Origin of the sequence: Flammeovirga sp. SJP92, assembly GCF_001583495.1 — a bacterium.
GTDB lineage: Bacteria > Bacteroidota > Bacteroidia > Cytophagales > Flammeovirgaceae > Flammeovirga.
On record NZ_LQAQ01000090.1, the window covers coordinates 230,686 to 288,356 of the forward strand.

Annotated in this window: 50 protein-coding genes (2 of these 50 only partly in view); 30 read left to right on the forward strand and 20 right to left on the reverse strand. The window is 34.2% G+C overall.

Annotation, left to right across the window (positions count from 1 at the left end):
• A protein-coding gene (gene nadE / locus AVL50_RS19755) for an NAD(+) synthase (RefSeq protein WP_062618258.1) crosses the window boundary here: on the reverse strand, positions 1 to 96 show its start. 1,896 nt of this gene lie to the left of the window's left edge; only the first 96 of its 1,992 coding nucleotides appear in the window; its start codon is at positions 94 to 96; the stop codon falls past the left edge of the window.
• A 139-nt stretch (positions 97 to 235) separates the two neighbouring features.
• On the reverse strand, positions 236 to 1,516 hold the full coding sequence (locus tag AVL50_RS19760; RefSeq protein ID WP_062618211.1) for an MFS transporter: 1,281 nt from the start codon (positions 1,514 to 1,516) through the stop codon (positions 236 to 238).
• A 369-nt stretch (positions 1,517 to 1,885) separates the two neighbouring features.
• Here AVL50_RS19760 and AVL50_RS19765 point away from each other — a divergent pair, with 369 nt between their 5' ends.
• Entirely contained in the window at positions 1,886 to 2,386 is a 501-nt protein-coding gene (locus AVL50_RS19765) for a hypothetical protein (protein ID WP_062618212.1), read from the forward strand.
• A 296-nt stretch (positions 2,387 to 2,682) separates the two neighbouring features.
• Here the strand turns inward: AVL50_RS19765 and AVL50_RS19770 are convergent, their stop codons facing one another.
• The 5 genes from AVL50_RS19770 to murC all read right to left on the reverse strand — a co-directional run bounded on the left by AVL50_RS19770 (position 2,683) and on the right by murC (position 7,602).
• Positions 2,683 to 3,465: a C40 family peptidase gene (locus tag AVL50_RS19770; RefSeq protein ID WP_062618213.1), complete on the reverse strand. Its 783-nt coding sequence runs from the start codon at positions 3,463 to 3,465 to the stop codon at positions 2,683 to 2,685.
• On the reverse strand, positions 3,462 to 4,130 hold the full coding sequence (locus AVL50_RS19775) for a hypothetical protein (protein WP_062618214.1): 669 nt from the start codon (positions 4,128 to 4,130) through the stop codon (positions 3,462 to 3,464). The genes AVL50_RS19770 and AVL50_RS19775 overlap by 4 nt, the downstream gene beginning before the upstream one ends.
• Entirely contained in the window at positions 4,131 to 5,144 is a 1,014-nt protein-coding gene (locus AVL50_RS19780) for a TrkA family potassium uptake protein (RefSeq protein ID WP_082795928.1), read from the reverse strand.
• Positions 5,145 to 6,152, reverse strand: a complete 1,008-nt coding sequence (gene murB / locus AVL50_RS19785; RefSeq protein WP_062618216.1) for a UDP-N-acetylmuramate dehydrogenase — start codon at positions 6,150 to 6,152, stop codon at positions 5,145 to 5,147.
• Between the two features lie 85 nt (positions 6,153 to 6,237).
• A complete protein-coding gene (murC, locus tag AVL50_RS19790) occupies positions 6,238 to 7,602 on the reverse strand; it encodes a UDP-N-acetylmuramate--L-alanine ligase (RefSeq protein WP_062618217.1) in 1,365 nt (454 codons plus the stop codon).
• Between the two features lie 353 nt (positions 7,603 to 7,955).
• Here murC and dnaB point away from each other — a divergent pair, with 353 nt between their 5' ends.
• Positions 7,956 to 9,638 carry a replicative DNA helicase gene (dnaB, locus tag AVL50_RS19795; RefSeq protein WP_082795929.1) on the forward strand — a complete coding sequence of 561 codons (1,683 nt, stop codon included), beginning with the start codon at positions 7,956 to 7,958 and terminating at the stop codon, positions 9,636 to 9,638.
• A 137-nt stretch (positions 9,639 to 9,775) separates the two neighbouring features.
• On the opposite strand, the gene pafA is transcribed toward dnaB, so the two are convergent.
• Both pafA and AVL50_RS19805 read right to left on the reverse strand, forming a co-directional pair.
• Complete coding sequence (pafA, locus tag AVL50_RS19800) at positions 9,776 to 11,443, reverse strand: alkaline phosphatase PafA (RefSeq protein WP_062618218.1); 1,668 nt, start codon at positions 11,441 to 11,443, stop codon at positions 9,776 to 9,778.
• Between the two features lie 130 nt (positions 11,444 to 11,573).
• The gene (locus AVL50_RS19805; protein ID WP_062618219.1) at positions 11,574 to 12,551 is read right to left on the reverse strand and encodes a GSCFA domain-containing protein; all 978 of its coding nucleotides are present in this window, start codon (positions 12,549 to 12,551) and stop codon (positions 11,574 to 11,576) included.
• A 110-nt stretch (positions 12,552 to 12,661) separates the two neighbouring features.
• On the opposite strand from AVL50_RS19805, the gene AVL50_RS19810 reads away from it, so the two are divergent.
• From AVL50_RS19810 to AVL50_RS19820, 3 genes are all read left to right on the forward strand, one after another.
• Complete coding sequence (locus AVL50_RS19810; protein ID WP_062618220.1) at positions 12,662 to 13,615, forward strand: transketolase family protein; 954 nt, start codon at positions 12,662 to 12,664, stop codon at positions 13,613 to 13,615.
• 331 nt (positions 13,616 to 13,946) lie between these two features.
• Complete coding sequence (locus AVL50_RS19815; protein WP_172826888.1) at positions 13,947 to 15,896, forward strand: tetratricopeptide repeat protein; 1,950 nt, start codon at positions 13,947 to 13,949, stop codon at positions 15,894 to 15,896.
• Between the two features lie 206 nt (positions 15,897 to 16,102).
• Entirely contained in the window at positions 16,103 to 16,432 is a 330-nt protein-coding gene (locus AVL50_RS19820; RefSeq protein ID WP_062618222.1) for a hypothetical protein, read from the forward strand.
• Between the two features lie 103 nt (positions 16,433 to 16,535).
• Here AVL50_RS19820 and AVL50_RS19825 read toward each other — a convergent pair whose 3' ends face one another.
• The gene (locus AVL50_RS19825; RefSeq protein WP_062618223.1) at positions 16,536 to 16,928 is read right to left on the reverse strand and encodes a hypothetical protein; all 393 of its coding nucleotides are present in this window, start codon (positions 16,926 to 16,928) and stop codon (positions 16,536 to 16,538) included.
• Positions 16,929 to 17,063: 135 nt separating this feature from the next.
• Between AVL50_RS19825 and AVL50_RS19830 the strand changes: the two genes are divergently transcribed.
• The 16 genes from AVL50_RS19830 (at position 17,064) to AVL50_RS19900 (ending at position 40,794) form a co-directional block, all read left to right on the forward strand.
• Entirely contained in the window at positions 17,064 to 17,840 is a 777-nt protein-coding gene (locus AVL50_RS19830) for an MOSC domain-containing protein (RefSeq protein ID WP_062618224.1), read from the forward strand.
• 288 nt (positions 17,841 to 18,128) lie between these two features.
• Complete coding sequence (locus AVL50_RS19835; protein WP_062618225.1) at positions 18,129 to 19,139, forward strand: 2-hydroxyacid dehydrogenase; 1,011 nt, start codon at positions 18,129 to 18,131, stop codon at positions 19,137 to 19,139.
• A gap of 244 nt (positions 19,140 to 19,383) precedes the next feature.
• On the forward strand, positions 19,384 to 19,746 hold the full coding sequence (locus AVL50_RS19840; protein WP_044203587.1) for a hypothetical protein: 363 nt from the start codon (positions 19,384 to 19,386) through the stop codon (positions 19,744 to 19,746).
• Positions 19,747 to 19,890: 144 nt separating this feature from the next.
• Positions 19,891 to 20,817 (forward strand): PP2C family protein-serine/threonine phosphatase, encoded by a 927-nt coding sequence (locus AVL50_RS19845; RefSeq protein ID WP_062618226.1) that lies wholly within the window; start codon positions 19,891 to 19,893, stop codon positions 20,815 to 20,817.
• 18 nt (positions 20,818 to 20,835) lie between these two features.
• Positions 20,836 to 21,291, forward strand: a complete 456-nt coding sequence (locus AVL50_RS19850; protein WP_063850802.1) for a hypothetical protein — start codon at positions 20,836 to 20,838, stop codon at positions 21,289 to 21,291.
• A gap of 79 nt (positions 21,292 to 21,370) precedes the next feature.
• Positions 21,371 to 21,961 (forward strand): Crp/Fnr family transcriptional regulator, encoded by a 591-nt coding sequence (locus AVL50_RS19855; RefSeq protein WP_062618227.1) that lies wholly within the window; start codon positions 21,371 to 21,373, stop codon positions 21,959 to 21,961.
• 71 nt (positions 21,962 to 22,032) lie between these two features.
• Positions 22,033 to 23,106 (forward strand): SMP-30/gluconolactonase/LRE family protein, encoded by a 1,074-nt coding sequence (locus tag AVL50_RS19860; protein WP_062618228.1) that lies wholly within the window; start codon positions 22,033 to 22,035, stop codon positions 23,104 to 23,106.
• Between the two features lie 274 nt (positions 23,107 to 23,380).
• On the forward strand, positions 23,381 to 23,785 hold the full coding sequence (locus AVL50_RS19865) for a hypothetical protein (protein WP_157491456.1): 405 nt from the start codon (positions 23,381 to 23,383) through the stop codon (positions 23,783 to 23,785).
• Between the two features lie 99 nt (positions 23,786 to 23,884).
• Positions 23,885 to 27,655, forward strand: a complete 3,771-nt coding sequence (locus tag AVL50_RS19870) for an efflux RND transporter permease subunit (RefSeq protein WP_062618230.1) — start codon at positions 23,885 to 23,887, stop codon at positions 27,653 to 27,655.
• Positions 27,656 to 27,678: 23 nt separating this feature from the next.
• A complete protein-coding gene (locus AVL50_RS19875) occupies positions 27,679 to 28,911 on the forward strand; it encodes a TolC family protein (protein WP_062618231.1) in 1,233 nt (410 codons plus the stop codon).
• A gap of 32 nt (positions 28,912 to 28,943) precedes the next feature.
• Positions 28,944 to 30,683, forward strand: coding sequence for an efflux RND transporter periplasmic adaptor subunit (locus tag AVL50_RS19880; protein ID WP_062618232.1), 1,740 nt, complete (start codon positions 28,944 to 28,946; stop codon positions 30,681 to 30,683).
• A gap of 253 nt (positions 30,684 to 30,936) precedes the next feature.
• A complete protein-coding gene (locus AVL50_RS33080) occupies positions 30,937 to 31,134 on the forward strand; it encodes a hypothetical protein (RefSeq protein WP_157491457.1) in 198 nt (65 codons plus the stop codon).
• Positions 31,135 to 31,142: 8 nt separating this feature from the next.
• A complete protein-coding gene (locus tag AVL50_RS19885; RefSeq protein ID WP_082795930.1) occupies positions 31,143 to 32,597 on the forward strand; it encodes a PP2C family protein-serine/threonine phosphatase in 1,455 nt (484 codons plus the stop codon).
• Positions 32,598 to 32,839: 242 nt separating this feature from the next.
• Entirely contained in the window at positions 32,840 to 35,371 is a 2,532-nt protein-coding gene (locus tag AVL50_RS19890; protein ID WP_062618234.1) for a copper-translocating P-type ATPase, read from the forward strand.
• A 1,218-nt stretch (positions 35,372 to 36,589) separates the two neighbouring features.
• On the forward strand, positions 36,590 to 38,902 hold the full coding sequence (locus AVL50_RS19895) for an outer membrane beta-barrel family protein (protein ID WP_082795931.1): 2,313 nt from the start codon (positions 36,590 to 36,592) through the stop codon (positions 38,900 to 38,902).
• Positions 38,899 to 40,794: a 7TM diverse intracellular signaling domain-containing protein gene (locus AVL50_RS19900; RefSeq protein WP_062618236.1), complete on the forward strand. Its 1,896-nt coding sequence runs from the start codon at positions 38,899 to 38,901 to the stop codon at positions 40,792 to 40,794. Before AVL50_RS19895 ends, AVL50_RS19900 begins: the two co-directional genes overlap by 4 nt.
• A 7-nt stretch (positions 40,795 to 40,801) precedes the next feature.
• Here AVL50_RS19900 and AVL50_RS19905 read toward each other — a convergent pair whose 3' ends face one another.
• The 6 genes from AVL50_RS19905 to AVL50_RS19930 form a co-directional block, all read right to left on the reverse strand.
• Positions 40,802 to 42,055 carry a hypothetical protein gene (locus AVL50_RS19905; protein ID WP_157491458.1) on the reverse strand — a complete coding sequence of 418 codons (1,254 nt, stop codon included), beginning with the start codon at positions 42,053 to 42,055 and terminating at the stop codon, positions 40,802 to 40,804.
• Positions 42,052 to 42,780 carry a LytTR family DNA-binding domain-containing protein gene (locus AVL50_RS19910; RefSeq protein WP_062618238.1) on the reverse strand — a complete coding sequence of 243 codons (729 nt, stop codon included), beginning with the start codon at positions 42,778 to 42,780 and terminating at the stop codon, positions 42,052 to 42,054. Before AVL50_RS19910 ends, AVL50_RS19905 begins: the two co-directional genes overlap by 4 nt.
• A complete protein-coding gene (locus AVL50_RS19915; protein WP_172826889.1) occupies positions 42,761 to 43,528 on the reverse strand; it encodes a sensor histidine kinase in 768 nt (255 codons plus the stop codon). Before AVL50_RS19915 ends, AVL50_RS19910 begins: the two co-directional genes overlap by 20 nt.
• 341 nt (positions 43,529 to 43,869) lie before the next feature.
• Positions 43,870 to 44,304 (reverse strand): hypothetical protein, encoded by a 435-nt coding sequence (locus tag AVL50_RS19920; protein ID WP_062618240.1) that lies wholly within the window; start codon positions 44,302 to 44,304, stop codon positions 43,870 to 43,872.
• Positions 44,305 to 44,584: 280 nt separating this feature from the next.
• Positions 44,585 to 45,649 carry a M42 family metallopeptidase gene (locus AVL50_RS19925; protein WP_062618241.1) on the reverse strand — a complete coding sequence of 355 codons (1,065 nt, stop codon included), beginning with the start codon at positions 45,647 to 45,649 and terminating at the stop codon, positions 44,585 to 44,587.
• On the reverse strand, positions 45,646 to 46,299 hold the full coding sequence (locus AVL50_RS19930) for a metal-dependent transcriptional regulator (protein ID WP_062618242.1): 654 nt from the start codon (positions 46,297 to 46,299) through the stop codon (positions 45,646 to 45,648). Before AVL50_RS19930 ends, AVL50_RS19925 begins: the two co-directional genes overlap by 4 nt.
• Positions 46,300 to 46,528: 229 nt before the next feature.
• On the opposite strand from AVL50_RS19930, the gene AVL50_RS19935 reads away from it, so the two are divergent.
• Complete coding sequence (locus tag AVL50_RS19935; protein ID WP_062618243.1) at positions 46,529 to 46,801, forward strand: hypothetical protein; 273 nt, start codon at positions 46,529 to 46,531, stop codon at positions 46,799 to 46,801.
• Here AVL50_RS19935 and AVL50_RS19940 read toward each other — a convergent pair.
• The 4 genes from AVL50_RS19940 to AVL50_RS19955 all read right to left on the reverse strand — a co-directional run bounded on the left by AVL50_RS19940 (position 46,791) and on the right by AVL50_RS19955 (position 50,607).
• On the reverse strand, positions 46,791 to 47,891 hold the full coding sequence (locus tag AVL50_RS19940) for a glycosyltransferase (protein WP_062618244.1): 1,101 nt from the start codon (positions 47,889 to 47,891) through the stop codon (positions 46,791 to 46,793). The two genes, AVL50_RS19935 and AVL50_RS19940, sit on opposite strands and share 11 nt — an antisense overlap.
• A 3-nt stretch (positions 47,892 to 47,894) precedes the next feature.
• Complete coding sequence (locus AVL50_RS19945) at positions 47,895 to 48,920, reverse strand: acyl-CoA reductase (protein ID WP_062618245.1); 1,026 nt, start codon at positions 48,918 to 48,920, stop codon at positions 47,895 to 47,897.
• A gap of 213 nt (positions 48,921 to 49,133) precedes the next feature.
• Positions 49,134 to 49,802 (reverse strand): DUF4159 domain-containing protein, encoded by a 669-nt coding sequence (locus tag AVL50_RS19950; protein WP_062618246.1) that lies wholly within the window; start codon positions 49,800 to 49,802, stop codon positions 49,134 to 49,136.
• A 100-nt stretch (positions 49,803 to 49,902) separates the two neighbouring features.
• Complete coding sequence (locus AVL50_RS19955; RefSeq protein ID WP_063850806.1) at positions 49,903 to 50,607, reverse strand: 16S rRNA (uracil(1498)-N(3))-methyltransferase; 705 nt, start codon at positions 50,605 to 50,607, stop codon at positions 49,903 to 49,905.
• A gap of 149 nt (positions 50,608 to 50,756) precedes the next feature.
• Between AVL50_RS19955 and AVL50_RS19960 the strand changes: the two genes are divergently transcribed.
• The 8 genes from AVL50_RS19960 to AVL50_RS19995 all read left to right on the forward strand — a co-directional run.
• Positions 50,757 to 51,296 carry a DUF177 domain-containing protein gene (locus AVL50_RS19960; RefSeq protein WP_156152290.1) on the forward strand — a complete coding sequence of 180 codons (540 nt, stop codon included), beginning with the start codon at positions 50,757 to 50,759 and terminating at the stop codon, positions 51,294 to 51,296.
• 20 nt (positions 51,297 to 51,316) lie between these two features.
• Positions 51,317 to 51,523: a 50S ribosomal protein L32 gene (gene rpmF / locus AVL50_RS19965; RefSeq protein ID WP_044203678.1), complete on the forward strand. Its 207-nt coding sequence runs from the start codon at positions 51,317 to 51,319 to the stop codon at positions 51,521 to 51,523.
• Positions 51,524 to 51,679: 156 nt separating this feature from the next.
• The gene (locus AVL50_RS19970; RefSeq protein ID WP_062618248.1) at positions 51,680 to 52,666 is read left to right on the forward strand and encodes a beta-ketoacyl-ACP synthase III; all 987 of its coding nucleotides are present in this window, start codon (positions 51,680 to 51,682) and stop codon (positions 52,664 to 52,666) included.
• Positions 52,667 to 52,747: 81 nt separating this feature from the next.
• Positions 52,748 to 53,314 carry an elongation factor P gene (gene efp / locus AVL50_RS19975; protein WP_062618249.1) on the forward strand — a complete coding sequence of 189 codons (567 nt, stop codon included), beginning with the start codon at positions 52,748 to 52,750 and terminating at the stop codon, positions 53,312 to 53,314.
• A 79-nt stretch (positions 53,315 to 53,393) separates the two neighbouring features.
• The gene (accB, locus tag AVL50_RS19980; RefSeq protein WP_062618250.1) at positions 53,394 to 53,909 is read left to right on the forward strand and encodes an acetyl-CoA carboxylase biotin carboxyl carrier protein; all 516 of its coding nucleotides are present in this window, start codon (positions 53,394 to 53,396) and stop codon (positions 53,907 to 53,909) included.
• 51 nt (positions 53,910 to 53,960) lie between these two features.
• Complete coding sequence (gene accC / locus AVL50_RS19985; RefSeq protein WP_062618251.1) at positions 53,961 to 55,304, forward strand: acetyl-CoA carboxylase biotin carboxylase subunit; 1,344 nt, start codon at positions 53,961 to 53,963, stop codon at positions 55,302 to 55,304.
• 329 nt (positions 55,305 to 55,633) lie between these two features.
• The gene (locus AVL50_RS19990) at positions 55,634 to 56,917 is read left to right on the forward strand and encodes a site-specific integrase (protein WP_157491459.1); all 1,284 of its coding nucleotides are present in this window, start codon (positions 55,634 to 55,636) and stop codon (positions 56,915 to 56,917) included.
• Between the two features lie 648 nt (positions 56,918 to 57,565).
• Positions 57,566 to 57,671, forward strand: the start of a protein-coding gene (locus tag AVL50_RS19995) for a helix-turn-helix domain-containing protein (RefSeq protein ID WP_062618253.1). The gene runs 455 nt beyond the window's last position; only the first 106 of its 561 coding nucleotides appear in the window; it begins with the start codon at positions 57,566 to 57,568; its stop codon lies beyond the right edge, outside the window.

Here is a 57,671-nt window from a genome sequence, read left to right on the forward strand (position 1 = left end):
GGCAGTCGTAATTGCCTGTAATATATTTTGAAAGTTGTTGTTCCAATCTAAAGGAGTCTGATTCAGCTCAGCACCACCAACTTTATATAAATTCATCATAAATAATCTGTAATTCTATTTTGTGCAAATGTACGATTTATTTAGATGAAAATGGAGTAGGTAATAATAAGTCGATAACAAAGAAAAGAGACATGTTTGATGCATGCCTCTAATTATCACTATTATTTCAAAAGATTTATACCTTTTTGAAAGTTTCTTTTAAGCTAATCGAACAGATACAAGCTAAAATAAAGGCAATTGGCATAACCCATATTGCAGCTTGGAAAGCGGTTTGTAATGCTTCAGGAGTAGAATTTTCATGACCTCCAAAATAAGAGACTAACCACCCAAATAATGGTTGTCCTACAGCACCAATCCCCATTAAGACTACTGCTGATAAACCATTTGCAGTACCTAATACTTCGTCATTGTTGGATTCTCCAATGACTGGGTAGCCGATTGTTTGTGCGGCAGTAATGATTCCTAGTAATAAAAATAAAGTATAGAAGTAGGTAGCCCCTGTTGAGATAGGGAACATGATCAATAGCATAATCGCTAATGATAACACTGCTCCGCCTAACATCGCTTTCTTTCTAGATTGTAGTTGATCTGAAATCCATCCACACAAAGGTGAACCGATCATAGTACCGATAAAAATCATCCCGATAATACCAGTAGAAGTAGCTTCTGAAAAATCTGGATTGACGAATTTAAGATATGTGGTTCCCCAAACTGCTCCTAGTAAAAGAACAGAAAGATTAAGTAAACCGATATAAAGACCCGCTAGCCAATTTTGAGAATTTGAAGCAGCTAATTTTAAACCTTCAATAAGAGATAATCCATTATCTTCTTCTTGGTTTCCGTTTTCATCTTCAGGGCTGTCTTTGACAAAAAGTGCAATCAAGATGAATATAACAATACCAATGCCTCCATTGATGAGCATGGTCGTTTGTCCACCAAATGTATCTAAAAGCATTAAAACAGGAGCCCCTGAAACCCATCCGCCGAATACTGCAAATGTCACCAAAAGGCCTGAAATTAAGGCTAATTTTGATGAAGGAAACCATCTTGGAGCCAATCGGAAAGGAGCCATAAATGCTACACAATGAGCTATTCCAAGTGTGAATCGTAGGACAGAGGCAATTAAAACGTTATCCGTTAATGCAGTTCCAAAAACACAAACCACAGCAACGGCACACATACTTAATACCACTTTTTTGACAGAAACTTTATCGAGAAGCACACCAACAGGAATTAATAATAATACCGTTCCGTAAAGAAAAGTACCTGCAAAAGATCCAAATTCTGAAACTGTACTTAATGCCAATTTGTCCATGAAAAAACCTTTCATCGCTTCAGTACTAAAAAGCGTCATTTGTATGAAGCTGTAAAAAAAGAAGGCTCCTGCTGAAAAAACAGCTAGAATTGATTTTAATGAAATGGATTGTTGTTCCTGTTGTGTCGCTACCGTTGCCATAAAAAAAATGTTTGTTGAAATAATTCATGCTTCAAACAAATATCCCTTTTACAGCTTAAAATAATTGGTACTGATTTAACGAATAGTAGTATGATTTTAGCCAAAGAGAAGTCTCTTGTTCTGTTTTTCTTTGAAATAGATATATAATTACATGAATTAAGAGTAATTTTCCCCTCATTACATTTTGATTTATGAATTAAGGGGAATTAATCTAGTTAAAAATTGTAGTACTTAAATTATTTTTAATTTGTCATGGAATGAAGTTCCGTTTCTAACTGAATGCATGTATTTATGATTATTTTAATAGTCTTAACCATAATGCTGGTTTTACTTTGTTTGATTTGGGGACATTTCCTTTTTATCAATATTATGAAAAAACGGTATACTTGGTCTGCTTTTTTGGTGAGCATCACTGTCTTTCTTTTTTGGAAGTTGCTATCTTTTTTTTACTTAACAAGTTATTCTAGAGAGGTTTGGTGGGAGGAAAATAGTAGAGATATTCTTGGTGTTGAAGCTGATTTTGAGGAACAGGATTATATAAATATCAACTTTTTGGGTTCTTCTGTAGGTAAATATCAGATTGAAACTATTAGCCCTCAAAATATTGTAAATAGTGATTTTGTTAAATACTTTCCCTCGTTTTCCTTTGCAAATCATAAGTGGAAAGGAACGCCAGTTTTTGTAACCTATGATATGGAAAAATGTCTTGAAAATGGGGGGAGTTTAGGGGAAGAAATAAAAGAGAAGTTAGAGTCAATGGGTTATTACTATGCTTATAAAGAGGGGGATATTGAAGGATCAATAGAGAACCTGTTTTTATTTGATCCGGAAGAAAAGAATTTTTATTTTTTATCCAATTTTAAAAAATAAAAAAAGCCATCAAAATCATGATGGCCACGGCTAGTTCCGGCTAAATTGTTGAAAGTAATTTCATCAATAAGTGATGTTAACTTAAATTTCTCATGATTTCAGGTAAAAATCGGTGAGAACATGATTAACCATTTTTGCAGTAACATATTGATGTTAATACAATTTAAACATTTTTAAAGCTTTAATCCAAATCAATGATTTATAAATTTGCTAAAAAATGAGTATTTCTTTTATGGAATTGACAATTTATGTGTATACACATTGTTAGTAGTATTGTGAAAATATTTAAAAATTCCTTAAATAAATTTTTTAGATATTCTCATGATATGAGAAAGTTCATGAGTTTGCTTTCCTTCTCTATTACTAAATATGCCTTTCGTATTTAAAATATCTTCTCTTACAAAGTGAGAGGAGTGAATTATTTTACCTTCACCTGATATTATACCAACGTGTGTTATCCTTCCTTTCTCATTGTGAAAGTAGGCAAGATCACCCGGTTTAGCATCAGCGAATGATACTTTTGTTCCAATTTCTGCTTGCTGATAGGCATCTCTTGGAAGTGTGATTCCATGAGCTCCCATTACAGTTTGTGCAAAACCTGAACAATCAATGCCAAAAATAGATCGACCTCCCCAAAGGTAAGGTACCCCCATATACTTTTCAGCCGTACTTAAAGGGTGGTCTTCATTTTTAGAAGGCATTACGCTGTGCAGTTGAGCATATTTCAATTGCATCGAATTGCACTTTTCATAATGAAAAGGCAGGGTAGAGCCAACAGATAAATGAATGGTTTTCTGATTGTCAAAAATGGGATAAATCAATCGAGTGACAACAGGATGCTCCTCTTTTATATATCTTTCTGCATATTCAGGGGCAACTTCATTATGTTGGCCGTAAGTGATCCATCCTTCGTAATTATCTTTGATCATTTTGATATGGATCCACTCTTTTTTTTCATCAATGGATAAAACTTTATACAATTCTCCATACAACAACTGTGTTGTCATTTCTGAAGAATGTGCAGCTTCTCCTCTTACCGCTAGGGTACTATATATACAAAGTCCAAATGTTGGCTTCATTGAATTCTATTTTTTTTCTTTGTGGCAAAGCTGATACTGGCTGTAATACTAAAATTACTAGAAGTATTCGGTACAGTGTAAATATCATAATGACTTTCGATGTAATAGTAATTCAGAACAATCTCAAGTGAGACTCTGGGTGTCCAGAAATTACCAAATCCAAGACTCACACCATATACATTTCCATAGCCATCAAACTTTGCTGTATTATCTTGTACGGTGTAGGTAACGCGTGTTTTACTTCTCGCGTAGGATAACTCTCCAAAAATACCATTTTTTAAGTATTTTCTCACCCTTGGACCTCCACCTAAAAAAGTTTCTATGTTTTTATTATCGTAAGTAAAAGATAAAGTTCTCAATCCTCCATGAACAAAACCACCAATCATCAGTTCATCAATAATAAAATAACCAGCATATAGATTTCCAAATGCGTCAATCAGTACATTACTGTTTGTGAAACCTAAATTTCGGTTTTGATAAGCAAAGCCTAGACCGTAGCCAAAGCCCGTTAATATTTGTTTCTTGGAAGTTTGGACAATAAAGTTCTCGTCCTCATCGGAATGAGCTAGCGTTTGAGATCTATCTTTGTTTTGTGCTAATCCAATTGTGCTGAAAATCAGAAGACAGATAAATAAAAAAGGGAGTAATAAATTTTTGTAGTTCATCTAAATCTTTGATAAGCGTTCTTGAATATACGCTTTTTCCTCCGAATTTGTCATAATCACCAATACAGATTCACTTTTTAATACCGTATTGATGTCTGGTTTGAATTGCCAATCGTCACCATTTCTTATAGCCAAAATCAGTGTAGATGGAAGGTTATGAATTTCTAAAGCTTCAAGTTTATGACCAGAACACGATTCATTAACGTGAATTTCTTCTAGCCTGAAAAACTCTGTCTTTTCCCTTCTAATGGCATCAATAAATGTAGTGATAGTAGGGCGAAGCATTTCCATGGCCATTCTTCGGCCTCCAATAGAGTGAGGGGATACAACCTCATTGGCTCCAACTGAAATCAACTTTTCTTTGAAAGATGGAAATTTATTGGCAGAAACAATTCGAGTAGTGGCATTGAGTTGTCTGGAAGATAATGTAGTTACAAGATTGAGATTGTCATCATTTGTGCAGACAAATACTCCTTCTGCTTTTTCGATTCCTGCAGAAATTAAAGTGTCATCAACAGTACAATCACCAACAATTCCGTAAGCATGTTTATAGCTCTTTCTATGTTTAAGATAAACTTCATTGTCTTTTTCTATAAAAACAAATGGTTTTTCCCTTTTATCAAGCTCTTCTGCGATTTTTAATCCTACTCTTCCTAAACCGCATATAATGAGATGTTTGTCTAGTTTATTGATCATGCGTAAACTTCGTCTTTTGATAAACTCCTCTTGAATATGACCTTCTAAAAAGAAAGCAGATAAAGAGGTGGCAATATAGGTGAAAGTACCAATTCCACTAAATGCTATAAAAATAGCAAAAAACCTTCCAATGGGGTTATTGTCCAACGGAATAACCTCACCATAACCGATAGTGGTGATAGTGATTGCAGTCATGAAGAATGCGTCAATTGGTTCTACAGGTGTACTGGATGTAGCCATAAAACCAATTGTTCCCATTAGCAGTATAAAGAGAATAACTCCAAAGGCAGGTAATATTTTGGATATTATGGGTCTCATCTAGATTATATTCACTTCGGGTTCAATGCTGATACCAAATTGCGTTTTTACATCCTTTTGAATTTGTAGAGCCAATGCCCAAGCTTCTTCTCCTGTAGCTCCGCCATTGTTTACCAATACAAGTGCCTGTTTAGGATATGTACCAACATTACCTAATGATTTTCCTTTCCATCCTGCAGTTTGAATCAACCACCCGGCAGGGATTTTTATTGTTTCCTCATTGACAATGTAGTGTGGTGCTTCTGGAAATTTTTCTATGATTGATAATGCTTCTTTTTTTGGTAATACAGGATTTTTAAAAAAGCTTCCGCAATTACCAATCTTTTTCGGATCAGGAAGTTTGGACTCTCTGATTTTGATGATGACATTGGCTAAATCAAGAGGAGTGAGGGTTTCAATTCCTTGTGTTTTAATTTCCTCTTCAATTGCTCCATAACTTGTATTGAAGTTCCATTGCTTGTTGAGTTGAATGGTAATGGAAAGAACGGCTATTTTACCTTTTAAAGCATTTTTGAAAATGCTGTTTCTATAACCAAATTGACACTCTTGATTGGTATATTCAAAAGTCTCTCCTTTTTCAAAATGATAAAATTCAACTCTTTGAAGCACATCTTTCACTTCAACGCCGTAAGCTCCAATATTCTGAATAGGACTTGCTCCAACAGTACCAGGAATCAAAGCAAGGTTTTCAATGCCCTGCCATCCATTGCTTACTGTTTTCATTACAGTATCATGCCAATTCTCACCTGCACCTATTTTTACAGTGACATTATTTTCATCTTCATGAACTACTTCAAAGCCTTTGATTTCATTTTTAATAATCATTCCATGGAAGTCTTGAGTGAAAAGAATGTTACTTCCACCTCCAAGAATGATAAAGTTTTGGTCTTTAGGTTTTTGTTGAAGTATTGTTTTTAATTCTTCTTTGTTAGAAAAAGTTGTAAAGAAATCAGCATTTACTTTTGCTCCAAATGTATGGTAAGGTAGGAGTGAAATATTTGTTTTCATAGGTCTTAAAAAAAATAAGGCGTTAGGTTGTTTTTCGAATTGAAATCAACCCAACGCCTTTTAATGTTATGTATAGAGAAAAGTACTATTTTGTAATCTCTTCCACTAGCTCATCAATTGGCATTTTGTTGAATTGTCCTGAAGACATTAAAAGAAGATTCTTCTTGTTCCATTCAATTTCAGATAATCTATCTTGAAGTGCTTTCTCATCAGTGAAAACTTCAACATTTTTCTGTTTGAAAGCATTGAAAACATCTTCTTTAGAAATAGAATTCAAACCTTTGTTTTCAACTACTTTAGGGTTGAAATAAACCAAAGGAATGTCAGCTTCTTTTAGTGTTTTTTCATATTCAGATAAGAATGATGAAGTTAAACTGCTGAAAGTATGCAACTCTAAACAAGCTACAAGCTTTTCTTTAGGATATTGTTTTGCCAAAGCATGTACTGTAGCTTGAACCTTAGAAGGTGAGTGTGCAAAATCTCTGAACACTTTAGTAGATGGTGTTTCTTTGATCAATTGCATTCTTAAAGCTGCACCCTCAAAAGAAGCAATAGCTTCAATGAATTCATCTTTGCTTACGTTCAGACGTTTACAAACTTCCATTGCAGCGGACATATTCTGTAAATTGTGATCACCAAAAACTTTTGTTTCAGTATTCACATGTCCAGCAGTAATGATAGTCTTGCCGTCTTTTACTTTTGACTTTAATTTATCGTAAGGAATTACATCAACATCTCCAGAGATGTCAAGTCTTTTTACTAATTTTTTCAAGGCTTTATCATCCGCACTATAAATGATTACACCTGCCTTTGGAGAGTTTTCTACAAACAGCTCAAACTGCTTCTCATACTCCTCGTATTTAGGGTATACATTTACGTGATCCCAGGCGATACCTGTAATAACGCCGATGTGATGATGATAATTTAAAAACTTAGGTTTAGCATCCAACGGTGATGATAAATACTCATCTCCCTCTAGAATGACTACAGGAGCACTATCAGTAATTTTTACAGGTCTTTCAACACCTTTCAATGAAGCTCCTACAAGATAATCACATTCAATGTTCCAGTAATTAAGTACGTGGATGATCATTGAAGTAACAGATGTTTTACCATGGCTACCAGCCACTACAACACGTTGCTTATTCTTAGTCTGAGAGTAGATATATTCAGGGAAAGAATAAATATTAAGTCCTAATTGTTTAGCTTTTACTAATTCTGGATTGTCTTTTTGAGCGTGCATCCCCAAAATTACGGCGTTGATATCCTTTGTAATTTTTTCAGGGTGCCATCCCATTTCAGCAGGAAGTAAATCAAACTCCTTAAGGTTAGAATATGCAGGTTCATAAATGTGATCATCAGAACCACTCACGTTGTAACCTTTTTGCTGTAATGTGATTGCTAGGTTGTGCATAATGCTACCACCTATTGCAATAAAATGAACTCTCATGTATATCTATTGTAGAATAAATTATTCAAATATTATGATGTATTAAAAGTAATTCTAAAAAGGAAGCCTTCTTTTACTTTTGAACTGCAAATTTATTAAATTTTGATGAATAGACTACTATTCGTATTGAAATCAATCCATCATATTGTAAATCTTTATAAATAAGCCCCCTTTTACTCATCTAAAAATAATGATAGTTTATGTTTGTAAATTAAAATATTGCATACAACACAAACATGTTGTTATAGGAATCTTTTTAAGATCAATAAATTAGTACACAATCTTACACTTATTTGCACATCTATTCGTGTAAAACCTAAATTATTAGAATAAATCTCCTTAATTTTGTAGCTATGGAGAAGTCTAGTAGTAAAAGTAGTTTAATACAATCTGCTTTTAATCAAAATAAACCAGACAATGTTGGTCTAGAATTAATGAATGCCAAAAAAAGGCCATGTGATCACGAGTTAGAACGTGTGACCTTGGGAGCATTGATTCTAGAAAAGGAAGCCCTCAATGAAGTGATTGAGGTGCTGAAGACGGATACTTTTGATAGAGAAGCACATCAATATATATATAATGCAATTGTAGGTATTTTCAACAGAAGTGAACCTGTTGATCATATGACAATTGTAACTGAGTTAAGGAAGTCAGGAGAGTTAGAAAAGGTGGGAGGGGTAAGTTATATTGCTCGTCTTACTCAAAGTGTAACTTCTTCTGCCAATGTCCTTCATTATGCACGTATTTTACAAGAATACTCGATCAAAAGAAAGTTGATCAGTGTTTCAAATGAGATTCAAGTAAAAGCATATGAGGATACCACAGATGTTTTTGATCTTTTAGATAAAATGGAAACATCACTTTTTGAAGTGTCTGAAGAAAATGTACGTAAAAACTACATGGGCATGAATGAAGTGGTGAAAGAAGTATTCCATGAACTAGAAGAACTGAGAGATAACGATAATGATTTTACAGGTGTACCTTCTGGTTTTACAAACTTAGATAGGGTGACTTCAGGATGGCAGCCATCAGATCTAATTATTATTGCAGCACGTCCTGCCATGGGTAAGACAGCCTTTATCTTATCGGCTTGTAGAAATGCGTCTGTTGGTTTTGGAAAACCTACTGCAATATTCTCATTAGAGATGTCTGCTGCACAGTTGGTAAAACGTTTGGTTTCCGCTGAAGCAGAGTTGGAAAGTGAGAAATTAAAGAAAGGTAACCTTACAGATGAGGAATGGAGAAGACTTGTGGACAAGACCTCAAGTTTGTCTTCAGCACCAATCTATATTGATGATACGCCAGCATTAACCGTGCTTGAATTAAGAGCAAAGTGTAGAAGGTTAAAAGCACAGCATGATATACAAATGATTGTGATTGATTACCTTCAACTAATGAGTGGTGGTGACAGTAAATCCAAAGGTAACCGTGAACAGGAAATTGCCTTTATTTCCCGTTCATTAAAACAAATTGCCAAGGAATTGAATGTCCCTGTAATTGCACTTTCACAGTTGAGCCGTGCGGTTGAAACCAGAGGTGGTGATAAAAGACCACAGCTTTCCGACCTTCGTGAATCAGGGTCTATTGAGCAAGATGCCGATATGGTAATGTTCTTGTACCGTCCTGAATATTACGGTTTGGATGAGGATGAAGAGGGCAACTCAACAAAAGGTATGGGTGAGGTGATCATTTCTAAAAACCGTAGTGGTGGCTTGGAAAATGTACGTTTAAAATTCATTGGACAATTTACCAAATTTGCGGATTGGGAAGATGGGTCGTTTATGTCTACTGAAGATATGATGTCCGGTATGCACGGTGGTTTTGCCGGAGCACCAGCTATTCCGTCAAGCCTTCCTGATCAGGGAGGAAGCATGCCAGGAGAAGTAACCTTCGATCAGATGAATGCCATGCCTCCAGATATTGATTTTAATGAAGGAGGAGACGATGGAGGACAAGAGTTTCAAACACTTCCTTCAAAGTTGAATAGAGATAATGATGGGGGGGCACCTCCTCCGTCCAATGATCCTCCTTTCTAAAATATTATACACAAATGGTTATTAGTTTATTTCTAATAGCCATTTTTACTTTTTAAAATATATCAGAATAATAAAAAAGTGGCTGTTAGATCAATTAAAAACTAACAGCCACTTTTTGCTTAATAAATACTACAAACCTACTTCAATGGAATCAAAATAGGGTTTGAATAACAACCTGAAGGATAGTTCATATTTAAGAACGAGCAGATTGTTGGTGCAATCTCTGTGATAGTATGAGGTGCATGAGTTTCTCCTGCTTGAATATCCCATCCATAAAATAAGATAGGTACATGAGTGTCATATTTGTAAGGAGAGAAGTGAGTTGTACCTGTTGGGCCGTAATCAACATAATGTGATCTTAGTACACCAAATACATCTGGAGAAAATCTTGGATTGAAGGCATTGTAAATTAAACCTTTATATCCTTGAGTATACTCATTGCGTTCTAAGTCTTTACCCAATAATGCATGAGCATATTGTGGCATTTCCATAAACGCTTCAGCTGTTGCTTTTTGCACTTCTTCTAATTCAAGGCCTTTTTCTTTAATCAATGCTCTGTTTAAGTACAGTTGACCAGAGTAGTTTGAAGAAACATATTTACCTTCACCGAAACGAGCATTTAAAGCTTTTTCAATGTATTCCGTATCTTCCTTGCTTTTGATATTTTTTGCTTCAAAGTTCATACGCTCACGCATGAAAGCCGCATTTTGAGCACCCGCATGATCGGCTGTTAAGAAGATGACATATTGTCCCTTCCCAACTTTCTCATCCAAGTGATTGATCAAGTTGGCAATTTCTTGATCTAGCTTAATGTACATATCTTCCACTTCAATGGCTTGAGGACCGTAAGCGTGACCTGCGTAATCTGTAGAGGAATAACTTACTGCTAATAAATCAGTGAAGTTGTCTTGTCCAATATTTTCATTGTCAATAATACTCATTGCCATTTCAGTAACAATAGTATTACCATATGGAGTACCTTTAATAATGTCGTACTTTTTTCCAGTTTTTGCTCTTACCCTGTCTGCAGCAACTGCTTTTTTGATGCTGTAAGGAAAGGTAGGTGTTTGCATACCAGGAAATAAAGATTCGTAAGGAGTATCATCTTCTGTTGAAGCAGTATATTTTTCGATGGGTAATGAAAGTGTCCAATCCGATTTCATGTATTCATCGATAGGTCTTTTCTTGCCTTCATTTAGAGCAGTAACCCATTCTGGAAGTTTTTCAGTATAGAATGAAGATGTAATCCAATTACCATTTTTTTCATCTAACCAATAAGCGGCGTCAGCTTTGTGTCCTGCAGGAAGAACCGCCGATCTATCTTTGATTGAGACAGCAATGACTTTTGATCTAAAATTACTTGCCCATTTGATTTCATCTGAAAGGTTAGTTACTGCTAGACGGTAAGGTGACTTTTGACCATTTTTACTGTCAGATCCTACGGTTTGATATCTTTTGTCATCGACACAGTAAACTGTTTTACCCATTTCTCTATCCCAAAAGTGGTTATTGACAATAGAGTGATAAGCTGGTGAAGTACCTGCATAAACTGAAGCGTGACCAGGCCCTGTTACAGTTGGGGCGTAATTGTATTGGCCATTTCTAACTGTGTACCCATCGTTGACTAATTTCTTAAAACCATCTTCTCCGAAGTTATCCCAATATCTTGAGATGTAATCATACTTCATTTGATCGACGATAATTCCAACGACAGCTTTGGGTTTGTCCTCAGTAAATTGAGCAAAAGTACTTAGAGTACTACCCAAAGAAAGGACAGTAGTGGCTAGTAATTTTTTAACATTCATTTAATCGAATTCTTTAGTAATTATATTGGATTGTAGTCAACATGTTTGATGTGTAAACATGTTATATTAAATTCAGCCCCAAAAAAGAGTACTATTTAAGGAATAAAAAAATAACAATTGTGAATTATCTTTAATTTATCCTTTGTTCAATTTCATTTATTAAATCGTTAACATTAATCTCCTTGATGGACTTGCTTATTTGTAATAATTTATGGAGAAACTTCTGATGCGGGGCACTTTGCGAGTTGAAAGGTCTATGATTCAAGCCTCGGGTTATTTTTTCTAATTTTTGACGAGTATCATGGGTTTTTGCATCAATCAAAGCTTCATCAAAGTAAGACCAAATATATTCTTGGGCAAGTGTTGACGGATGTACAAGATCATCCGTATAAAAACGATAATCTCTCAATTCATCAATCATGATTTCATAGGCAGGGAAATAGAAACAGTTCTGATATTGAGAAGTTATCAAATGTGTGAAATATCTCAAGATCGACTTGCTTAAGCTATTGTCCACTAGTCCATTTCTGAAATGTCTTATGGGAGAGACTGTAAAAATAATGTTACATGACTTAGGGAGGTAAGAATGAAGTTCTTGAAAGGAAGCTAACATTCTATCTATCTCTAATAACTCCTGTGTAAATTCTTTGGAAGGGATCTTATGGCAATTGGCGACTAATTGTTGGCTTTCATTATGTCTGAAAACAAAAGAAGTCCCTAAAGTGATGATTAGAAAATCAACATTTTTTAATCTGCCGTGAATTTGTTGTTGAATACTTTGAATTTGCTCAACGAGTTCCTTTTTTGTAGAGGCCGAAATATCAGAGTGAAAATTGAAGTGTTTGAAAACCTCTTCATTCTCTATAATCAAGTGCTCATCCACGTTCTCATATCCTTCAAAAGCTTGAATCAAATTATTAAAAATACTAATAGGATTATAAAGTACTCCATAAGGATTAATACTGATATCAAACCTGTTTTCTTGGAGCTTTGATCCAATATTTTGAGCAAAGCAAGATCCGATACTTAAAATAGTACTGTCAAAATTGATCTTTTCCTCAAAATTTAGAGGGTTAATAGGGGTTCTGAACGTCTCATTATGCAACATTTTCACAATATACGCTTTTGTATTCGAAATAATTTTGTCCGATTAAAGACAAACCTTAGATTTGTACTCGAATTTATTTGAAAGAATCATAAATCGCTTCAAACATTAAAATGAAGAAGTATACATACACAGAGAAAAAAGACACGCGCTCAGGATTTGGTGCGGGCTTACATGAGCTAGGTAAAACGAACGAGGATGTAGTAGCATTATGTGCTGACTTAACAGGTTCTCTAAAAATGGATGCATTCAAAAATGATTTCCCTGAGAGATTCTTTCAAATGGGTATCGCTGAAGCAAACATGATCAACGTAGCAGCAGGTATGACAGTAGGTGGTAAAATTCCTTTCACAGGTACTTTTGCCAACTTCTCAACAAGCCGTGTTTACGATCAGATCCGTCAATCAATTGCTTACTCTGGAAAGAACGTAAAAATTGCCGCTTCTCACTCAGGTCTTACTTTAGGAGAAGATGGAGCAACTCACCAAGTTTTAGAAGACATTGGTATGATGAAAATGTTGCCAAACATGACTGTAATCAACACTTGTGATTACAACCAAACAAAGGCAGCAACAATCGCAGCAGCGAAACACGATGGTCCTGTATACTTACGTTTCGGACGTCCTTCGATTCCTGTTTTCATGCCGGAAGGTGATTTTGAAATTGGAAAAGCTGTAATGCTAAACGAAGGAACTGACGTTACTATCATAGCTACAGGTCACTTAGTATGGGAAGCAATTCAAGCAGGTGAGAAATTAGCAGAGGAAGGTATTTCTGCTGAGATCATCAACATTCACACCATCAAACCACTAGATGAAGAGGCAATCTTGAAATCAGTAGGTAAAACAGGTTGTGTTGTTACTGCTGAAGAGCACCAAATTGCAGGTGGTTTAGGAGAAAGCGTTTCTGCTTGTCTTACTAGAAACCTATTAGCTCCACAAGAGTTTGTAGCAGTAAATGATACGTTTGGTGAATCAGGTACTCCTGCACAATTAATGGAAAAATACGGATTAACTGCAAGTGATGTAGTTGCAGCCGCTAAGAAAGCAATTGCTAGAAAAGGTTAATCTTTAGCATAAAACTTGTGATAGTTGGAGTGAAAACTTCAAACTGTCTACATAAAGCCCAATATTAGTACTAATGTTGGGCTTTTGTTTTAGGGTAATGTAATTTTATTTATTTTTATGAACCCAATCAAATTCGGCTACTAGAGCTGTAACTGATTGAGTATGTTACGGTAGATGAAAAAACATAATTTTTGTCTTTTTTAATTTATATAATTTTTTGATACTATCACTCTGCATAAAGTGTTGTGTCTTTAGGCTATTCTAGATGAAAACTTTCTTTACTTTATTATTAATTTACATATCAATATTTTCTTTTTCATACCCAAAAACGGTGGATAAGATCCCAAAGTTTGACAGCCTTTTAACTGTTTTTGAAAGTAAGGAAACTAGTGATTCTGTAAGAATTGGAACAGCGTTGCAATTAGCATGGTTATACAGAAATGTATCGCCGGATAATGCGTATTTGTATGCAAAAATTGCTGAAGACCTTAGCAAACAAGGTAAATTTGAAAAGTATGAAATCAGAGCAATCAGTTATGGTGGTATTGCTCTAAGAAATAGAGGTGAATATCAAAATGCCATGAACCTCTTTATGAAAGCACTTGAAAAAGCAACTACTATTCAATCACTTGAAGATGAAGGGTATGCACATATCAATATTGCAAGTGTCAACATCTATCAAAATAATTATAATGAAGCCATTATTCATCTTGAGTTAGCAGAGGTGATTAGCAAACAATTGAAAGACAATAGAATGTTCGGTTATGTCTTGACAAATTATGGCCGTGTCTATTTTGCAACAGAATTGTTTAAAAAGGCGGTTGATAGTTTTAATGAGGCATTAGATTTAAGAAAAAAAGAAGATGACCTGTATGGACAAATCGTAACCTATTCTGATATGGGAACAGTCTATGCTGAAACAGGCCAATATGAAGAAGCTTTGAGGTATTTACAACTTTCATTGGAATTGAACGAGAAAAACAATGAAGATGCTGATACAATGGTGGGAACTTTGATTGATATGGCCCGAATCTATAGAAACCAAGGTAATTATACCAAAGCAAAGCAACTAGCGGAAAAAGCAGCTGATATTTGTGTGAAAATTAGAGCCAAGCATATGGCTTTAAATGCTTTTTTAGAGCTTAAAACTATTGAAAGAGCAAAGGGGAGATATAAAAAAGCATTGGAGTATGATGATCTGATTGAAGCGTATAAAGATTCTATTTTTAATGAAGAGATCCGTTTGAAGCTGGCAGAGATCAATGTAAGATATCTTGTTGCACAAAGAGAAAAGGAAAATGAGATTTTAAAGAAAGATCAAAAAATCAATGAGATCATTATTGAAAGACATACGATCATCATGTTTGGTTCTTTCATCTTGATCATCGTTTTATGTCTTTTTGTGTATTACTTATATAGAGAAAATAAGAATAAAAAAGTCATTAATCATACGTTACATATCCAGAAATCTGAACTGGAACTTCAGTCAAAAGAAATTCATCGTATTAACGATTTACTTCAGGCAAAGTCGCAAGATATTATGGATAGTATCAATTACGCTAAAGGTATACAAAAAGCGATTCTTCCAAGTTGGGCGCATGTGAAAACATTCTTGCCGAATTCCTTTGTCTATTTTGAGCCAAGAGATATTGTATCGGGTGATTTTTACTGGTTTAAAAATATCGATAACTCAAAAGGAATTCTAATAGCGGCCGATTGTACAGGTCATGGTGTTCCAGGAGGTTTTATGAGTATGGTAGGAGAAACGGCATTGGAGTACATTGTTGATTCTCAAAAAGTATATTATCCTTCGAAGATCCTTGAAGAGTTGCATGCTCGTCTTTCAAGTATCTTAAGACAGAAAAAATCAGGAAATATGGATGGTATGGATGTTTCTGTTTGTTTGATCGACAATAAAAACAATACAGTCCAATATGCTGGTGCAGGAATGTCTATGACTATTGTAGATAATAATAAGCATCAAATTATAAAAGGAGCCTCAAGAGGTGTTGGAGGTGTTTCTACTTTTTCTACTTGTGAGACACACACTTTCGAGTTTACATCACAGAAAATGTTCTTCATCTATTCTGATGGTTACGCTGATCAATTTGGCGGTCCAAAAGGCAAAAAGCTGAAAAGCCCTAATTTCAGAAAGATTCTTGAAGCTTGTTCTTCACTTCCTATCAAAGATCAAAAACAGTTTATGAAGACTCAATTTGAAAGCTGGAAACAAGATGAGGAACAAGTGGACGATGTAATGATTATTGGTTTTACGAGGTAAGGTTTTTTCTGTGAATTTAGTTCGTTTGTAAACGCTAAATAATATATGTCAATAAGAATCAACTACGATAAATACAAGAAACAAAGAGTAGGGTAATACGTTTTTTAATTGTGTATTATATAGATACAAATAAAAAGCTTTCTCTAGAATATGTAAAATACTATCATTTTTACATTTCATTAATAGAGGACTAAAATCCTACTGCTATGAACATATTTATCAATAAAACAATTACTTCAAGAGTCAATAATACTTGTACAATCTACTTTGAATTCTTTTTACAAAAAGAAAATAATTCTTGGTTAGAGCCACTTTATAAGACAGAGTGTTATACTTGTATTGAAAACCAAGATCTAAATCAATTGAATGAAAGTGCTAAGTTATTTGCGAAATATCTTTGTAAACTATCAGATCATATGAAGGAGCTAACGGAATCGGAATTCTATATTCTTTTTGAGAAAATGCCTGAAATCCGTTCAGTAGAAGATTTTAATTACACATTAATGAGTCTGAGAGAAAGAAGTAAAGTAGCTTAACTTATATCAAAAAAATACAAAAAGGCGACCAACAAAAAAAGGTCGCCTTGATTTTTTATAATCAGACAACCTTTCTTTTGAAAACAAGCAAGTCACAATTTATTTATTGATATAGTTTTGAGGGATTAATGTCTACTCTCTGTTCTAGAAAACGATAGCGTACATTCATTAATGCACTTTTCATTTTTCTAAGGAAATCCGTCCAAGCTTCTTCTACCTCCTCAAGATACTTTTGAGCATCTTTTTCTGCTGTGTGCTTGAAGGAATACCCTGCTTCAACTAAAAGTTGATCTGCACTGAATTTTGTATTAAAATTCTCCTGAATAAATTTATCTTTATCCTTGAATAGTTGGCTTAAGGCCAATAGTGCGAATTTGTTTGTTGGAAAACTCATGTAGTTGACCAATTCACTTAATGTTAACGGCATTTTTGTTGTTTCAGGAACTGCCATAACTTTACCAAGTTGGATTTCCTTCTTTAGAATTAAATGCTTCATGGCTTTAGGTTTAAAAGTGAAATACGTTTTTGTATTAAACGTTATTGAATAGAAATAGGATTCATGAAATACGTATTATTTTACGTTTTTTAATGAAAAAGCCCTTATTTGGGCAAAAAAATAGAAAAATGCCTTATGGAATTAAAGAAAATAAATGTATTTCCAATTAAATCATTGGACTCAATAGTACTGGATGAGGTTGAAATCTCTGAAGGAGCAACGTTAAAATGGGATAGAAGGTGGGGAATTCACCGCAAAAGTGATGGTAGAACCGTCAATGGAAAAAAATATCCTACAATCCATAAACTAAGAACAAAGTATGACTTGGAAGATCTCAGAGTAGAGATATCAAGTGCTAAAGTTGGAATCGGTTCATTTGTGCTAGAAGGTGATTATACACAAATAAATCAGTATTTGTCCGACTATTTTGAAGAGGAAGTTTGTGTTTTAGAAAATGCCAAGACGGGTTTTCCAGATCATAGTGGAGGAAATGTAGGAGCATCGTTGGTTTCGATACAGACTTTGGAGAAAGTGGGCGAGTGGTTTGATTTACCTGTTGATGAGGTGGAGCGAAGAATGAGAATGAACTTTATTATAGATAACGAATCTGCTTTTGGAGAAGATAACTTGATGGGTCCTTCTAAAAGTGAACCGAGGTCGTTCTTCATCAATGATACTGAATTGAGAGGGTATAAGCCTTGTGAGCGTTGTCCTGTACCTACAAGAGATTCCATTACAGGTGAAGCCATGAAAGGTTTTCAAAAAGCATTTTTAAATAAACGAAAGGAGTTACAGCCAAGTATTTTAGACAACGAGCTCTATGCTCACGCTTACATGTGCGGTATTGTCTTGAATATTCCAGGACAATCTGTTGGGAAGTTGGTGAAAAGTGGAATGCCAATCACTTTTTAAATTAAAAATTTCACCTTTATTCACAAAAAAATAAAGGTGATAAAGGGCCTTTTGGACACTATTGTAAATAGTTGAATACTAAACATATCCTTTTTGATCTCGATTGTAAATTACTGATAACAAAGTTTTAAAGTGTCATTTCAACGAAAGGGAGTTGTCAAAAGTCCTATTTTGTTATCCAATAATAATGTAAATTGTATCAATTACTTCACCGTGGTACTTTATTTGTTTCCTATGGTAAAGTAATAACTATTACATATAAAAATTCACTTAAAAAATAAGATTAATATGAAAGTTGCTGTCTTTGGTACAAAATCATACGATAAAGAGTTTTTTAAACTTGAAGGAGTAAATACTACACACGAATTAGTTTTCTTTGAATCCCGCTTAAGAGTGAAGACTGCTCCACTTGCAAGAGGATTTGATGCTGTATGTGTATTTGTGAATGATGTAGTAGATACAGAAACAGTTAAAATGTTAGGTGAATTTGGTATCAAAGTAATTGCATTACGTTGTGCTGGTTTTAATAACGTTGACTTGATTGAGGCAGAGAAGCAAGGTATTGAAGTGTTAAGAGTACCAGCTTATTCTCCTTATGCAGTTGCAGAGCATACATTAGCATTAATTCTTACATTAAATAGAAAAACACACAAAGCCTACAACCGTGTTCGTGAAGGTAATTTCTCTTTAGACAGATTAACGGGATTTGATATTTACGGTAAAACTGTTGGTGTCATTGGTACTGGTAAAATCGGTCAGATTTTCGCTAGAATCATGAAAGGTATGGGTTGTAAAGTAGTGGGCTTTGATTTATACCCTAACAAAGAATTTGAAAAAGAAGGTGTTTTAGAATATGTGACATTAAATGAGTTGTTAGAAAATTCTGATATTATCTCATTACACTGTCCATTAACACCTCAAACACATCATATCATCAATGATCACTCTATCTGGAGAATGAAGAAAGGAGCGATGTTGATCAACACTTCAAGAGGTCGTTTAATTGATACAGAATCAGCTATTCGTGCTTTATCAAAAGGTCACTTAGGTTACCTTGGTATTGACGTGTATGAGCAAGAAGAGAAATTATTCTTCAGAGACTTATCAGAAACATTGATCAGAGATGAAAAAATGATGAATTTGATGTCATTCCCTAATGTATTAGTAACAGGTCACCAAGCCTTTTTCACGGATACAGCCTTAACTCAAATTGCTAGAGTGACGCTTGGTAACTTAACTGCCTTTGAAAAAGGAGAAGAGTTAGTCAATAGAGTTGGTTCTGAAGCAATAAAAGGTTAAATTGTTATAGGATAAAATTATATAAGGTATCAGTAGTTAATATTGATACCTTTTTTTATAAACAGAAGTTGAGGCATCTTATAAATGTACAATTTCTGTTGAAGTACTAAGCCAAAAATAATATGAATTAGTGTTATATACTTTTGTCATAGTACTTAACACAAAATAAAACTTAATCATAAAACTAATTATTACTGAAAGACGTAATATTATTTGTTAGGAAACTATAATATTTTTAAAAACCATGAAAAGAAGACAAGCAACAACACTAGTTACTGCTATTGCTGCCGGTGCTGCGATAACTACAGGAATCGTTATCAAAACTAGACAATACATGCAAAAGAAAAGATTAGATGAAGGTGATTACTTATATCCATATCTGTCTTTTATCAAGAAAAAAATTGAAGCAGGAAAAGATTCAATCATCATCACTCCTGAAGACTCTCCTTTTAAGTTTATTACCTTATCTGTAAAAAAAGCAGGTAAGAAGAAATTAATCTTAGCAGATTATGAAGGAACAGCTTTAGGACGTGGACGTAAAGATCTTTTAAAATATAAAAATGGTAAGCTTACTTTCATTAAGCCAATCATTGAATATGCGATGTAGTAATTCACTAACATCAACAAGGAAGTCATTCTCAAATTACTGGGAATGACTTTTTTGTTGTCTAAAGCTTGATTTTGATGATGTTTGTTTAAACAAAATTTACCAAAAGTCAGTTACTAATCTGTACATTTAAAATTCTGACTTATGCAGGCTACCAGTATCAATGAAAACAGTGTAAAAGATTTAACTGAACAACTTCGGAAATTAGAGGAGAAATACGAGTCGCAAAAGCAAATGACTGAAATGACCATCGGTTTTCTCCAAGATGCGAATGAGAAACTGACCGAAGCCAAGGATGAGATTGATAAAGTGAATAAGAGGGTACAGCAAAGTATCAACTATGCTCAACGCATCCAACAGAAAATACTTCCATCAGATCAGAAAGTGCATCGTTTGTACCCTGATTCCTTTGTGCTTTATAAACCAAAAGATGTGGTGAGTGGAGACTTCTATTATGCAGACGAAGATGATCGCTTCAACTATTTGGCAGTGATTGATTGTACTGGACATGGTGTTCCAGGGGCTTTTCTGACTTTGATTGTGAATTCATTATTGGAGGCAATTTTAAAGGAAAACAAAAGCAACCGTGCAGATATATTATTAAAGAAATTGGATGAACGTCTTTTTCATTATTTGAACAAGAATGAAGGAGTAAAAAAAATTCAGGATGGTTTGGATATCACTTTTTGCATGAAGGAGAAATCATCTAATAAAATTTATTTTTCTTCGACTCATCAAAGACTATATCATGTTTCTTCTCAAACTATTGAAGAATACAAAGGGGCTTCCTATTCCATTGGGGAGTTTTCCAAAAGACAAGCAAAGTTGATGAATCATCAATTGGAATTTGAACCGGGAGATATGATTTATTTGTCTACTGATGGTATTATTGATCAGTTTGGTGGACAAAATAATGAAAAGTTTAAAAGGAAAAATTTTAAGAACCTTTTGTTGAAAATTGCCGACTACCCACTAGAAAAACAACAGAAAATCATTGACCTCACTTTTGAAAAATGGAGAGGGAACAAAGTACAAACAGATGATGTTTTGGTAATGGGAATAAAACTATAATCTTTTAAAAATCTTATCATGGTAACTACACCAAGTGAATTAAAAACAACAAGAAATACTCTTTTTGACTGTCTTTACAAGGATGAATACACAAAAGTCTACTTTATCCAAGAGAAAAACCTGTTAGTATGTGAAGCACTACAAGAATATATTCCAATTGAGGATTTTAAAAAAGTCTTTCATTTTATCACTTTAAACTTCTCACTGTTTGATCAAGTAGACAAGTTCCTATTCGATAAACAAAGCCTTAGAGTATTTCATCAGCCTTCAATGGAATGGTATTTTGTATTTTGGAAAAGAGAAATGTATGAAGAGTATGGATTAGTGAATCATGTGAAAATTCTTCCTCAAAATTTACCTTGGTTTGAAGCATCAGTAAAAGCAGGGAGGGCACAAATAGAGGAAAAATATAAAGACCTAGTGATCGATAAACTGAATATTGAATATGTATCTTCGATTGAAGAGATCGTTTAATACATTCTTCGTAAATAGATAAAATCCTTTTTCAAAAAATAGTTTATTTTTACCTTCCAATTGGTTCTAATTGCTATTTATGAAAAAGGATTTTTTTAGTTATTGTCAGCAAATCAGTAGCGACCTCAAAGAAGATGTTTTGTCGGAACTGTTTGCATGTTTTAGTGTGCGTTCATTGGAAAAAAATGATTTCTTTTCGCAAAAAGGAGAATATGCTCATAAGGTTGGTTTTTTGATGAATGGTGTGATACGTGCATTTTATTTGAATGAGGAGGGTAAAGAGTACAATAAACAGTTTTTTGTAGGACCATCATTGATTGGACCTTATACATCGCTTTTAACAAATACCCCCAATTTGATTCCTCAGCAAGCATTGACGGATTGTGAAATTCTTGAAGCAGAATATAGGGACATTGAAGCTTTGTATTCAAAGCATCACTCCTTAGAGAAGCTAGGAAGAAAAATTGCGGAACATTATTTTTTAGAAAAGGAAAAAAAGGAATTGGAAATGGGGTTGTTGGAAGGAGAGGAACGTTATGTAATTTTTCAAAAAGAGTTTCCCAATTTAGAACAGCAAATTCCTCAATATCATATTGCATCCTATTTAGGAATTTCTGCCACTCAATTAAGCAGAATTCGTAAGGGTATATTGAAAAGCAATTTGGATTAAAATTACATATGTAAATGTTTCACTAATCCTTGTTGGTCACTTTTGTAGTACACTAAAAATCAAAAAGTACTATGAAAACATTACCATTTTATTCTATCCTATTATTCAACTTCCTCCTTTCAAGTTGTGCGATTCATCCCAATAAATGGACGCCAACAGCAACAGAAGTTGATATTAGCACATTACAATCAACAAACCAACTTACCGATTCCAAGAAGTTATCTCTTTTAGGCTTTTCAGGAGCAGAAGATTTTGCGATGGACCAAGAAGGTAACTTGTATTGTGGAACTCATAACAGTAATGATGATTTTACAGGAGGAGCCATTCTAAAAATCGATTCTACATTGAATGTAGAAGAATATATCAAGACCAAAAAATGGGTAACAGGCATGCATTTTAATGCAAACAATGAACTGATTCTTTTGATGAATGGAGTTGGCTTATTGAAAGTCAATGCTGATCACTCTTTTGATACTTTATTGACCCAAACTCCTGATGTGAAACCAATCTTGATGGGTTCAGGGCTTGATATAGCACAAGATGGAAAAATCTATTTTAATAATCTTTCCTCACACATGGAGACTTCTAATGCTACTATTAATCGGCTTATTTTAGAAATGAAGCCAGATGGAGGAGTGTATTGTTTCGACCCCAAAACAAAGAAAACGGAAGTTATATCATCAGGAAACTATTTTGGAAATGGTCTTGTACTCAGCAAGGATGAGCAATCTATTCTAGTCTCAGAAACCTCAAAATACAGAATATTAAGATATTGGATTAAAGGTGAAAAGAAAGGACAATCGGAGGTGTTCTTAGATAATTTACCGGGTTTCCCGAACAACCTGAAACAGAGTTCGAATGGCAATTACTGGTTAGGTTTTACGACAAAAAGAAATCAACAATTGGACAATATCCACCCGAAACCTTGGATGAAGCAAATGGTTTTTGCGATGCCCGATTTTATGAAACCTAAACCTGAAAAATACGGATTAGTAATGGAAGTCTCGGATCAAGGAGAAATTATTAGAGTGTTTACAGATGAGGAAGGGAAAGTAGTAGAAGAGGCAGGGGCAATTGTTGAGAAAGATGGCTTGTTATTTCTTGGTGGAGATATTGTCAATTCAGTTTCTGTTTTTGAATTATAAATATTATTACATCATTATTAGCCTAGAAGTCAGAGACATCTTAAGATCTTTAAAGCACAAGAGACGCTGTCGCTTAATTCTTGCGCTATAAATTTGTAGAAATAGCACTGGCGCGAATGTTATGTGCTAGCATCATTCGTGCCCAATAAATCAAAAGAAATCTCCTGATTTCTAAATAACATAGGCATATTCAAATCTCAATACAAAATCATCTTAACAAAAATTAAATTTGATATTTAAGGATAAACTTTGAAATTTGAATATGCTTAAATCCGTGAAAAATATATTCTTATCATTGATATTGATTTTAGGCACTATTGGAATAGTGGGCAATGCTCATATTTGTAATGGTGTTTTAAAAGCTATCAATATGCAACCCTCACATGAGTGTTGTGCAATGAGTATGGATATGAAAATGAAATCGGATTGTTGTAAAAACAATAAGCATCATGTAAAAGTAGAAAGTCATTTTGATCAAGTCATTGATATTGTAGAGGTACCTACCTTCTCTTATCAAGAAATGATGAAGAACCTTTGGGAATCTGCTTATACATTTATCCTACCGACCACGAGCCTTGAAAATGAAGTACATCCAATTCCTTCTTTTTGTGAGTCGAAATCCCCTCCAAACCATAGGACCGTTCCTATCAATATTTCCTATCAAGTTATTTTAGTTTAAAGAAGCATTTTTTGTCTTACATAAGTTTTAAGACAAGTGAAATGTATTATTTTTATTACTGAGGCTTTATTAGGCCTTTCTTTAAACTAAATAGATAAAATGATTAATAAAATCGTTCGTTTCTTTCTCTATAACAGAGTAGTGACGATAGTCGTTTTATTATTGTTTGTATTGTGGGGCTTAATTCATAGTCCATTCAAAACAGCAATTAATAACTATATACCCTATGATCCAGTAGCAGTAGACGCTATTCCAGATATAGGAGATAATCAGCAGATTGTATTTACCAATTGGCCTGGTCGATCACCTCAAGATATAGAAGATCAGGTGACTTATCCATTGACTACGAGTTTGTTGGGTATACCGGGTGTGAAAAGTATCCGAAGTAACTCAATGTTTGGGTTTTCTTCCATCAATATAATTTTCAAAGATGATGTTGAATTCTATTTTGGAAGAACTAGAATCTTAGAAAAAATCAATAGCCTTCCACCTAATACACTTCCAGATGGTGTTCAACCGACTTTAGGTCCAGATGCAACCGCTGTTGGCCAAGTGTTTTGGTATACTTTAGAAGGGAGAGATGAAGAAGGAAACCCAACAGGTGGGTGGAATTTAGAGGAACTAAGATCCACTCAAGATTTCTTAGTGAAATACGCTCTTATGTCTGCTGATGGAGTGGCAGAAGTTGCATCCGTTGGTGGTTTCGTGAAGGAGTATCAAATTGATGTAGATCCCAATGCTTTGAAGGCGTATGATGTTACGCTACAGCAAGTGATGAACGCTGTCCAAAATTCAAATTTAGATGTAGGAGCACGTACCATTGAGGTCAACAGTGCAGAATATTTTGTAAGAGGAATTGGTTACATCAAAGACCTAAGTGACCTTGAAGAAAGTGTTGTGAAGGTCAATAATAATATTCCCATTCGTATAAAAGACGTAGCCAAAGTAGTTGAAGGTCCTTCAGATCGAAGAGGTATTTTGGATAAAGAAGGAGCAGAGGCAGTAGGTGGAGTTGTGACAGCTCGTTTTGGAGAAAATCCAATGCTGGTGATTGATCATGTAAAAGATAAAATCAATGCAATCCAATCCGGATTGCCTCAGAAAATACTGGAGGATGGAACGCTAAGTAAAGTCACCATTGTCCCTTTTTATGACCGCTCTACTTTGATCAAAGAAACCATTGGTACACTCAATGAGGCATTAATACAAGAGGTTTTAATCACCGTCATTGTAGTCTTGATCATGGTTTGGAACCTTAGAGCATCCGTTTTGATTTCAAGTTTATTGCCGATCTCAGTTCTGATGGTTTTTGTAGTGATGAAATATATGGGTATTGTGGCCAATATCGTTTCATTAAGTGGAATTGCTATTGCAATAGGAACCATGGTCGATATAGGTATTGTAATGTCCGAAAACTTGATTAAGCATCTTGATCATAGAAAGGGACGAAAGCTAATTCAAGTTATTTATGATGCAACAGAGGAGGTTTCCGGAGCCATTGTTACTGCAGTAGCGACTACCGTAGTTAGTTTTATTCCTGTTTTCACATTACAAGCATCAGAAGGAAAGCTTTTTACTCCCTTGGCTTATACCAAAACATTTGCATTATGTGCTTCTGTAGTGGTAGCACTGATCTTTTTACCGTCATTTGCTTATTATTTCTTCAAATCAGATCAAAAGAAAAAGGGAGCATTCCTCTTTAAAATAATTTCTCTGATGATAGGTGTTGGGTTACTTTTCATCAAGTTCACTTTAGGATTAGGTGTGGTACTCGTCACTCTGTATGCTCTTTTTGAAAAACAACTGAAAAAATACATTTCAGAATTAAATTATGATCGAATAAAAAGTGGAATTGTAGCTTTTCTTATCACCTATTTATTGGCAATGGATTGGTTGCCTCTTGGAGCTCAAGAAAGTGACTTTAAGAATTTTATTTTTGTCGCAGGATTGATCATTTTGATATTAGGAGGTTTTCAGTTCTTCATTAAAATTTACCCCAAAATCCTTTCAAAATGTTTAGATCATAAAATCACATTTTTATCGATCGTCTTCTTTATTGTCTTTTCAGGAATTTCAGCTTGGCAGGGATTTGCAACTCTATTTTCACCCATTCAAAGTGTTTTTTCTTCTATGAATATAGATGTGACCTCCTCAAGAGCTTACCAAAATATGAATAAGGCATTCCCCGGAATTGGTTCTGAATTTATGCCGTCTTTGTCAGAAGGAAGTTTTCTATTGATGCCCACAACGATGCCTAATGCAGGGGTTTCAGAGGTTAAGAAAAACCTTCAATTGATGGATATGGCCGTGAAAAGTATTCCTGAAGTGGAATCGGTTGTTGGTAAGGCAGGGAGAACACAATCACCTTTAGATCCGGCTCCATTGTCAATGTATGAGAATATTATCAATTATAAAACAGAGTACAAAGTAGACGAAAAAGGGAACCGATTAAGGTTTAAGGTGGATGAAGACGGAAAGTACCTCAAAGATGATAAAGGTAATTTAATTGAAGATCCTAATGGCCAATACTTTAGACAATGGAGAGATGAAATTCAATCTCCTGATGATATTTGGCAAGAGATTGTAAAAGTGACGCAGTTGCCTGGACTAACTTCAGCTCCTAAGTTGCAACCAATAGAAACACGACTTATTATGACTCAAACGGGTATGAGAGCTCCTATGGGGATTAAAGTTTATGGTCCAGATTTAGCTTCAATAGAGGACTTTGGAATTCAATTAGAGCAACTTTTAAAGGAAGTTCCATCTGTTAAAAAGGAAGCTGTTTTTGCTGATCGTATTGTTGGGAAACCTTATTTGGAAATCGAAATCGACCGCCAGAAAATTGCCCGTTATGGTATGAATGTCAAAGATATGCAAATGCTTTTGGAGATGGTGATTGGTGGAATGCCTTTGACGTATACCGTAGAAGGTAGAGAGCGTTTTCCTGTCCGTCTTCGCTATGCGAGAGAATACAGAGATAATCCTGATGTGTTGAAAAAGTTCCTAGTCAATGTTCCATTAGGGATTCAAGTTCCTTTGGAAGAATTTGCTGAAATAAAATATACTGCGGGTCCTCAAAGTATCAAAAGTGAAGATACATTCTTAACCGGCTATGTACTATTGGATAAACTTCCTGACTACTCAGAAGTGCAGGTAGTGGAGGAAGCGACAGCTTATATTGAAGCAAAAATTAAAAATGGTGATTTGGTCGTACCTAAAGGAGTCAGTTATAAATTCTCTGGAAATTATGAAAATCAGCTTAGAGCATCAGAAAGACTTTCTATTGTAATGCCGATCTGTTTAATGCTTATTTTCTTCATTCTTTATCTGCAATTCAAATCAGTGAAAACGACGTTGATGGTTTTTTCTGGGATAATAGTAGCTTTCAGCGGAGGCTTTTTAATGTTGTGGATGTACAGTAAACCATCGTTTCTTGATTTCACTCTTTTGGGGACAAATATGAGAGCACTGTTTGACATTGGGACAGTCAATTTAAGTGTCGCAGTTTGGGTAGGTTTTATCGCATTGTTTGGTATTGCAACCGACGATGGAGTGCTTATCGCAACTTATCTTGATCAATCCTTTTCAAAAAATGCACCTCAATCCGTACAAGAAATAAGAAAGGCAGTACTTGAAGGCGGAATGAGAAGAATTAGACCAAGTTTGATGACAACAGCCACTACATTATTGGCATTTATCCCAATTCTGACTTCTACAGGCAGAGGAGCCGATATTATGAAACCAATGGCAATCCCTGGATTTGGAGGAATGACCATTGCTCTATTGACACTCTTTGTGGTGCCAACATTATATTGTGCTGTCAAAGAAGGAGCCTTGTCAAAGTCCATTACAAATAATGAAAATCAGTAAGTATAATTTGAAATTGTAAAGAAATGAAACAACTAAAAGAAAGTATAACACTGGTTTTATTGCTGATTGCATTGACAGGAAATGCTCAAAACCCATTCTTGGATAATTACATTTCTGTTGCGTTGGAAAATAACTTTGGTGTTAAAGCTCAAAACCAGAATATTCAAGCTGTAGCCTCAGAAAAAGAGATCATAAAAGGCGAAGCCACTTCCAACTTAGACGTAATGTACGGCTATGGAGTGTCTCCAATAGAAACGAGAAATGGACCGATTGATCATAAAGTTTCAGCGGGAATAATGTTGCCTTGGTTTGGTACAAGAGCAAAGCAATACGATGTAGTGAACCACAAAGTTGAAAAAGCAGAACAGCAGAAACATCAAACAGAAAATACAGTAAAATATACAGTGAGGGCTTTGTATTTTCAAATGCTTCAGAATCAAAAAGATCTTGGATCAGCTCGATATAACTTTGAGATCTTGAAGAGTTTTGAATCAATTGCCTTAACGCAATATGAAAATGCAAAAGGTTCTTTGGTAGATGTATTAAGAGTACAGATGCAAATAGAAGAAGCGCAAAATAAGATTAATGCTTTGATTGCGGATAGTACATTATTCAATCAACAGTTTGGTTTAGTACTTAATCATCCTACGGGAAAAATAGAGTTATCAGATCAATTGATTTTTAATTCAGATTCTTCTTCATTGGGAAATAACCCTTTGTTGTTAGAATTGGAGGCCAATCAAAAAGTAGTGAATGCCGAAATTCAATCTGTAGCAAAAGAAGCATCACCAAAAATTAAAATCGCTTTAGATTATAGTATTATTGGTAACACTCAAATGCAATCTGATAATGCTGGAAATAATGCTGTAATGCCAATGGTTGGTTTGTCTATTCCTGTTTTTAATGCTAAAAAATACAACGGTAGAAAAGAACAGCTAGCACTGAACAACCAATCCATCAAATTACAGAAACAAGAATTAGAAAATGCACTTCAATCAGAATATTTGAAGGCTCAAAATCAGAGAGAAGATGCACAAAGAGATATCAACTTAATTGATCAGCAAATAGCAAAAGTGGATCAAGCGATTAAAATTCAACGTGAAATCTATACCGTTGGACAAAATACACAAGGGTCTGCCTTTATCGAATTGTTACGCTTACAAATGCAACGTTTAGAGTACCAATTCAAAATTCATAAAGCTGAACAAAGTAAAAATGATGCGCTGGCCAAAATCGATTTCCTTCAAGGTGTTTAATCATTTCAGGCATCAATAAAAAAGAAATTACAATGGAAAAATATATAAAATCTTATGGCTCATTATTACTAGTTTTTATTATCGGGTTAATGAGTGGCTGGTTGTTTTTTAGTGGAGAAGAAAGTACACATGAAGACAAACATCAACATTCGGAAGAAGAGGTGTGGACTTGCTCTATGCATCCGCAAATACGACAAAATGAACCAGGGGATTGCCCAATTTGTGGAATGGATTTGATACCAGCTTCTACATCAGATGCAGGGCAAGACTTTTCTCACATTTCTTTGTCCAAGTCAGCCGTTGCACTTGCAAACATTCAAACTACGGAGGTAATTCAATCTTCACCTGAGAAAGAATTGGTTTTACAAGGAAAGTTGGCAGTTGATGAAAGAAGAACTTATTCTCAAGCATCACATATTTCTGGTAGAATTGAGAAAAGCTTTGTAAATTATATTGGAGAAAGAGTAAGAAAAGGACAGAAGCTCGCAATAATTTATTCTCCTCAATTAGTAACGGCTCAAAGAGAATATTTTGAAGCCAAAAAAGTAAAAGACACCAATCCTCAATTATTACGTGCAACCAAAGAGAAATTAAGGTTGTGGAAGTTGACCGAAAAGCAAATCAATGAAATTGATCAATCAGGAAAAGTAATGACGGAGTTTGTCATTAGAGCAGATATATCGGGGGTTATTACAAAATTGAATGTGGTGGAAGGAGACCATGTGATGGAAGGTCAAATTATGTATGATTTAGCAGATCTTTCCAGCCTTTGGGTAAAGTTTGATGCCTATGAAAGCGATTTGGCTTGGATCAAAGTAGGTGATAAGGTTACATTTTCAGTTTCCTCTTATCCTGGACAGGAGTTTAAAACCACCATTAATTTTATTGATCCGTTTATTAACCCTCAAACACGAGTGGCCTCTATCAGAGGGAACGTTATGAATAATAAAGGAACTTTGAAACCGGAAATGTTTGTGACAGGAAATTTGAAAGCCAAATTACCAACTAAAGAGGACGTAATTGTTGTTCCTAAATCCGCTGTATTATGGACAGGTCCAAGGTCTATTATTTATGTGAAGGTTGAGAACCAAGAAGAACCTACTTTTGAAATGAGAGAAGTAACGTTGGGTACAAATTTATCCAATGCTTATATCATTAAAGAAGGATTGGAAATGGGAGAACATGTAGTTACTCAAGGTACTTATACGGTAGATGCTGCCGCTCAGCTTAAGGGGAAACCAAGTATGATTGATCCAAATAAAGGAGAAATGTCAAGTGAAGAAATGCATTCTGATGGTAAATCAAAATTTGAAGAAGGTGTTTCATCTGTATTTCAGTCTCAACTCCAACAAGCATTCCAAGCCTATATTTTGATGAAAGATGCTCTCGTTGCAAGTGATGATGATAAAGCAAAAGAACTTCTAGGGGATTTCTCAGAAAAATTGGATTTGGTTCAAATGAAAGAATTGAAAGGTGAGGCTCATCATTATTGGATGAAAAAATCAAAAACACTGAAAGAAGATGTGTTAGCAATGCAAAAAGCAGATAACATTGATACAAGAAGACGTTATTTAGTTTCAGTTTCTAAGTTATTGGCAGACGTAATTACACGTTTAGGGTTACCTTCCAATGAGAAAGTCTTCCTCTTATATTGCCCAATGGCAAATCATGATCAAGGTGCTTCTTGGCTTTCAACTACAAAAGATGTTCTTAATCCATATTACGGTGATATGATGTTGAAGTGTGGTGAAATGAAAAGAGAAATACAATAAAATTTGATTTGTTCTAACAAACAAGCTATTTTCGAGCCTGATGTTGTTGTGAAAACTGTTGTAATTACATTATTACTGCTTTTAACTTTATGTAATTCAAGTGGATATCCATCGATTTCTGTACTATTTTATAGAAATCGATGGGTGTAAATCACGCACATTTCAGTTTTACAAGGTCAGGTACACTAGAATTATTTATCACTTTTTTGACTTCATAACTTTAATTTTTTTTCAACGGCCAAACTTTCTTCAAATGAAAATTTTTACTCATAAAAATACTCAGAGTATACACTTTAGAGCTATGCCTGTTTCAACATGTACCTTTTATAAAGGCTTTTTTACAAGATATGATAGAACTGAAATTTTCACCTCAAGAAGTTGGAATAAAGAGGTGGGACAGTCTGTTGAACAGCAGAAATTTCCATTGTTTGATTTCTCCATCAGTATCTAAATTTTCTTATGAATATCCTATCAAACTTCTCTAAGTGGATGCTTTCTGGGCAAGATAAATACGATATGGTAGCCATAAAGAAAGCCAATTTTCTACTCGCTACACTACAGACCACTTTTATGTTATCATTTATCTATATGCTTTTTTCGAAGTATATAATGAGATATCCAACAGGTGCGGACGTTTGTATCTATTTTCTTATTGTTCATGTTATACTTATCAGTTTATTTAAATTTAAAGTGTCACCAATAATCATTGGTAATGCGTATTCATTTCTTACGTTATCTGGTTTCTTGGTGGTTGCATTTACAACCGGTGGGGTGTCATCCCCAATCATCGCATGGTTACTTTGTACAATAGTTTCGGCTTATTGGTATGCCAATAAATTGTCAGGTATTATATGGTCCATTTTTACAATTAGTGCAGTAACGATTTTATTTTTATTTGAATTTTTTGGGATACAGCTTAAAAATGAAATTCCTGAAGATCTTTATTATGTATTCTCTGGTACTATGTATCTGGGCATATTAGGCTATTATCTTATTGTTATTGTAACGTATGAGAAATGGCAGAAGGAAGCGAAGATTAAATTAAAAAAACAGAATGATGAACTGACGGTCACATATGAGGAACTAACTCAGCAGACGGATGAAATTATGGCACAAAGGGAGATGCTTCATGAGCATACTCAAAAATTAGAGAAGGTGAATAGTCAATTGAATTCAAGTATCAATTATGCAAGCAAGATTCAGCGAAGCTTGATGGAACCTGAGAAAAATATTCAAAATGCATTTAATGATGCCTTTATCATTTGGGAGCCAAGGGATATAGTGGGGGGAGACTTCTATTGGTATAGTGAAATTGATGAAAATAGAAAGGCTATAGCGGTTATTGATTGTACAGGACATGGTGTTCCTGCTGCATTTATGACAATTATGGCCAATGATTTATTGCATCAAGCAGTGAACATCTCAAGAATTTATGAGCCAAAAGCGATCTTACAATATTTAGATCAGGAAATACGCATGCAAACCAGCAAAGGACAGACCTCAGTAGAGGATGGTATGGATATGTCAATTATAGTTGTAGATACAGACACAAAGACATTGACCTTTGCAGGTGCTAAACAAACGATGTATGCTTACCTGGGAGAAAAATTTAAAGTCATAAAAGGAGGGAAATCAGCAATTGGAGGACATGTACTTCATGAAAAGAATTTTGAGCAGACCACAATGCCTTATGCTATTGGAGATGTAGTTTATGTCCAAACGGATGGTTTTCAGGATCAGTTTGGTGGAAAGGATTTTAAAAAGTATTTAAAGAAAAGATATAGAGAATTGTTGCAACAGCAATATCAAATAGAGATGTCTCTTCAGAAAGAAATATTATTAGATGAATTCAGTTTTTGGAGAGGTAAATATCAACAAACAGATGATATTCTGATCGTTGGAATAAAATTATGATCTAAAGTATTTAGGGTTATTTTCTTGAAAAGGAAATAACCCTTTTTCGTGACAAAGATCTTATACACAATCACAAAAATTCCATACAAACAAAAATCATCAACCACCTTATATTTGTAGTATACTAATCGAAAAAAAGATGAGAGAGTTAACATTAGATACTACATTAGGTTGTAAAGCTATTCCATACAAACAAAAATCATCAACCACCTTATATTTGTAGTATACTAATCGAAAAAAAGATGAGAGAGTTAACATTAGATACTACATTAGGTTGTAAAGCTTGTGAAGCAAAAGTTCAACCTCTTTTAGATAAAGATCCCAGAGTGATTGAATGGGAGGTAATAGATGGCAATATTTTAAGAGTAGTTACCGAAGGGGCATGCCAAAAATGTGTCAATAAAATTATTGGAGAAGCAGGGTATGAAGTAAAAGAACAATTGTCAGCTAAAGATGTGGATGCAAGTCAGTTTGCATTTAAGATAACACATGAAATCCCTAAGATGGAATATGACATTCCTGAATTTTCATCAGATGATGCAGGCAAGTATTATTGCCCTATGATGTGTGAAGGGGATGATAAATTGTATGATAATGCAGGAGATTGCCCTGTTTGTGGTATGCCTTTAGAAAAAATACCTGAGGCTAAACCTGCTGTGCAATACGCTTGTCCAGATCACCCTGATGAATTACACGATGCTCCAGGAGATTGTCCAATCTGTGAAACAACTTTGGAGCCTGTAATTCCTGAAGTAGAAGAGGAGAAAAATGAAGCTTATGAGGATATGAAAAAGAGATTTCAATGGAGTCTTCTTTTTACAATTCCAGTGGTTTGTATAGCTATGCTTGGACATATATTCCCACCAATAAATCATGCTATGTTAAATATAATGTCTCAAACAGCATGGAATTGGATACAATTTTTATTAACCATTCCAATGGTATTTTATACAGGTTCAATTTTCTTAAAAAGAGCATGGTCTTCTATTGTGACTAGAAATCTTAATATGTGGACGCTTATTGGTATTGGAACTGTAGTCGCTTTTACTTTTAGTGTGATAGCACTTTTATTTCCTGACTTATTTCCAGATCAATTTAAAGAAAATGGAGCAGTCCATGTTTATTTTGAAGCCACAAGCAGTATTTTACTTTTAGTAATGGTTGGTCAATTGATGGAACTAAGAGCACATGCACAAACCAATTCGGCACTAAAAGCACTTTTACAATGGGCTCCATCAACGGCAACTATTATTAGAAACGGTAAAGAATTTAAAGTGGCCATTGAACATATTGAAAAAGGGGATAGTGTCAAAGTGAAACCAGGAGAGAAAATTCCAGTCGACGGAGTAGTGATAGAAGGAAAAGGTACTGTAGATCAATCAATGATTACAGGAGAACCAATTCCGGTAGATATTGCTGTAAATGATAAAGTGACAAGCGGGTCTATCAGTACAAATGGGTCATTCCTTTTAAGAGCAGAAAAAGTTGGAGGAGAAACACTTCTTGCCAAAGTAATTAGTATGGTGAATGATGCTGGAAGATCAAGGGCTCCAATTCAAAAAATAGCGGATCAGATATCTACTTATTTTGTACCTATTGTTGTAAGTGTAGCCATAGTAACTTTTCTAATCTGGATGTTCCTGTACAATGGAGAGAATGCGGCAACTTATGCTTTGGTGAATGCTGTGGCAGTTTTACTTATAGCTTGCCCTTGTGCATTAGGTTTGGCAACGCCAATGTCAATCATGGTAGGAACTGGTAAAGGAGCTCAATATGGAATTCTGATTAAAGATGCAGAAGCTTTACAAGGTTTTAGTAAAGTAGATGTTTTGATGATTGATAAAACTGGAACGTTGACAGAAGGTAAACCCAACGTCAAAGAAGTAATCACATTTAGCTCATCCTCTTCCGAAGAGGTTCTTAGTTTGGTGGCAAGTTTAGATCAAAATAGTGACCATCCATTAGCGAAAGCAATTGTTAAAAAAGCAAAAGAGGAAAAACTGAAAGTTCACACGGTTAAAGATTATCAATATGTGATAGGTAAAGGTAGTACAGCACTCATTGGTAATGATAAGATTTCAATAGGGAATCATACATTAATGTCCTTTGATACTTTGAACCAAGATGATTTGAATAAAATCAAAGCTTATCAAAAAGAAGGAGCTACAATTGTTTATGTTTCCAAAAATGAGACAGTCATAGGTGGAGTTGTGATTCATGATCCTATTAAAACAGAAGCATCACAACAGGTAAAAGCTTTACAAAAAGAAGGAATTGAAGTAATCATGCTGACGGGTGATAATGATATCACTGCAAAATATGTGGCAGATCAAGTGGGGATTGTAACTTTCAAATCAAATTGCCTTCCGGAAGACAAATTATCTCTAGTCAAAGAGTATCAAAGTAAAGGTTTGAACGTTGCAATGGCAGGGGATGGTATCAATGATGCACCAGCATTGACTCAAGCCAATATTGGTATTGCAATGGGCGATGGTACTGATATAGCTATTCAGAGTGCTGAAATAACTTTATTAAAAGGGAATCTGAGTAATTTGGTAAAGGCTAGAAAGCTAAGTGATAAAGTAATGTTAAATATAAAACAAAATTTGCTCTTTGCTTTCTTTTATAATGTACTTGGTGTTCCCGTTGCAGCTGGAGTTTTATTCCCATTCTTTGGTATTTTACTCAGTCCAATGCTCGCAACCTTGGCTATGAGTTTTAGTTCAGTGTCTGTGATATCAAACGCACTTCGACTAAAAAGAGTAAAATTGTAAAATTGCCTCTTCAATAACATTGCGTCTATCCTTTTTCATAAGGGGTAGACGTTTTTGTTTATAGGGTGTTATTTAATGAAAATTAAAAATGAAAATGTATTACATATAAATTAACATGTGTTTACGTTTTTCTTGAAGTTCTAGTAATCGTTATTATTGTTATATAACAAGGTGCATATCATAATTATTGGAATTTTTATTTTTTTTAAAACTTTGTTTTTTTTGTATGTGCAAACCCTTATAACAATCTATATAGGTGTATTATTGGCTATTTTTGATTGTTTTTATCATTGTTGTTGAATTGTTTTTTTTGTGCTTGTTTTTTCATCTTTTTTAATGAAAAAATGATAAAAATGAATCTAATTTTAAACGAAGCTAGTATAATTGAAATGTGAGAGCAGAAAAACAATTGATATTAATAATTGAATTTCTGTACGATAATAATGAGAGAGATTAAATACTAAAAACAAAACCAGATAGAGTTATTTAGCTTAGCTAAAACTAAAACTTAATCCATTATCATTTTAATTTATCTACTACTATCAAAGAAACTATCATTTTATCTATTTCTAATATCTCGAAGGGTAGTAATTACTCTTCGAGAATTAGATAAAGTATTAGTTGATTTTATTATTCAATAAAATAAGGTAGAGTATAAACATTATTTATACACTAAGCTGAACACGAATACTTACAGAAAAGGAGAGTTATTTCTCCTTTTCGAAACGATATAGAGCAAGGAACCTTTAACAACTTGGCGAAACAAAACCAATGAGATGCTAATTACTAAAACTGTACTAACACCTATATAATTTCTCATTAGTATCTAATTGAACAATGAGAGATTTAATTAGGTACAGGCTACTTTCCTGTTTAAACCTAATAATTAGCCCAAACACCCTAGGTGAGTGATCATCTAGGGTGTTTTTTTGTGCATTAAAACCTATGAATATTTAATTAATTCTAGATAACAATTGGTACACTGAATTAGATTTTTTCAACCTAAGAAGGTCTTACACAGTGTTATAAAATTTTATGTTAATGAAGAATAGCAGATGTGGATAAAAAGGCATATCAAAGTACATTTGCCTTATTACTGAATTGTTAGAATTTATTAAATATTATGTCTTTGTACTACTGATTTTTCAATAAAATCTTACATTTATCAAAATTACTACCGCGAAGACTAATAAATAATAAAATTTTTATACTACCACGATGTTTAGATTACTACTTATAACAACCACATTTTTTCATTTATTGATATTTTCAGCTTACTCCCAAAATATTACTGGAGAAGTGATAGATGAAGAAACAAAAGAATCATTGCCATTTGTGAATGTTTCTTGTAAGCAAGCTGATGCAACCATTGCAATAGTAAGCACCGATTTTGATGGGAAATTTACACTTACAGTGAAAGAAAAGGGAGATTATGAAATCCAATTTCATTACACTGGTTATAAGGTAAATAACAGGATCATCACTGTCAATGATGACTTGGATATCTCATTAGGTCAAATCTTACTGAAATCCAATATTACTGAATTGGAAGGTGTGACTGTTACTGCACAAAAAGAGTCTGTTAATATGACAGCCGATGGAATGAGTTTTAATGTTGAAGAAGGAGGAGGTGCCAATATGGAAGATATTGTCTCCGGTATGCCTTCAATTTCCATGGATGAAAACGGCGAAGTGACCTCCAATGGTGAACAAGTTGTGATCCTTGTCAACGGCGAGGAATCAAGTTTGGAAAACCCTTTGGAAGATATACCTATGCAATTGATTGAAAGGGTAGAACTTTTGAATAACCCTCCTGCTGAATATACTTCTGCAGCTACTGCCATTAATATTGTATTAAAGGAAGATGTGAAGCTTGGGAATAATGCAAAAATATATGCAGAAGGTGGCACACCAATGCAAATGAAAGCAGGTTTTAATGTTTCAAGGTCAGGAAACAAATGGTCTTCCACTTTAAATATGCGCTATATTCAAAATGAGCTTCCTTATGAAAACTCATCTGAAAGATTGAATTATGGCTCCAATCTCAGAGAGAATGAAAGTGAGTATATACAATCACTTAAGTTATTTACAGCCAATTGGTCTTCTTCTTACGCTTTTTCACCCAATGATAAATTAAGATTCAACCTTAGTTACTCTTCAAGAGAAAATATTACGGATAGTGAGGAAGAGGAATTTGTAGTAAATGTAGATAGTGATAATTTAAATCCTAGAACAAACTTCCGTTCAGCACTCAATACAAGGTTGATGACAAGGCTACAGGCTCAACTGAATTATGATAAACATTTCTTGACGGAAGGAAGAAAGTTATTGACCACTATACGATTCTCGGTTGATGATTACGATCAAGTGAACTCCAACCAAACAAATACTTTGTACGAATCTGGAGATATAACTTATAATGATGAGCGTTTAACGGAAAGAGATCGACCGAGCAAAAACTTCTTTGCTAATTTAAAATATGTTCATCCATTTAACCCAAGTAGTATTTTAACGACAGGTTTTAGAAATACTACAAAAGTACAAACTAACACTGAACGCTTCTTTAACAGATCTGAAGATGGTGAAGAAACGGATCGTGGTTTAGGATATCAAAACACAGATTACTTAAACCAGAAATTCACAGCCTATTTCCAATACAAGTATAAGTTTGTCAATGATTTAACTTTAAATGTCGGAGGTATAGCGGAGAATTCTATCATTACTTCTGATATTGTCAACCGAGAAGACAGTTTTACAACAGAGAACAATTTTTGGGTATTTAATCCAAATGCTAGTTTAAACAAGAAGTTCAATGAGAATTGGATGGGTAGAATTGCTTATTCATTTAGATTGAATACACCTCCTGAATGGATGTTAAACCCTACAATCAATGATAGTAATCCACTTTTTATTAGTTCAGGTAATCCAAATTTATCATTACAGAAGAAACAAAATTTGGTATTGGATGTAACGAATCATCAAGAGAAGTTTTCAACTAGAGGTGGAGTGTTTTTCAGAAGTACAATTGATGGAGTTGAAAGAGTGTTTGAAAACAAAGGAGATACAATTTATTCTACTTTTGATAACATAATGGATAAGTATACTGTTGGTACCAACATCTATGTGCAATATCAATTATCAAAGAAACACCGCATCATTCTTTCTGGAGACCTTTACCATGATATGTTTAATACAAGAACAGGTGATTACCCATTGACACAGACCATGTTTAATGGTAAAATGACTTACAAAGCGAATGTGTTAAATGGTTTGAGAATCAGACTGACAGGTTATTATCTATCGCAAACAATTCGTTATAATGGCACTATGACTCCAGCTTCAGGTGTTGATGCGTCGGTGTCTAAAACCATTTATGGCGGAAAAGGTAGGATATGGCTAACCGCTGTTGATATTTTCTCTACTAGAAAAATATATAGAACTAATATTTCACGTACCTTTGAATCGACAAGTGTTGTAGATTTGCCTACAACAGTTAAGTTAGGATTCTCATGGTCGTTTTTCTCCGTATGATAAATAAAATATTAACGTCTTTTACTTTATTAATTACATTTTTTGTCCTGCCAGAACATCAGGCTTACAGTCAGAATCATAAAGATACCATTCATCTTTATGATTCTGCATATAGTAAGGTTTTGGATTTAAGGCATATTCCTTTTTGGGTAGACCTGTCACAAGAGTTGTCTTATGAAGAAATTCTTGACTTAAAACCCAACTTCTCAACCTCACCCAATCAAAGTAAAGATAAGTTTAATGTAGATGGTAATTATTGGTTGCAACTGAATGTCTCAATTGATTCATTTAGTTCATATGAGTGGATTATTGAATTTTACGATCAAACCATTGATGACATTATTGTTTATATGCCCACAGTAGAGGGGGATGTAGAGAAGATCTTTATGGGTGATAGCTATGATTTTGATAAAAGAGATATTAAGCATATCAATTATGTCATTCCACTTGCCGATAACATCGATTATTCTCAACCTATATATATTAGAATTCAGTCGGCTCATAAAGTAGACATACTCTTAAATTTCACAAACGGAGATGAATTCATCAAAGAGTCCACTTTAAAGTATTTATTTTTTGGTTTATACTATGGAGCCTTCGCATTGATGGTGGTCTACAGCTTGATGCTTTTTGCTAATATTAAAGAGAAAAAATACATTTTCTATGTCATTCACCTTCTCTTTATCATGCTTTATTCTTCATCAAGAGACGGAATGGGGTTTCAGTTTATATGGCCTGAAGCACCTTGGGTTAATTCATTTTCAACACATTTGTTCATTTTTGGGATGACAATGTCATTGGTTTTTTTTATTAAGGAAATCATTACAGATGAAAATGAAAATTCATTGTATACCAAAGCAATGAATATTTTGATGTTCTCTTTGACAGGAATTTTCTTTCTGATTCTTCTGTTTTTTACAACTCAAGAAGGAGGGCTTTTATTGATCACTACCATTCTTACCCTTCTTTATTTTGTGGTAAAAGCGTATAAAGAATATAAAAAAATATCTCCTTATTTTATTTATGGTTTGATCGTGTTTTTCTTTGGTTTCTTCATTTGGTTATTAAAATGGTATGCTATTGTACCTTTTAATACTTATACAATGTATAGCCTTAGAATTTCAATATTATTGGAAATGCTCCTGTTCTCATACGGTCTTTATGACAGTTTAAGATCATTGAAAGAAAGAGAAAGAATTGCACAGAAAGAGGTGATTCAGCATCAAGTAGAAAAAGAAGAAATGCAAAATAGAGTCATTGAAGAACAAAAGAAAACAATGATTTTAAGTGAAAAGGTGAATAATGAATTGGAAGAAAAGGTACAGGAGAGAACAGCTTCACTTCAAAAAAGGGAGTCAGAACTAAGAACTCTAAATAAGGAATTACAAGATAAATCTGAGAAATTAGACAAATTGAATCGTATTCTTGATGTCAATAATTATAATTTAAAGGGGGAAATCAAGCAAGAAAGAGAAAGAAGATTTACCAATAAAAGATTAAGCCATAAAGAGTTTGAAGAGTTGTTTCCTGATCAATTATCTTGTTTGAGGTATCTTGAAAAACAAAAATGGGAAAATGGTTTTACTTGTAAGCAATGTGGAAATCATACTTACTCTGATGGGGCTAAGCAATTTTCAAAACGATGTACCAAATGCGGTTACAATGAATCGGTTACCAGTAATACAATATTCCATAGTTTGAAGTTTGAGTTAACTAAGGCTTTTTATTTGTCTTATATCATTTCTAACTTCGATGAAGAATTTAGTATTCAGCAATTGTCAGATGAGATTGGAATGTCAAGAAATACTGTTTCTAAATTTAGAGCAAAAACATTAAAAGCGAAAAATAAAGAATCAAAATTACTTCTTCCGACTTTTCTCCCAAATGAGTAGCTAACAGTTATTCCGGTAGCATTAAATCGTACCTGACGGTTTGAATTTCATCCCAAAGTTCAGTTCTGGAGAGGTTAGAAGCACTATAGCTTGGAGTGACTTCCAAAAGGCCATTTACAAAAAAATTAAATGAATAGTGTTTCCCTTTCTTGAAAATAGATTTGTCAAATGCAATTCTATAATGTCTATCAACCACTTCATCCATCACTATCTTCTTTCCATTCTCTTTTTCTAAGAAGTCTGCAAAAAGATACATGTTTCTAATTTTGAATTGTCTGGCCTCAGATCGTTGGAAATAGGTGAGGAGGTCATTGTCGCTTAATTTCCACTGGAAGACAACACTATCTTTTTGAACAGAATAACCTACAGTCTCTTCTTTATAGTTAGTTTGATAAGTGAAGTTATAATGCCTCATTCCTTTGTAATGCCCTAATTTATTTCTGGCTTCAAAAGGAGGATTAACCCAATTGTGATCATTGACTATAAACTTAAACTCACCCCAGTTATTGATATTCTCATCAATAGGCATTGAATAATAATAAAATTCCCCAACTTTTTTCATTTCAAAATATTCGCTCCACGCATTGAAACTTCCAGCCACCTGTACTTTTCCAATTAAATCAGGATCGTAGGTTTCTTGAACACCGCTGTTATTGTTGCTTAATGAATACTCTTCAGGTGCAAATACAAATGTGATACTATCTTTTGATGTCACATACCCCATTTGTTCTTTGGCTTCCATAATATACATCAGCCAAACAATGTACATTCTTCTCAAACGCTCGTCAACAAATACTGGAACGTGAGTGTTGAGTGAATTGAAATGATTGGGTGTCGCTAGATATTTTTGATTGGCAATGAAAGTAAAATCACCACTGGTCGGTAAAATTTGTTTTTTTGGAAGGGTAAGTTGCCAAGAATTTGTCTTAGGTTGATAATTCATCAAATAGGCAGGATCAATTTTATAATCATTAAAAGAGCCAAATAAATGTAATTCGTGAACATTAAGGTCTTCTTTTTTGATGAGATAGTTTTCCCAGTTGTTGAACTCAGGTGTATAAGGAGAAGTGAAAAAATCAGTTTGAGAAATATCCAAATAGTTGATGATATCTGAGTCGGTGATATGAAATACAATACTGTCGTTGATCTCATAATATCCAATTAGTTCCTTTTCCTTTTCTGTAATCAAGTAACTAATTGGGGTGTGAGTACAACTTAAGAGTATAAAAATTAATGTGATATGAATGAGGTAATTTTTCATTTAGAATTTTTGAGGATGAATTTACCCTGAGTCAGAGTTTCAAAAATATCATTTTTATTATTTCTACTAATGCTGATCAATGTATCTGCAATCACTACGCTATTTCCTTCAATGGCTTCTACAAAATGTATATTAATGATGAACGATTTTTGAATTTTCAGAAAATATGACGGAAGATTTTCTTGTACTTCTTTCAAAGTAAGTAATGTTAAGAAATTACCTTTAGTAGTGACAATGTTGACGTAATTATTTTGAGATTCAATGTATTTAATATCTTTACACCAAATTTTCTTGATCTGCAGATCAACCTTTACAAAAATAAAATCATCCAATTCTTCTTCTTTTGCTGAAGTATTGATTACCTCTTTTGCCTTGAGGCAACTTTTGTAGAAGCGATCAAATGAAATTGGTTTCAGAAGATAATCTAAGGTGTTGACCTCATAGCTTTGAATTGCAAACTCAGAGTAAGCAGTAGTGAAGACTACCATAGGAGGGTTTTTGATGGATCGAACCCAATCTATTCCAGAAAGATAGGGCATGTTAATGTCGCAAAAACATAAATCTATTGGCTGTTCGTCTAATACTTGTTGAGCTTCCATTGCACTTGCACAAATTGCTATTGTTTCCAGGAAAGGGACCTGAGAAACATAATGTGCCATTCCGTCACGAGCGAGTTCTTCGTCATCTACAATAAGACAACGGATTTTAGAATTCGATTTTTGCATAATATACACTGTTGATTAAAGAGGTAGAGAATTTATAATTATTTCCATAAATAAGCGTGAGTCTTTTCTTGATGTTGGAAAGTCCAATGCCACTGTATTTTTTGTCTTCTTCCAATTCAATATGACTTCCGTCTGTAGAATTGACAATTTCAAAACTAACAAGGTTGCTTCTCTGTTTCAAAAAAATGGAAATATAGTTCTCTTGGTCATCTTTTTGGGAAACATATTTCATAGCATTCTCTACCAAAGGCAAAAATAACAATGGAGGAATGGGATAAGCAGTGTCTTCAGTGTCGAATTCTGTAGTGATTTTTACTTTTTTACCTTTTCTATAGCCTTGTACTTTACAAAGGTGTGTGAGGTAATCAATCTCTTTCTGTATAGGAACAAAATCATGATCACATTCATACAATTGATAACGGAGCATTTCACTAAGTTTGAGTAATAATTCTTGCGCACCTTGCGGGTCTTTTAGAATTAACCAAAAAATCGTATTGATGGTATTGAAAAGGAAGTGTGGACTAATTTGAGCTTTTAAAAAACTTAATTCAGCTTTTGTTTTTTCCAGTTTTAAGCTTTGTTGTTCATTATTTTGTTTGAGGTATTCAAAAACAATTTCAATACAAATACCAATGAAGTATGGAATTAATACTGCTTGTAAGTTTGCGGCATTAAGAAATGGTCCTTTATATTCTTCAAGAAAATAGCTTATTCTGTATTCCCAAGTGATTTGACTATAGGTATACATGATGAGTATAAAACCCAAGGAAAGTACGATAAATGCAAGAATACTACTTTTTTTGATGAGAATATATTTGGATGCTTTTGCAAAAAACAGAGCACCAAAACACTTGAGAAAGGTGGTTGCCAATCCCAGAATTATTATATGATTTATCCCTAACCACTGATGATCAGACTCTGCATTATAGCCTGATAGAAAATCAATGATGAAAAAAACGATATAATAAAAAGCTATAGTAAAAAAATAGGAACTTCTTAAAGGCATTTTATAGTAATTAAGAAAGAGTGTTCCAAAACCGCTTAAGATTTTAAAACACTCTTTGATCAAGAAAAAATCTTACTTTCAATTTAGAAATTACAATTGCTATATTCAATAGTTTTAATGTAATATTCTTTTTTTAGATCCTCAGTCGTAATGTAAAAAGACGTTGAACCAATGACTGTATCAGTATTATGTTTTGTAAATACAACAGAGTACGCTCCACCAAAAGAGCTATTGTCATATGAAAAGTTGATAACTCCTCCCTTCGCCACAACATACCCTGAATGACGATCACCTTTTGAGCTAAATAATTCGACATATACAATTATGTCCTCATCACATACAGCACCACTTGGTTTTAATTCAACATTAAGAAATGAAGGGTATAAGGCTTCCTCTGCACTAGTAATTGGAGGTGTTATTCTTTCCATTTCGGCAAAAAGTTCATCATTTGATGAAGAACACGAAGAGATAAACGAAAGTAATAGAGATACAAGAATTAATTTGACACTTAAGTTCATAATAGTTGAGGTTTTGATTAATGATATATCAAATGTCTACCTATTCGATGCGATTATGAATTTTAATTGGTGAAATGCAGGATTGGAAGGGTGAAATGCAAAATGATAACAACCGGTTGAAATATTTGATTGTTTTTGCTGTATGTAGGCAATTTCTTATAATGAAAAGAACAAAGGGGTGGGTATGTTGAGAAATAGATAAAAAAACCTCTTGAAAGTGTTTTTCCAAGAGGTTTTCGGGAAGGAACTTTAAGTTCAATTCCAATTATCTTCAATAAGCTTAATAGCTCCAATCACCTTCTTCAACTTGAAGAATAGCTTGTACTACTAAGTCTATCATTGCAACTACATCAGTTGGGTGAGCCATTTCAGTGGTTTGATGCAAGTAACGCATCGGGATACTTAGAGCACCAGCAATTGAGCCATTTTTAGGCATTCTTTGAATATTTGCAGTGTCAGTTCCACCAAAAGGAAGGACTTCAGGTTGTGCAGGAATTTCCTTGTTTTTAGCTACATTTTCAAGGTGTTCCACCATTCTTCTATCACAGATAGTTCCACCATCAAAGTGTTTTATGCCGGCACCTTTTCCCATTGATGTAACATAATCTTGAGGAGCAAGGCCAGGAATGTCATTCGCAACGGTTACGTCAAGAGCAATACCAAAATCAGGTGATACACCATGACCAGCAACTTGTGCACCTCTTAATCCTACTTCTTCTTGAACAGTGAAAACACCATAAACATCAACAGGAGTATCTTGTTCTTTCAAAGCTTTCATGATTTCAACAAGAGCATAAACACAAACTCTATCATCTAAAGATTTACCATTGATTAGATCACCAACCATGTCTAATTCTTGCCACCTTGTAATAGAATCGCCAATTTTTACATGCTTTTCAATCTCTTCTTTTGACAGGCCACAATCAATGAAATATTCTTCATTGGTAACCACTTTAGTTCTCTCAGCCGCACTCATTGAGTGAATCGGTTTACAACCCATTACACCAAGAAGGTCTTTTGTACCGTGAACTTTTACTCTTAAAGAAGTTAAGGTCTTAGGGTCAAAACCACCTAATGTTTGAAACCTAATATAGCCATTGTCATCAATATGCTTTACCATAAAGCCAATTTCATCCATATGTGCCGCTAGCATAAATTTCTTAGCGTTTTCGGTCTGAGATTTCTTGATGGTAATAAGGTTTCCCATATTGTCGACATAAAATTCATCAACAATATCTTTTAAAGTTTCAATAAGTAAATGCCTCACTTTTTTTTCAAAGCCTGGAGCGCCTGCTGTTTCACTTATTTTCTTTAATAATGGGATGTCAATTCTTTCTAAACTCATAATTGTACTAATATATTTTCAGATACCATAGAGGAGATGATTTTTTGTTCTCTTCCGTTGATAATTATTTCTAATGATTGATCGAATTCAATTTTTTCAACAACCTCAAGCGTTGTTCCTATTCCAATACCTACTTTATCTAAATATTGAAGAAGACTACTGTTTCCATCTTTTACAGATACAACAGTCGCTTTTTCTTTAATAGGAATTTTAGATAATTTTGTGGCTTTTAGATTACTGAACTCGCCATTTTTATCAGGGATAGGATCGCCATGTGGGTCATGTTTCGGATAGCCTAAAAATTGGTCCAAACGTTCAATCATTCTCAGTGATTGAATATGCTCTAACTGTTCTGCTACCTCGTGAACCTCATCCCAGTTGAAGTTTAATTTTTCCAACAAGAAAACTTCCCATAATCGGTGTTTTCGGATCACCAAAAGTGCTGCTTTATTACCTTCTTCAGTAAGTGTTGTTCCTTTATACTTTTGGTAATGAATAACTCCTTTACTATTAAGTTTTTTGATCATATCAGTGACAGATGCCGCTTTTGTCTGTAGTTTATCAGCAATGGCATTTGTACTAACAGGGGTATCTTTCTCGGATAAATGATAGATGGTTTTTAAATAGTTTTCTTCTGAATGACTAAACATGTATAGGTGTTATATATGCTACGATAATTGCGAATTGCAAATAAATAGTTAGCCTACACTTTTCATAATTTTAAAACTACTATTTATTGTTTTTATCGAAGAAAAAATTATACTTTATAAACCTATTAATATGTTTTATCGTTAAATAATAATAGGCTTTCAGTAGAATTAAAAAAAACTATTGTATACTGAAAAGATGTGAACTATTGATAACTAAAAATTTAACGAAATGGGATTTGAATCGAGTGCAATTAAGAGTTTAGAAAACAACAGAAGAGAGATCAGACAGGTGACTACTGGCAGGTTTCCATCCAAAAATATGGGAACTAATCTTCAAAAGAAACCGCTACGTTTTAAAGAGGCATCTGAAGCCGAGAAAAAGAAATTCAAAAAGAAGTTGTGGTTTTATAAGTTTCAAGAGAAAGCTATGGGTATAGCATTTTGGGTAATTGGGATAAGTGCTGTGCTAAGTCTATCTTATTGGATGTTCTTTATTTTATAATCTTAAAAAGTTTATGCTCTTCGGTTTTCCAAAGGGCATTTTTATTATAGCCATTTGGGTATGGATTGAGATGAATGATTTTATCTTCTAATTCAGTATAATTAAAAGAATTGAAATCAAGAAATATTCCAGCTTGATAGGGAGTGACGATACTCTTCCAAAAACTATTTTCTTGAATGATCATTGGAATTCCCAAAGCCATGCATTCGCACATTTTTGTTGGAATACAATTTTGAGTTGATGGGTTAGTAGGATAGGGTAAGGCTACAAAATCAGAATCCTGCATTGCTTCAATAATTTTTAAATGAGGGACAAATTCAGTGATTCCAATTATTTCTATATCATATATCTTCGCATGATTGTAAATCTGCTGAATAACATCACTTTCGTAGGCTTTTCCAATAATTCTGAATTTATACTTTAGTCGGTTCTTGCAACTGCTTATTGCATCAATAAATTTCAAAAATTCTAATGCCCCAAAAGCTTTAGTTAATGTGCCGCAATAGGTGATCAGCTTATAATTTCTGTTTTTATCTGATTTACTTTCTACTATTGAAACATATTTGTTTTCCAGGACTTCAGTTTTAGCCATTGGTAAAAATTTTTCTTTTAAATAAGTCTTTTCTGCTACCATAATATGGTCTAGAAAAGGATAAGAAAGTTGTTCAATAATAGCAGCACCTATGGAAAGAAGGTGTTTTGTAAAGCTTGAGTAGTAAGATTGAGCTTTAAAATTCAACGGGTAGTTTTCTAAAATATCATAATAGATCCGTACAGGTCGATGATTGATTTTATACCAAATTAAATAGGGTAGAAGCTCAATAGTATGAATTATAATATGCTGAGGTTTTACTTTTTTCAATAAAGCATAAAAAAGTCTACCCGCACTTCTACGGCTAGACTTTTCATTTATATCATAAGGTTCAAATTGTATATTTTTCTCTAAATAATAAAGAGAAGTGTCATTACTTTTTGTCCCAAAAATGATTATTTCAGTATTATCTAATTTAGCAAGTGATTTTCCAAACTTCTCATAAACTCTGGTGTCGTCTACAGGTTTTAAAACGGAAGCTAGAATAATCTTCTGCATAAACTATTTTACAATTGGTGAAAGAAACTCCATTGTATCTACATTGTCAGCATAAGTAGAAACGCTTGGGAATTGAGCTTGACCGAAATCTTCAGAACCAGCTAACCATTGTCCATCTGTTACTATACATTGGATTTTATCTTCCGCGTCACCTAATTTGGCTTTCAATTCCAAACCATTTTCATACGTCTCATAGTAAAGTACAGAAATAGGAGAAACCATTTCTTCTGATTCAACAACGATCAACCCCCCATTATCTAAATGCTCCACTTTATTCACTAAATAAATCGACTTGTTGTAGTCGTAGTTATTGGCGTATTTGTGGTTAATGATTGTTTCTTTAGCTCTTGGCTCTAAGGCTTTTAACAATTGCGTTAAATCATAGTCTTTAGGAGCATACACTTTACTGATGTTTCTGCATCCAAGACCATAATATAAGAAAATATCATCTGCAAGTTTTGCTAAAGTCTCCTCATCTTCATCACCTCGAATCACAGCCACAGAAGAGCGATTGTGACGGATAATGTTAGGATATTTACTGAAATATTTGACGAAATATCTTGTGCTGTTATCTGAGCCAGTGGCAATTACTTTGTTGATGTCTTTAACTGGAGCCTCAAGAATTTGAATGAAATCGTTGAATTTAGGTTCAATCTCTTTAAGCCAGTTAAAAAGCGTGGTCATTAGAAAAGTATCTTGAGAGCTTAATTTTGCCATTAAGATATGACCAGAAATAAGAATACTCAAAGCATCATGAAAACCAACAGCAGGGATGTTTCCAGCCATTACTACTAATACTTTGTTTGGTTTTTCATCTTCAGAGCTTGAATAATTACCTACCCAGTTTTCTAATACTTCTTTTGAAAGCATTTTTTCAACACCTGTCAAAGCATTTGTGACTGACAATTCATCAAACCAGCCATTGTCATCATTTGCTCGTTGGGTAAGTGCTGCTTTAGTGTCCGTGTCTAAAGTTCTTAGTTTATCTCCTAATGCCACAAAAGCATTAATTCTTTCTTGCAACGTCATAATTCCTCTTATTTTCTAAAAACAGTGCAAATCAAATAGGAATATTGTGAGTAAACAAGAAAAAAGATTTAAAACCTGAGTTTGGAGAAAATATTTTAGCAAACTCAGGTTTTAAATCTTTGAAAAGGCTGTATTAGTACCTTGTAAGTACTATGTCAAAAATAAATCATAGTTAATTTTGAATTTGTACTTATTAAGATAGTATGAGTAGAATTAAAAGTCTGTCAAAGCAAATGAAATGATATTGGCACCCATTTGAAGCGCCTTTAGTCTTACTTCCTCAGGATCGTTATGGATGGACTCATCCTCCCAGCCATTGCCTAAATCTGATTCATAACTATAGAAACAAACCAATCGGCCTTCATACAAAATACCAAAACCTTGTGCGGGTTTTCCATCATGTTCATGGATTTTAGGAAGTCCATCAGGAAAACTGAATGTCTGATGATAGATAGGATGATCAAATGGAATTTCTATGAAATCTAATTCAGGGAACACTTTTTTCATCTCCAAACGAATGAACTTATCCAATCCATAATTATCATCAATATGCAAAAAACCACCGCTGATTAGATAACTTCTTAGGTTTTCAACATCTGAGTCAGAGAAAACCACATTTCCATGGCCTGTCAAATAGATGTAGCTGTAATCAAAAAGTTCAGGGCTTCCTATTTCAACAATCTCATCATCTACATCAATACTTGTCCCTAGATTGTCGTTGCAAAATTCTGCAAGGTTAGGAAGTGCCGTTTTATTAGCATACCAGTCACCGCCGCCTGTATATTTCACTTTTGCTATTTTCAGTGAGAATTTTTTATGACTTTGTGAAAAAGCAACAAAGGGTAAAATCAGGAGAAGTAAAAATGTGACAGTTCTTTTCATCAGGATTGGTCCGTTATTATAAAAAAGTTATGATCTTATGTTCTTTTTAAAAGGTTGAGAAACGATATGTCACTCAACATATATAAATATAATAAATCTTTTATTTCAAATCGACCATATTTAAAATTTGGGCGGTAACAATTCCTGCTGTTTCGGTTCTAAGCCTTTCTTTGCCTAGACTCACCCATTCAAAACCGTTCTCTTTGGCCAATTCAGCTTCTTCTTCACTAAATCCTCCTTCGGGGCCAACTAACACTAGAATATTTTGATCTTTTTTAATTTTCTGGAAAAGGTTTTCAGTAGCATCTGTAGGGACGTAGGCGATAAACTTCTGATCAGCTTCTATTGCTAATGTTTCCTTAAAGCTAGGTGCTATTGATAATTCAGGTGTCCAAAACTTGCGTGATTGCTTCATAGCTGAAACAGCAATTCTTTCTAACCGATCTAATTTTAATTGTTTTCTTTCAGAATGCTTTGAATAGAAAAATGTGATTTTACCTACACCAATTTCAATGGCTTTTTCCAAGAAAAACTCAATTCTATCCATATTTTTGGTCGGAGCAATACCAATATGTATATGAGAAGCCGTTTGTGGTAATGATTCAATGTTATCGACCTTTACCTTGCATTTTTTCTGATGTGCATCAATAATAGTACAGGTATATCTATTGCCTTTGCCATCCATTAAATGCAACTGTTCTGCGTTTTGCATCCTTAATACCCTCACAATATGTTTACTATCGTCTGCTGATAGAGTTACTTCATTTTGGTGGGGATTTATATCATTGTGATAAAAAAGTCTCATAAATCGTTATGGATAGGTTGTGTTTTTCTAAAATATGAGCAAAAATACACGACATTTACCTTTATTTTTTATTTTTCTTGATTATTTCTCTAAAATACTTTCCTAGTATAAATTGATTTTGTAATTTTGCAAGCCAAATCACAGTGAAGGTGAAGAAGAAAAATGCATATACAATAGGAATTGGAGGTTTAAAAAATGGTAAACACCAATTCGAGATCGAGTTAACATCACAACTTTTAGAAATATTTGAATCTGAATTGATGGAAAATATAACTGGAAGCGTGATATTGCAACTTGTTAAGAGTGAAACACAGATCGACGTAGATCTAACTCTTAATGCAAAAGTGGTGTTGTTAAGTGATAGGAGCTTAAGAGAGTATGATTATCAACTTGAGGAAACTCAAAAGATATACTTTAAATTCTCTGATAAGTTTGAAATGTTGGAAGATGATTTATTTAAGATTCCTTTCAATGAGTCAGATTTAGATTTTGCTCAGATAATCTATGATTTAATAGCAGTGTCCTTACCTTCGAAACGTTTACATCCAGAGGAGGATGAAGATGATGAACTATTTTATTCATCATATGGAGAAGAGGAGTATGACGAAGAAAGTGAGGAGGAAATCAATGAGGAAGAAGAAGGGAAACCAACTGACCCTCGTTGGGATATTTTGAAAAAACTCAAATGATATATATTTAAGAATTAAAAATGGCACATCCTAAGTCGAGAATTTCGAAAGCTTCGAGAGGTAAGCGTAGAACGCACCTTAAGATGGATAAACCTACAATCTCTTTTTGCCAATCTACTGGTGAAGCACACGTAAGACACCGTGCTTTCTGGTCAGACGGTAAAATGTACTATCGTGGCCAAGTGGTTATCGATAACTCTGTAGATGTAGACGAAACTGCTGAGTAGTTTTAAACTGCACAGAATCAAGCCAATCCTTAAAAAAGGATTGGCTTTTTTTTATACTTTATATGGATTTTAAAAGAGTTGATTATCTTTGCCTTTTGAAATTTGATTTTGACGAAAAGTTAAAGCCAAAAAAAGAAAAGAAATACCAATATTACTATGGCATTAAAAGCAGCAATTAAAGGAGTTGGAGGATACGTTCCTGACTATGTTCTTACGAACCAAGAACTGGAGACAATGGTTGATACGAATGATCAGTGGATTCTAGAGAGGACGGGCATATCTGAGAGGCGTATACTTAAGGGCGAGAATATGGGTACTTCCTATTTAGGTATTCAAGCAGTGAAACAATTGTTAGAAAAGACCAATACAAATCCGGAGGAGGTTGATCTAATTATTTGTGCAACTGTAACACCTGATATGTTCTTCCCGGCAACTGCTAACATTATTGCTAAAGGAGTGGGAGCTTCCAACTCTTTTAGTTTCGATATCGGTGCGGCTTGTTCTGGTTTCTTGTACGCTCTAAGTACAGGATCACAATTCATCGAGACTGGAAAGTATAAAAAAGTAGTCGTAGTTGGTGCTGATAAAATGTCAAGTATCGTAGACTATACTGACCGCACAACTTGTGTTCTTTTTGGTGATGGTGCTGGTGCAGTTCTACTGGAGCCAACTGAAGAAGAAGAAGGAGTAATGGATTTTGTGTTGAAAAGTGATGGTGTTGGTGAAGAATACTTGCATATGAAAGCAGGTGGTTCAAGAATGCCTTCATCACATGAGACCATTGACCAAGGTTTGCATTACATTTTCCAAGCAGGTATGCATGTGTTTAAATATGCCGTTGTTTCAATGGCAGATGCTGCCGCTGAGATCATGGAAAGAAATAAATTAAGTGGCGATGATGTTGCTTACTTAGTTCCTCACCAAGCCAACAAAAGAATTATCGATGCCACTGCTCAACGTATGAATGTTGGAGAAGAGAAGGTCATGATGAATATCCATAAATATGGAAATACTACCGCTGCAACGATTCCTTTATGTCTTATGGATTATGAAAATAAGTTAAAAAAAGGAGATAATCTTGTGCTAGCAGCGTTTGGAGGCGGATTTACGTGGGGTTCAGCTTACATTAAGTGGGCATACTAATAAATATTTGTATTTTTGTGGCTGGATAAAAAAATTACCCGCCAGTTTAAGTTATTAGAAATAGAATAAAAAGCATATATAATGGCATCTACAGCTGATTTTAAAAACGGTTTATGTATTGAGTTCAATAATGATATTTTTCAAATCATCGAATTCCAACACGTAAAACCAGGTAAAGGTCCTGCATTTGTTCGTACTAAACTAAAAAGTATTCGCTCAGGAAAAGTAATTGACAATACTTTTACTGCAGGTCACAAAGTAACAACAGCCCGTATCGAAAGAAGACAACACCAGTATTCTTATGCTGATGATATGGGATTCCATTTTATGGATACAACAACTTGGGAAGAGGTAGCATTACCTGGAGAACAAGTGCCAAACAACGATTTATTACAAGATGGAATGAATGTTGATATTTTATTCCACGCCGAAGTAGAGGAAGTTGTTGGTTGTGAATTAGCTCAGTTTGTAGAGCTAGAGGTTACTTACACAGAGCCAGGTATCAAAGGAGATACAGCAACAAATACATTGAAGCCTGCAACTGTAGAAACAGGTGCAAACATTATGGTTCCTTTATTTGTTAACCAAGGCGACGTTATCAAAGTAAATACAATGGATCGTTCTTATTCGGAACGCGTTAAAAAATAATTTTTTTAGTATTTAATCGAATAGGTTTGAGAGAAGGTTACTTTTTTAGCCTTGTCTCAAACACACACACTATCACATTATGAAAGCACCAGAGGTAAAAGATCTGATCAGCTTTATTGCAGGTTCAGGCTTGCAAGAAGTAAATGTAGAAACTGCAGAAATCAAACTTCACGTTAAACGCAATGTTGATGCTTCAGCACCAGCAGTAGCGCCTGCAGCTCCAGTATTAGCGGCAGCACCAGTTGCTCCATTGGCGGCGGCTCCAGCTCCCGCAGCAGAATTGCCATCAGCTCCCGCAGCAGAGGCAGCTCCAGTAGCAGAAGCTCCAGCAGCACCAGCGGCAGATACTTCTAACTACATCGAAATCAAATCTCCAATGATCGGTACATTCTATACTGCTCCGAACCCTGAGTCGGATATGTTCGTGAATGTAGGTGATTCTGTAAAGAAAGGCGACGTTGTTTGTATTATCGAAGCAATGAAACTTTTCAATGAGATTGAATCTGAAGTATCAGGTAAAATCGTTAAGATTTTAGCTGACAACATGTCTCCAGTAGAATACGATCAGCCATTATTCTTAGTAGATCCATCTTAATTATTAGTTAGATCAACTAATTTTTATTATTAACTAAACTAAGAAGGTATCGTGTTTAAAAAAATACTAATTGCTAACAGAGGTGAAATTGCACTCCGTGTGATCCGTACTTGTGCAGAGATGGGGATCAAAACGGTAGCAGTTTACTCTACAGCTGACAAAGACAGTCTGCACGTTCGTTTTGCAGATGAAGCTGTTTGTATTGGTCCTGCACCAAGTACAGATTCTTACTTAAGTATTCCTAACATCATGGCGGCGGCAGAAATCACTAATTGTGATGCTATCCACCCTGGTTATGGATTCTTATCTGAAAATGCACAATTCTCAGCAATCTGTGCAGAAAACAACATCAAATTCATTGGTGCATCAGCCGACATGATCAACAAAATGGGTGATAAGGCGACTGCAAAAGCAACAATGAAAGAAGCAGGCGTTCCTACTATTCCAGGTTCTGAGGGTCTTTTAGATTCTGTAGAGCAAGGTTTGGAAATCGCTGAAAAAATCAAATACCCAGTGATCCTTAAGGCAACTGCAGGTGGTGGCGGACGTGGTATGCGTATCGTTAACGGTCCTGATGAATTCCAAAAAGCATGGGATTCTGCTCGTCAAGAGTCAGCGGCAGCTTTCGGTAACGACGGTATGTACCTTGAGAAATTCGTTGTTGAACCTCGTCACGTTGAGATTCAAATTATTGGCGATAGTTATGGTAAAGCATGTCACTTGTCAGAAAGAGACTGTTCTATCCAAAGACGTCACCAAAAATTAACAGAGGAAGTTCCTTCACCTGCCTTATCTTCTGAATTAAGAGAGAAAATGGGTAGAGCAGCAATTGCTGGGGCTGAGAAAATTAGCTACGAAGGTGCAGGTACTGTTGAATTCTTAGTAGACAAATACGGTGATTTCTATTTCATGGAAATGAACACTCGTATTCAGGTTGAACACCCTGTAACGGAGCAAGTAACTGGTTTTGACTTGATCAGAGAGCAAATTAAAGTAGCTGCTGGTGAGAAAATTTCAGGTAAAAACTATACGCCACAAGCACACTCAATCGAGTGTAGAATCAATGCTGAAGATCCGGCGGCTGATTTTAGACCATCTCCAGGTAAGATTACAAATCTTCACGTACCAGGTGGTCCAGGTGTAAGAGTTGATACTCATGTTTACTCTGGGTACTCGATTCCTCCAAACTACGATTCAATGATTGCTAAATTGATTGTTACAGCTGAAACAAGAGAAGAGGCAATTAAAAGAATGAAGAGAGCTCTTCAAGAGTTTATCATTGAGGGAATCAAAACTACAATTCCTTTCCATTTAAGATTAATGGATAACGAAGTTTACCAATCAGGTGATTTCAATACAGGATTTATGGATGAATTTACTTACGAGACACTTTAATAGAAAATCGTAAATAATATATATCATGATTAGGGAGTCAGAAATGACTCCCTTTTTTTTGTGCTAAAAATATATTGTTTGACTTTAATCTAATACTTCAAATTTTCAGCTTTTTAATTGTGGTATTCATCATAATATTCTTTTTCTAATTTTTAAATTTTAGTGACTGTCCAATTTAAAATAGGAATAATTAATAATTTTATGTGTTGAAGTAAATATCTTACAGTATGTGTAATATTCATTATATAATTTATTAATCGATTAATAAAATTATAGTTATATTTGAATACCTGTTATTAGTAATGTATAATTATTAAAAATCTAATCAATTGAATAATTCAATAATTAACAAAACAACCTCTTTACTCCATAAGTCTGAGGGATTAACCATCGATTTTTTATTGAAGCGTTACCGAATTTATCTGACCGAAGGAGGGAATGAGGATAAAAAATCCTTAAATACTGTAGCTAAGGCTATTACGCAGATGAATTATTTTTTACAATTCATTGTAGAGTATCGAAACGGTTTACTGTCTAAAGCAAGTTTTAATTATTATACAGAGTACTTACAAAACCTGGTAGAACAAGACAAGCTTACTTCTTCACAGAAGGCAATGAGAAGAATGTATGGAAGGAGAATCAATCTTGAAATAGAAAAGGAAGGTTATTTAATCTGGATGTATGAGCATAAGTTCAATAGAGTAATTCAAAATAACCATCAACCTTTACTCAGAAATGACTGGGCGAAAGGCTTTGAGGATTGGTTAGCATTAAAATCAAAGCTGACTAGAAAAACGGATTACGGTAGGACTTTATCGAATATTGTAAGTCTTTATTTAGAGTGGCTGAACAACTCATCCTATCAATCTATTTCTGCATTATCTGTGAATCAATTTCTAAGAGAACAGGCCCACCTGAAAATTTCAACCCTGAACTTATACCTCAAAGCAATCAAACGTTTTGCTACTTACTATGAACATAGTTCAAATGATGAAAAACGACATGAGATAGTTCTAGAAATCAATAGCTTAAAGAAGTTTGAGGATTCATTACAACTTGTCAATAGGATAGGGCTAAATGAGCAACAGGTAAGTAAACTATTTTCTGAGGCTAATCAGAAGCAACAATTCATACTTCACCTTGGAGTAAACATGGGTTTAAGAGGCAGTTCAATGCTCCACTTAAAAGTAAAAGACATCAATTTGGTTACTAAAAAAATGGATGTGTGGCTCAAGGGGAAAAATAATACAATGTCTCTTCCAATTCCTCCAACTACTTATCATTTTGTCAAGGATTATATTGATTCAAATGAATTACAAAATGATGAATATTTATTGGGTTATAAAGGAAATAAAATTAGTAGTTTGTCTAAATATTTTTCAGATTTCTTGTATAAATGTGATCTAAAAGAAATTGAAAAAGAAGGAGTTTTATATTCAATAAGTCTCCATAACTTGAGACATACATTTGCCTATAATGCGTTAGAAAAATTTGGCTTGATAACAACTTCAAGACTGTTGGGGCATGCTACAACCCAAATCACGGAGCAACATTATTTACAAGATAAGTCAAGAGATCTATTGAATTCATTGTATGATGAGGAGGAGTATTAAATTTGGATAGGCTTTTATGTCCTACTTTCAAGCTTCCTTCTTCTTCATTTTTCCATTGATGAAAAACGAAGCAAAAAATCTAGGCTTCGAAGTCAAAAGCTAAATTTCATTCCACTCGCCTCAATGATTTTAAACTCGCTTTGCTCAAACAAGAAAATCATTTTTTAACGGCTCAATTCATGAAATTCTTAACGCTTTTCCCTTCAATGTCAGGGGGAGTACTACCAAACTATAATGGTAGAAAGCTCAATGGCTCGAATGTTAAGCGTTAGCATCATTCGTGTCCTTCGGATCATCAGAAATCTCCTGATTTCTAAATACTATAAATAACGAAAACTTAGTTTACAGTGTATTAGGTTAATGATTACCTTTTATTTTGTAATAAAGGGAGACTTTAAATTAAAGATTTACTATTTTGTGGTGACTTCATGATTAATGATGAAGGAATGGACAGTGATAAAATCTAATTTTAAAAAAAATCATCTATTTCATTTGAATTATATATTCAACTTTATTAACATTACACACAGTAATTTTCACTCTAGTGTAAAAAATAAGCTAACGATTGCATTACACTGGCTTAACGACTTAGAAAACACATGATGGTGTATTCATCAAGTTTAATCACCACTCATTCCTTATTCAACTATGGCACAACTTGATCTACCTCAAAGAGAACAATTGGAATACCTTCTTCGACATGGAGGTGCAAAGAAACGTATTGCTCAAATCTTGGGGATTCATTTGTCTACTT

Coding starts and splice junctions, on each gene's coding strand:
- AVL50_RS19760 (WP_062618211.1), bottom strand. CDS start 1,516: ATGGCAACGGTAGCGACACAACAGGAACAACAATCCATTTCATTAAAA.
- AVL50_RS19765 (WP_062618212.1), top strand. CDS start 1,886: ATGAAAAAACGGTATACTTGGTCTGCTTTTTTGGTGAGCATCACTGTC.
- AVL50_RS19770 (WP_062618213.1), bottom strand. CDS start 3,465: ATGAAGCCAACATTTGGACTTTGTATATATAGTACCCTAGCGGTAAGA.
- AVL50_RS19775 (WP_062618214.1), bottom strand. CDS start 4,130: ATGAACTACAAAAATTTATTACTCCCTTTTTTATTTATCTGTCTTCTG.
- AVL50_RS19780 (WP_082795928.1), bottom strand. CDS start 5,144: ATGAGACCCATAATATCCAAAATATTACCTGCCTTTGGAGTTATTCTC.
- murB (WP_062618216.1), bottom strand. CDS start 6,152: ATGAAAACAAATATTTCACTCCTACCTTACCATACATTTGGAGCAAAA.
- murC (WP_062618217.1), bottom strand. CDS start 7,602: ATGAGAGTTCATTTTATTGCAATAGGTGGTAGCATTATGCACAACCTA.
- dnaB (WP_082795929.1), top strand. CDS start 7,956: ATGGAGAAGTCTAGTAGTAAAAGTAGTTTAATACAATCTGCTTTTAAT.
- pafA (WP_062618218.1), bottom strand. CDS start 11,443: ATGAATGTTAAAAAATTACTAGCCACTACTGTCCTTTCTTTGGGTAGT.
- AVL50_RS19805 (WP_062618219.1), bottom strand. CDS start 12,551: ATGTTGCATAATGAGACGTTCAGAACCCCTATTAACCCTCTAAATTTT.
- AVL50_RS19810 (WP_062618220.1), top strand. CDS start 12,662: ATGAAGAAGTATACATACACAGAGAAAAAAGACACGCGCTCAGGATTT.
- AVL50_RS19820 (WP_062618222.1), top strand. CDS start 16,103: ATGAACATATTTATCAATAAAACAATTACTTCAAGAGTCAATAATACT.
- AVL50_RS19825 (WP_062618223.1), bottom strand. CDS start 16,928: ATGAAGCATTTAATTCTAAAGAAGGAAATCCAACTTGGTAAAGTTATG.
- AVL50_RS19830 (WP_062618224.1), top strand. CDS start 17,064: ATGGAATTAAAGAAAATAAATGTATTTCCAATTAAATCATTGGACTCA.
- AVL50_RS19835 (WP_062618225.1), top strand. CDS start 18,129: ATGAAAGTTGCTGTCTTTGGTACAAAATCATACGATAAAGAGTTTTTT.
- AVL50_RS19840 (WP_044203587.1), top strand. CDS start 19,384: ATGAAAAGAAGACAAGCAACAACACTAGTTACTGCTATTGCTGCCGGT.
- AVL50_RS19845 (WP_062618226.1), top strand. CDS start 19,891: ATGCAGGCTACCAGTATCAATGAAAACAGTGTAAAAGATTTAACTGAA.
- AVL50_RS19850 (WP_063850802.1), top strand. CDS start 20,836: ATGGTAACTACACCAAGTGAATTAAAAACAACAAGAAATACTCTTTTT.
- AVL50_RS19855 (WP_062618227.1), top strand. CDS start 21,371: ATGAAAAAGGATTTTTTTAGTTATTGTCAGCAAATCAGTAGCGACCTC.
- AVL50_RS19860 (WP_062618228.1), top strand. CDS start 22,033: ATGAAAACATTACCATTTTATTCTATCCTATTATTCAACTTCCTCCTT.
- AVL50_RS19870 (WP_062618230.1), top strand. CDS start 23,885: ATGATTAATAAAATCGTTCGTTTCTTTCTCTATAACAGAGTAGTGACG.
- AVL50_RS19875 (WP_062618231.1), top strand. CDS start 27,679: ATGAAACAACTAAAAGAAAGTATAACACTGGTTTTATTGCTGATTGCA.
- AVL50_RS19880 (WP_062618232.1), top strand. CDS start 28,944: ATGGAAAAATATATAAAATCTTATGGCTCATTATTACTAGTTTTTATT.
- AVL50_RS33080 (WP_157491457.1), top strand. CDS start 30,937: ATGAAAATTTTTACTCATAAAAATACTCAGAGTATACACTTTAGAGCT.
- AVL50_RS19885 (WP_082795930.1), top strand. CDS start 31,143: ATGAATATCCTATCAAACTTCTCTAAGTGGATGCTTTCTGGGCAAGAT.
- AVL50_RS19890 (WP_062618234.1), top strand. CDS start 32,840: ATGAGAGAGTTAACATTAGATACTACATTAGGTTGTAAAGCTTGTGAA.
- AVL50_RS19895 (WP_082795931.1), top strand. CDS start 36,590: ATGTTTAGATTACTACTTATAACAACCACATTTTTTCATTTATTGATA.
- AVL50_RS19900 (WP_062618236.1), top strand. CDS start 38,899: ATGATAAATAAAATATTAACGTCTTTTACTTTATTAATTACATTTTTT.
- AVL50_RS19905 (WP_157491458.1), bottom strand. CDS start 42,055: ATGAAAAATTACCTCATTCATATCACATTAATTTTTATACTCTTAAGT.
- AVL50_RS19910 (WP_062618238.1), bottom strand. CDS start 42,780: ATGCAAAAATCGAATTCTAAAATCCGTTGTCTTATTGTAGATGACGAA.
- AVL50_RS19915 (WP_172826889.1), bottom strand. CDS start 43,528: ATGTATACCTATAGTCAAATCACTTGGGAATACAGAATAAGCTATTTT.
- AVL50_RS19920 (WP_062618240.1), bottom strand. CDS start 44,304: ATGAACTTAAGTGTCAAATTAATTCTTGTATCTCTATTACTTTCGTTT.
- AVL50_RS19925 (WP_062618241.1), bottom strand. CDS start 45,649: ATGAGTTTAGAAAGAATTGACATCCCATTATTAAAGAAAATAAGTGAA.
- AVL50_RS19930 (WP_062618242.1), bottom strand. CDS start 46,299: ATGTTTAGTCATTCAGAAGAAAACTATTTAAAAACCATCTATCATTTA.
- AVL50_RS19935 (WP_062618243.1), top strand. CDS start 46,529: ATGGGATTTGAATCGAGTGCAATTAAGAGTTTAGAAAACAACAGAAGA.
- AVL50_RS19940 (WP_062618244.1), bottom strand. CDS start 47,891: ATGCAGAAGATTATTCTAGCTTCCGTTTTAAAACCTGTAGACGACACC.
- AVL50_RS19945 (WP_062618245.1), bottom strand. CDS start 48,920: ATGACGTTGCAAGAAAGAATTAATGCTTTTGTGGCATTAGGAGATAAA.
- AVL50_RS19950 (WP_062618246.1), bottom strand. CDS start 49,802: ATGAAAAGAACTGTCACATTTTTACTTCTCCTGATTTTACCCTTTGTT.
- AVL50_RS19955 (WP_063850806.1), bottom strand. CDS start 50,607: ATGAGACTTTTTTATCACAATGATATAAATCCCCACCAAAATGAAGTA.
- rpmF (WP_044203678.1), top strand. CDS start 51,317: ATGGCACATCCTAAGTCGAGAATTTCGAAAGCTTCGAGAGGTAAGCGT.
- AVL50_RS19970 (WP_062618248.1), top strand. CDS start 51,680: ATGGCATTAAAAGCAGCAATTAAAGGAGTTGGAGGATACGTTCCTGAC.
- efp (WP_062618249.1), top strand. CDS start 52,748: ATGGCATCTACAGCTGATTTTAAAAACGGTTTATGTATTGAGTTCAAT.
- accB (WP_062618250.1), top strand. CDS start 53,394: ATGAAAGCACCAGAGGTAAAAGATCTGATCAGCTTTATTGCAGGTTCA.